53 protein-coding genes and 1 pseudogene (1 of these 54 running past the window's edge) are annotated in these 55,081 nt (G+C 62.5%); 28 read left to right on the forward strand and 26 right to left on the reverse strand.

The features are described from left to right. From C440_RS02740 to C440_RS02750, 3 genes are all read left to right on the forward strand, one after another. Nucleotides 1–1,005: the 3' portion of a 2,3-butanediol dehydrogenase gene (locus tag C440_RS02740; protein WP_008318032.1), read on the forward strand. It extends 72 nt beyond the left edge of the window; 1,005 of the gene's 1,077 nt are visible here — the last part of the coding sequence; its start codon lies beyond the left edge, outside the window; its stop codon occupies nt 1,003–1,005. A gap of 123 nt (nt 1,006–1,128) precedes the next feature. Then, nucleotides 1,129–2,394 (forward strand): ABC transporter substrate-binding protein, encoded by a 1,266-nt coding sequence (locus tag C440_RS02745; protein WP_008318033.1) that lies wholly within the window; start codon nt 1,129–1,131, stop codon nt 2,392–2,394. A 45-nt stretch (nt 2,395–2,439) separates the two neighbouring features. Then, complete coding sequence (locus C440_RS02750; protein WP_008318034.1) at nt 2,440–3,315, forward strand: amidohydrolase family protein; 876 nt, start codon at nt 2,440–2,442, stop codon at nt 3,313–3,315. A gap of 83 nt (nt 3,316–3,398) precedes the next feature. On the opposite strand, the gene C440_RS02755 is transcribed toward C440_RS02750, so the two are convergent. The 3 genes from C440_RS02755 to C440_RS02765 all read right to left on the reverse strand — a co-directional run bounded on the left by C440_RS02755 (nt 3,399) and on the right by C440_RS02765 (nt 5,999). Further along, nucleotides 3,399–4,316, reverse strand: coding sequence for an ABC transporter substrate-binding protein (locus C440_RS02755; RefSeq protein WP_008318035.1), 918 nt, complete (start codon nt 4,314–4,316; stop codon nt 3,399–3,401). 123 nt (nt 4,317–4,439) lie between these two features. Then, on the reverse strand, nt 4,440–5,204 hold the full coding sequence (locus C440_RS02760; RefSeq protein WP_008318036.1) for an enoyl-CoA hydratase/isomerase family protein: 765 nt from the start codon (nt 5,202–5,204) through the stop codon (nt 4,440–4,442). Between the two features lie 156 nt (nt 5,205–5,360). Continuing rightward, entirely contained in the window at nt 5,361–5,999 is a 639-nt protein-coding gene (locus tag C440_RS02765; protein ID WP_008318037.1) for a helix-turn-helix domain-containing protein, read from the reverse strand. Between the two features lie 90 nt (nt 6,000–6,089). Between C440_RS02765 and paaA the strand changes: the two genes are divergently transcribed. From paaA to paaE, 5 genes are read left to right on the forward strand one after another with little or no spacing between them, the layout of a single operon-like run. After that, a complete protein-coding gene (gene paaA, locus C440_RS02770) occupies nt 6,090–7,034 on the forward strand; it encodes a 1,2-phenylacetyl-CoA epoxidase subunit PaaA (RefSeq protein ID WP_008318038.1) in 945 nt (314 codons plus the stop codon). A gap of 5 nt (nt 7,035–7,039) precedes the next feature. Beyond that, nucleotides 7,040–7,360 (forward strand): 1,2-phenylacetyl-CoA epoxidase subunit PaaB, encoded by a 321-nt coding sequence (paaB, locus tag C440_RS02775; RefSeq protein WP_008318040.1) that lies wholly within the window; start codon nt 7,040–7,042, stop codon nt 7,358–7,360. Between the two features lie 2 nt (nt 7,361–7,362). After that, a complete protein-coding gene (paaC, locus tag C440_RS02780) occupies nt 7,363–8,181 on the forward strand; it encodes a 1,2-phenylacetyl-CoA epoxidase subunit PaaC (RefSeq protein ID WP_008318042.1) in 819 nt (272 codons plus the stop codon). Next, the gene (gene paaD / locus C440_RS02785; protein ID WP_193788385.1) at nt 8,174–8,617 is read left to right on the forward strand and encodes a 1,2-phenylacetyl-CoA epoxidase subunit PaaD; all 444 of its coding nucleotides are present in this window, start codon (nt 8,174–8,176) and stop codon (nt 8,615–8,617) included. Before paaC ends, paaD begins: the two co-directional genes overlap by 8 nt. Before the next feature lie 7 nt (nt 8,618–8,624). Then, a complete protein-coding gene (gene paaE / locus C440_RS17625; RefSeq protein ID WP_008318045.1) occupies nt 8,625–8,792 on the forward strand; it encodes a 1,2-phenylacetyl-CoA epoxidase subunit PaaE in 168 nt (55 codons plus the stop codon). Between the two features lie 230 nt (nt 8,793–9,022). Here paaE and C440_RS02790 read toward each other — a convergent pair whose 3' ends face one another. The 8 genes from C440_RS02790 to C440_RS02825 all read right to left on the reverse strand — a co-directional run bounded on the left by C440_RS02790 (nt 9,023) and on the right by C440_RS02825 (nt 18,326). Next, nucleotides 9,023–10,474: an aldehyde dehydrogenase family protein gene (locus tag C440_RS02790; protein ID WP_008318047.1), complete on the reverse strand. Its 1,452-nt coding sequence runs from the start codon at nt 10,472–10,474 to the stop codon at nt 9,023–9,025. 105 nt (nt 10,475–10,579) lie between these two features. Next, complete coding sequence (locus C440_RS02795) at nt 10,580–10,963, reverse strand: PaaI family thioesterase (protein ID WP_008318049.1); 384 nt, start codon at nt 10,961–10,963, stop codon at nt 10,580–10,582. Nucleotides 10,964–11,117: 154 nt separating this feature from the next. Next, the gene (gene paaK / locus C440_RS02800; RefSeq protein WP_049915197.1) at nt 11,118–12,410 is read right to left on the reverse strand and encodes a phenylacetate--CoA ligase PaaK; all 1,293 of its coding nucleotides are present in this window, start codon (nt 12,408–12,410) and stop codon (nt 11,118–11,120) included. 80 nt (nt 12,411–12,490) lie between these two features. After that, nucleotides 12,491–13,219: an ABC transporter ATP-binding protein gene (locus C440_RS02805; RefSeq protein ID WP_008318052.1), complete on the reverse strand. Its 729-nt coding sequence runs from the start codon at nt 13,217–13,219 to the stop codon at nt 12,491–12,493. Further along, entirely contained in the window at nt 13,216–13,980 is a 765-nt protein-coding gene (locus tag C440_RS02810) for an ABC transporter ATP-binding protein (RefSeq protein ID WP_008318054.1), read from the reverse strand. The genes C440_RS02805 and C440_RS02810 overlap by 4 nt, the downstream gene beginning before the upstream one ends. Next, nucleotides 13,973–15,949, reverse strand: coding sequence for an ABC transporter permease (locus tag C440_RS02815; protein ID WP_008318056.1), 1,977 nt, complete (start codon nt 15,947–15,949; stop codon nt 13,973–13,975). The genes C440_RS02810 and C440_RS02815 overlap by 8 nt, the downstream gene beginning before the upstream one ends. Nucleotide 15,950: 1 nt before the next feature. After that, nucleotides 15,951–17,135, reverse strand: a complete 1,185-nt coding sequence (locus C440_RS02820) for an ABC transporter substrate-binding protein (RefSeq protein WP_083893980.1) — start codon at nt 17,133–17,135, stop codon at nt 15,951–15,953. Nucleotides 17,136–17,321: 186 nt separating this feature from the next. Further along, a complete protein-coding gene (locus C440_RS02825; RefSeq protein ID WP_008318059.1) occupies nt 17,322–18,326 on the reverse strand; it encodes an LLM class flavin-dependent oxidoreductase in 1,005 nt (334 codons plus the stop codon). Between the two features lie 54 nt (nt 18,327–18,380). Here C440_RS02825 and C440_RS02830 point away from each other — a divergent pair, with 54 nt between their 5' ends. Further along, nucleotides 18,381–18,869, forward strand: coding sequence for a VOC family protein (locus tag C440_RS02830; RefSeq protein WP_008318060.1), 489 nt, complete (start codon nt 18,381–18,383; stop codon nt 18,867–18,869). A gap of 6 nt (nt 18,870–18,875) precedes the next feature. On the opposite strand, the gene C440_RS02835 is transcribed toward C440_RS02830, so the two are convergent. After that, entirely contained in the window at nt 18,876–19,346 is a 471-nt protein-coding gene (locus C440_RS02835) for a MaoC/PaaZ C-terminal domain-containing protein (RefSeq protein ID WP_008318062.1), read from the reverse strand. 96 nt (nt 19,347–19,442) lie between these two features. On the opposite strand from C440_RS02835, the gene paaI reads away from it, so the two are divergent. Continuing rightward, complete coding sequence (gene paaI, locus C440_RS02840; protein ID WP_008318064.1) at nt 19,443–19,850, forward strand: hydroxyphenylacetyl-CoA thioesterase PaaI; 408 nt, start codon at nt 19,443–19,445, stop codon at nt 19,848–19,850. Nucleotides 19,851–20,031: 181 nt separating this feature from the next. Here paaI and paaK (C440_RS02845) read toward each other — a convergent pair whose 3' ends face one another. Further along, on the reverse strand, nt 20,032–21,321 hold the full coding sequence (paaK, locus tag C440_RS02845) for a phenylacetate--CoA ligase PaaK (RefSeq protein ID WP_049915200.1): 1,290 nt from the start codon (nt 21,319–21,321) through the stop codon (nt 20,032–20,034). A gap of 100 nt (nt 21,322–21,421) precedes the next feature. Here paaK (C440_RS02845) and C440_RS02850 point away from each other — a divergent pair, with 100 nt between their 5' ends. Both C440_RS02850 and C440_RS02855 read left to right on the forward strand, forming a co-directional pair. After that, nucleotides 21,422–22,585: a thiolase C-terminal domain-containing protein gene (locus C440_RS02850; protein ID WP_008318067.1), complete on the forward strand. Its 1,164-nt coding sequence runs from the start codon at nt 21,422–21,424 to the stop codon at nt 22,583–22,585. Then, nucleotides 22,582–24,039, forward strand: coding sequence for a zinc ribbon domain-containing protein (locus C440_RS02855; RefSeq protein WP_008318070.1), 1,458 nt, complete (start codon nt 22,582–22,584; stop codon nt 24,037–24,039). Before C440_RS02850 ends, C440_RS02855 begins: the two co-directional genes overlap by 4 nt. Nucleotides 24,040–24,146: 107 nt before the next feature. Here the strand turns inward: C440_RS02855 and C440_RS02860 are convergent, their stop codons facing one another. Beyond that, on the reverse strand, nt 24,147–25,292 hold the full coding sequence (locus C440_RS02860; protein WP_008318071.1) for a thiolase family protein: 1,146 nt from the start codon (nt 25,290–25,292) through the stop codon (nt 24,147–24,149). An 82-nt stretch (nt 25,293–25,374) separates the two neighbouring features. Here C440_RS02860 and C440_RS02865 point away from each other — a divergent pair, with 82 nt between their 5' ends. Together C440_RS02865 and C440_RS02870 are read left to right on the forward strand one after the other, a co-directional pair. Then, nucleotides 25,375–26,259 (forward strand): 3-hydroxyacyl-CoA dehydrogenase family protein, encoded by an 885-nt coding sequence (locus C440_RS02865; RefSeq protein ID WP_049915203.1) that lies wholly within the window; start codon nt 25,375–25,377, stop codon nt 26,257–26,259. After that, nucleotides 26,256–27,068, forward strand: a complete 813-nt coding sequence (locus C440_RS02870; RefSeq protein WP_008318074.1) for an enoyl-CoA hydratase/isomerase family protein — start codon at nt 26,256–26,258, stop codon at nt 27,066–27,068. Before C440_RS02865 ends, C440_RS02870 begins: the two co-directional genes overlap by 4 nt. 663 nt (nt 27,069–27,731) lie before the next feature. On the opposite strand, the gene C440_RS02875 is transcribed toward C440_RS02870, so the two are convergent. Further along, nucleotides 27,732–28,499 carry an IclR family transcriptional regulator gene (locus tag C440_RS02875; protein ID WP_008318076.1) on the reverse strand — a complete coding sequence of 256 codons (768 nt, stop codon included), beginning with the start codon at nt 28,497–28,499 and terminating at the stop codon, nt 27,732–27,734. A gap of 164 nt (nt 28,500–28,663) precedes the next feature. Between C440_RS02875 and C440_RS02880 the strand changes: the two genes are divergently transcribed. From C440_RS02880 to C440_RS02890, 3 genes are all read left to right on the forward strand, one after another. Continuing rightward, nucleotides 28,664–28,966 (forward strand): EthD family reductase, encoded by a 303-nt coding sequence (locus C440_RS02880; RefSeq protein WP_241431982.1) that lies wholly within the window; start codon nt 28,664–28,666, stop codon nt 28,964–28,966. A 6-nt stretch (nt 28,967–28,972) separates the two neighbouring features. Next, a complete protein-coding gene (locus C440_RS02885; RefSeq protein WP_008318079.1) occupies nt 28,973–30,667 on the forward strand; it encodes a thiamine pyrophosphate-binding protein in 1,695 nt (564 codons plus the stop codon). Between the two features lie 167 nt (nt 30,668–30,834). Next, entirely contained in the window at nt 30,835–31,779 is a 945-nt protein-coding gene (locus C440_RS02890) for an NAD-dependent epimerase/dehydratase family protein (protein WP_008318082.1), read from the forward strand. A gap of 88 nt (nt 31,780–31,867) precedes the next feature. Here C440_RS02890 and C440_RS02895 read toward each other — a convergent pair whose 3' ends face one another. The 3 genes from C440_RS02895 to C440_RS02905 all read right to left on the reverse strand — a co-directional run bounded on the left by C440_RS02895 (nt 31,868) and on the right by C440_RS02905 (nt 33,558). After that, nucleotides 31,868–32,059 carry a hypothetical protein gene (locus C440_RS02895; RefSeq protein WP_008318085.1) on the reverse strand — a complete coding sequence of 64 codons (192 nt, stop codon included), beginning with the start codon at nt 32,057–32,059 and terminating at the stop codon, nt 31,868–31,870. Between the two features lie 162 nt (nt 32,060–32,221). Then, nucleotides 32,222–32,815 (reverse strand): HD domain-containing protein, encoded by a 594-nt coding sequence (locus C440_RS02900; RefSeq protein ID WP_049915206.1) that lies wholly within the window; start codon nt 32,813–32,815, stop codon nt 32,222–32,224. Further along, nucleotides 32,815–33,558, reverse strand: coding sequence for an EthD domain-containing protein (locus C440_RS02905; RefSeq protein WP_049915209.1), 744 nt, complete (start codon nt 33,556–33,558; stop codon nt 32,815–32,817). The genes C440_RS02900 and C440_RS02905 overlap by 1 nt, the downstream gene beginning before the upstream one ends. A 143-nt stretch (nt 33,559–33,701) precedes the next feature. Between C440_RS02905 and C440_RS02910 the strand changes: the two genes are divergently transcribed. From C440_RS02910 to C440_RS17630, 6 genes and pseudogenes are all read left to right on the forward strand, one after another. Continuing rightward, nucleotides 33,702–34,952 carry a M24 family metallopeptidase gene (locus C440_RS02910; protein WP_049915240.1) on the forward strand — a complete coding sequence of 417 codons (1,251 nt, stop codon included), beginning with the start codon at nt 33,702–33,704 and terminating at the stop codon, nt 34,950–34,952. 289 nt (nt 34,953–35,241) lie between these two features. Further along, nucleotides 35,242–35,463: pseudogene (locus tag C440_RS16960) on the forward strand (IS5/IS1182 family transposase); the annotation flags it as partial. A gap of 165 nt (nt 35,464–35,628) precedes the next feature. Beyond that, nucleotides 35,629–36,576, forward strand: a complete 948-nt coding sequence (locus tag C440_RS02915; RefSeq protein ID WP_008318095.1) for a DUF1028 domain-containing protein — start codon at nt 35,629–35,631, stop codon at nt 36,574–36,576. Between the two features lie 73 nt (nt 36,577–36,649). Beyond that, nucleotides 36,650–37,711 carry a hypothetical protein gene (locus C440_RS02920; protein ID WP_193788386.1) on the forward strand — a complete coding sequence of 354 codons (1,062 nt, stop codon included), beginning with the start codon at nt 36,650–36,652 and terminating at the stop codon, nt 37,709–37,711. 63 nt (nt 37,712–37,774) lie between these two features. Continuing rightward, complete coding sequence (locus C440_RS02925) at nt 37,775–39,283, forward strand: cobyric acid synthase (RefSeq protein ID WP_008318098.1); 1,509 nt, start codon at nt 37,775–37,777, stop codon at nt 39,281–39,283. 125 nt (nt 39,284–39,408) lie between these two features. Further along, nucleotides 39,409–39,552, forward strand: coding sequence for an HVO_A0556 family zinc finger protein (locus C440_RS17630; RefSeq protein ID WP_008318100.1), 144 nt, complete (start codon nt 39,409–39,411; stop codon nt 39,550–39,552). A 75-nt stretch (nt 39,553–39,627) separates the two neighbouring features. Here the strand turns inward: C440_RS17630 and C440_RS02930 are convergent, their stop codons facing one another. The 6 genes from C440_RS02930 to hutU all read right to left on the reverse strand — a co-directional run bounded on the left by C440_RS02930 (nt 39,628) and on the right by hutU (nt 48,808). Then, on the reverse strand, nt 39,628–40,860 hold the full coding sequence (locus tag C440_RS02930) for an ABC transporter substrate-binding protein (protein ID WP_008318102.1): 1,233 nt from the start codon (nt 40,858–40,860) through the stop codon (nt 39,628–39,630). A 149-nt stretch (nt 40,861–41,009) separates the two neighbouring features. Then, entirely contained in the window at nt 41,010–43,148 is a 2,139-nt protein-coding gene (locus C440_RS02935) for a PAS domain S-box protein (RefSeq protein WP_008318104.1), read from the reverse strand. Between the two features lie 175 nt (nt 43,149–43,323). Beyond that, nucleotides 43,324–44,901: a histidine ammonia-lyase gene (hutH, locus tag C440_RS02940; RefSeq protein ID WP_008318105.1), complete on the reverse strand. Its 1,578-nt coding sequence runs from the start codon at nt 44,899–44,901 to the stop codon at nt 43,324–43,326. Then, nucleotides 44,894–46,132 (reverse strand): imidazolonepropionase, encoded by a 1,239-nt coding sequence (gene hutI / locus C440_RS02945; RefSeq protein WP_008318107.1) that lies wholly within the window; start codon nt 46,130–46,132, stop codon nt 44,894–44,896. The genes hutH and hutI overlap by 8 nt, the downstream gene beginning before the upstream one ends. Further along, the gene (gene hutG / locus C440_RS02950; RefSeq protein ID WP_008318110.1) at nt 46,125–47,054 is read right to left on the reverse strand and encodes a formimidoylglutamase; all 930 of its coding nucleotides are present in this window, start codon (nt 47,052–47,054) and stop codon (nt 46,125–46,127) included. The genes hutI and hutG overlap by 8 nt, the downstream gene beginning before the upstream one ends. Then, nucleotides 47,051–48,808, reverse strand: a complete 1,758-nt coding sequence (hutU, locus tag C440_RS02955; RefSeq protein ID WP_008318112.1) for a urocanate hydratase — start codon at nt 48,806–48,808, stop codon at nt 47,051–47,053. Before hutU ends, hutG begins: the two co-directional genes overlap by 4 nt. An 84-nt stretch (nt 48,809–48,892) precedes the next feature. Here hutU and C440_RS02960 point away from each other — a divergent pair, with 84 nt between their 5' ends. Both C440_RS02960 and C440_RS02965 read left to right on the forward strand, forming a co-directional pair. After that, entirely contained in the window at nt 48,893–49,543 is a 651-nt protein-coding gene (locus C440_RS02960) for a helix-turn-helix domain-containing protein (RefSeq protein WP_008318114.1), read from the forward strand. A gap of 228 nt (nt 49,544–49,771) precedes the next feature. Further along, on the forward strand, nt 49,772–50,677 hold the full coding sequence (locus C440_RS02965; protein ID WP_008318117.1) for a glycerophosphodiester phosphodiesterase: 906 nt from the start codon (nt 49,772–49,774) through the stop codon (nt 50,675–50,677). A gap of 138 nt (nt 50,678–50,815) precedes the next feature. Here the strand turns inward: C440_RS02965 and C440_RS17635 are convergent, their stop codons facing one another. Both C440_RS17635 and C440_RS02970 read right to left on the reverse strand, forming a co-directional pair. After that, nucleotides 50,816–50,983 (reverse strand): hypothetical protein, encoded by a 168-nt coding sequence (locus C440_RS17635; RefSeq protein ID WP_008318119.1) that lies wholly within the window; start codon nt 50,981–50,983, stop codon nt 50,816–50,818. Beyond that, on the reverse strand, nt 50,983–51,168 hold the full coding sequence (locus tag C440_RS02970) for a hypothetical protein (RefSeq protein WP_008318121.1): 186 nt from the start codon (nt 51,166–51,168) through the stop codon (nt 50,983–50,985). The genes C440_RS17635 and C440_RS02970 overlap by 1 nt, the downstream gene beginning before the upstream one ends. A 533-nt stretch (nt 51,169–51,701) precedes the next feature. Here C440_RS02970 and C440_RS02975 point away from each other — a divergent pair. The 3 genes from C440_RS02975 to C440_RS02985 all read left to right on the forward strand — a co-directional run bounded on the left by C440_RS02975 (nt 51,702) and on the right by C440_RS02985 (nt 54,787). After that, complete coding sequence (locus C440_RS02975; RefSeq protein ID WP_008318123.1) at nt 51,702–52,982, forward strand: putative manganese transporter; 1,281 nt, start codon at nt 51,702–51,704, stop codon at nt 52,980–52,982. 1 nt (nt 52,983) lies between these two features. Then, the gene (locus C440_RS02980; RefSeq protein ID WP_008318124.1) at nt 52,984–53,442 is read left to right on the forward strand and encodes a universal stress protein; all 459 of its coding nucleotides are present in this window, start codon (nt 52,984–52,986) and stop codon (nt 53,440–53,442) included. 211 nt (nt 53,443–53,653) lie between these two features. Continuing rightward, nucleotides 53,654–54,787 (forward strand): MFS transporter, encoded by a 1,134-nt coding sequence (locus C440_RS02985; protein ID WP_008318125.1) that lies wholly within the window; start codon nt 53,654–53,656, stop codon nt 54,785–54,787. Nucleotides 54,788–55,081 lie beyond the last annotated feature (294 nt).

The following is a 55,081-nucleotide window of genomic DNA, read 5'->3' on the forward strand; positions in this document are numbered from 1 at the left end:
ACGGCGGTTCGTATCGAAGTCGATGCCTGCGGTATCTGCGGTTCCGACCTCCACGAGTACGCGGCCGGGCCGATTTCAGTTCCGAGCGAGACGCCGCATCCACTCTCACAAGAGACGGCACCGGTACGAATGGGCCACGAGTTCAGCGGAACGGTCACAGAAGTCGGGACGGAAGTCGTGGACCTCGAGGTCGGCGATGCGGTCGTCGTCAACCCAGTTCTCAGCTGTGGTAACTGTCGGTACTGTCGGGCAGGGGAGTATCACACCTGCGAGGCGGTCGGCTTCATCGGTCTGTCGGGCGGCGACGGTGGGTTCGCCGAATCGGTCGTCGTAGACACACAGCACGTCGTCCCGCTCGGTGACGACGTTCCAATCGAACACGGCGCGCTGGTCGAGCCGCTCAGCGTCGGACTCCACGCGGTTCGTCGGTCCGAAGTGCAAGCAGGCGATTCAGTCGCCGTTTTCGGAAGCGGTCCCATCGGGCTTGCGGTGATTCAGTGTGCCCGAGCGGCGGGTGCAGGGCGAATTTACGTTTCCGAGCCGCGGCAAGCGCGACGCGAGCGTGCAATCGCTTGCGGCGCGAACGAAGTCATCGACCCGTCGAGTACGGACGCTGTCGAATACGTCACAACACAGACCGACGGCGGTGCCGACGTAACGTTCGAAGTCGCCGGCGTCGAAGCCTCGTTCAACGCCGCGGTGCAGAGCACGAAACGGGGCGGGACCGCGACCGTCGTGAGCACCTCCGAAGCGGAGATACGGACCGACGTGAACCAACTCGTCCTCGGCGAGCGCACGGTCACCGGGTCGCTCGCGTACCTCGCCGGGCCGCGGTCAGAAGAAGAGTTCGGCCGAGTCATCGACATGCTCGCCGACGGCCGCCTCGACCCCGAACCGCTCGTCACCGACCGAATCAGTCTCGAAGCACTCGTCGAAGACGGCTTCGAACAACTGCTCGACCCCGAAAGCGAGCACGTCAAGATTCTCGTCAAGCCGAACGAGTAACTACGAAACCGCTTCCCCGTACTTTTTCTGTGAACCTACAATCGCGGATATAACACGACCGGAGATGTTTTAGTCTGGCCTAAATTTCGGAACTTCTTTAGGGTATTTAGGCTAGCCTAAAACATGGCACGTGACAGCGAGGCGGAAAGCGGTCCGACACGACGTGACTATCTGGCGTACAGCGGTGCGCTGGTGAGCAGTGGCCTGTTCGCCGGTTGCCTGAGCAATGGCGGCGCGGGCGACGCACCAACTACGACGACAGCGGCAGAGACAGCGACGGAAACGCAGACCGAAACGACGACGCAGACGACGACCGCCGAAGCGGATTCGTTCTCGGTCACGATGTCACCGGTGGGCGAAGTTTCGTTTGCGTCCGTCCCCGAAACCGCGTACGCGTACAGCCCCCACTACGCGGACATGGCTGTCGCCTTCGGGCACGGCGACGCAATCGCATCACTCGGCGCTCCCGACGGCTACGGCACAGCACTGAACTACTACTACGACGCCATCGACGGCGCGAATTTCGACATCGAGCGCGTCAAACAGGTGTGGGACGGCGGTGTGGACAAAGAACTGTTCTACGAAATCGACGCCGACGTGCACCTCCAAGACCCCTGCTGGCTGATGTCGTTCGCGGAGGGCTGGGACGCCACCGACATAAAAGAAGTTCGGGAGAACATCGGCCCGTGGGTCGGAAACCGATACAGCCGCGAGCAGGCGCAACCACCCGAGGAATGCCGCGACGGCTACCAGTTCTACACGCTCTGGGAACTCTCCGAGAAGATTGCGACGGTGTTCCAAGAACGAGCGCGGTACCGAGCACTCCACGACGAGTACGAGACGCTAACCGAGACTATCGAGAGCGACTTGCCGCCGGAAGCAGACAGGCCAACCGTCGGGCTCGTCGTCTACCGAGACGGCGCGTTCCGCCCGTACGAGATAAACAGCCCGGGGTTCGCAAAGGCACACATCCGGCCGCTCGGCGCACACGACGTCTTCGTGGACAACGACCAGACGTACGACGAAACCGCCGACGGCGAAATCGGTCACGAAGCGATGTTGGAACTCGACCCCGACGTCATCCTGCACAACTTCGGTGTCGGAGGGTTCTACGATGTCGCCACGGTCCGCGAGACGCTGGCGTCCCACCCGGTCGGCAGTGAGCTGACGGCGGTCCAAAACGACCGCGTGTACAGCTCCGGCTTGCCGTTCCAAGGGCCGCTTACGACCTTCTTCCAACTTGAGATGACCGCGAAACAGCTCTACCCCGACGCGTTCGGCGAGTGGCCCGGCGACGGAAGCGAATCATCGTATCCCGATATTCCGGCCGACGAGCAACTATTCGACCGACAGCGACTCTCCGCTATCGTCACCGGAAGCGACTCGTAAGGGTCGTCCGTTCGATTTTTATCGTCTGGCACACGTCGTACATTGATGACCGTGAGGGATTCGCTCGACGAGCCGCGCATTATCGACACGCACGCACACCAGCCGACGGCGGAGTTCCTCGAAGACGCCGGCGGCGAGATGATGAAAGACGCGGCGAACAGATTCGGCGCGGAGATGGAGACGTGGGACTACGAGGAGATGATAGAGGAGTACCACGAACACGGCATCGCCAAAGCGATTCTCCTCGGGTGGGATGCCGAGACGAACACGGGGAATCCTCCGGTTCCGAACGACTACGTCGCCGAAGTCCGCGACGAGTACCCGGATTTCTTCGTCGGATTCGGGAGCGTTGACCCGCTGAAAGACGACTGTGTCGAAGAGGCGATTCGCTGTGTCGAAGACCTCGGGCTGTCGGGGTTCAAGTTCCAACAGATCGCACAGGGTTTCGACCCGAGCGACGACGAACACACGAAACTGTTCGACACCATCGAAGACCTCGGCGTGCCAGTCGTCTTCCACGGCGGGAACTCGACGCTCGGAGCGTGCTCGCCGGGCGGCCGCGGCCTGAAAATCAAGTACGGCAACCCGATGCTCATCGACGACGTGGCGGCGGAGCATCCGAACCTCAAGATTCTCATCGCTCACCCGGCGTTCCCGTGGGAACAAGAACAACTCGCCATCTGTCAGCAGAAGGGGAACGTCTACATGGACCTCTCGGGGTGGCTTCCCAAGTACATCGACGAGCAAGTGCTCCATTACGCGAAGACGGTCCTCCAAGACAAGGTGATGTTCGGAACCGACTACCCGATGATTCGACCCGGCCGCTGGTTCGAGTCGTTCGACGACCACTTCGACGCCTCCGACGAAGTGAAACGGAAGGTTCTCTGGGAGAACGCAGAGCAGTTCCTCGGTCTCGACTGACACACTGAAGCAGACGAGATTCAGTATCGAGCGTCGAGGAGAGCAGGACCGGCTTCCACGGAAGAATACAGATTCTATCGACGTTACCGAGCGTTTAGCGGCGCTTCGACCCGCTCGAACCACTGGTCGTGCTCACCCGAACTCGAATCCGGATGGATACAGTCCGCGAAGACGGCGAGTGAATCTACGAGACGCGGTCCGGGGCGATTGACGAGCGCGTTGCCATCGACCGCGTAGACGTGCCCCGACTGAACCGCCGCGATGTCGTCCCACATCGGGTGATGAGAAAGCTCCGAAACAGCCTCCAGCGCCCGCTCAACGTCGAAGCCACACGGGGCGACGACGAGCCGTTCGGGGTCGTATTCGAGAAGCGTCTCCCAGCGAATGGGAGCGGACGCCCCCTCCGGTTGGAATGACTCGTCGCCGCCGGCGAGACGGACCATATCTCGAACCCAGTGACCGCCGCGGATGAGCGGGTCGGTCCAGTCGAGAACCGCTGTTCGGGGGCGTTCAGACCTGTCGAGACGGCCACCCCGAGAACGGATGTCGGCGACGCGGTCAGCCGCGTCAACGCGGAGAGCCTCGGCTTCCGCTCGCTTGTCTACGGCCGCGCCGACTGCGACGATGTCGTCGAGCACATCTTCGAACGAGTGCGGGTCGAGCGCGAGCACGTCGGTATCGAGCGACCGCGATTCGACGGTTTCGAACACCGCCGACGAATCGACGGCACAGATGTCACACGTCGCCTGCGTGACCACGATGTCGGGGTCGAGCGATTCGAGTTCGTCGCCGTCGAGGTCGTACACCGCCCCCTGTACGGACTGCATCTGGTCGTCGATATCGCTACTCGACTGGTCTTCGTAGTCGATATCCGTGCTCGTGAGCACCGGTCGGTCGGTGACGTGCGGCGGATAGTCGCAACTGTGGGAGATGCCGACGGGGTCAACGCCGAGCGCGGTCAGCAGTTCGGTTGCGGACGGAAGCAGTGAAACGACGCGCATACGACCGCTTCGTCTGCGAACCTCAAACGTCCGTCGGGTCGCGGTTGTGTTGAACCGTGGGTCGTTAATTCGAAGTGCCGTTGAGTCGGTGGTCGGTGGGTCAGTGGTCAGTGAATCGGTGGGTCAGTCGAAGTCGGGACGGCGATTCTCCAGGAAGGCCGAAACACCCTCGTCGTGCGCGTCGGTGTCGTAGGCGAGCGTCTGCGCCTGCGCCTCGCGTTCGAGACCGTCGCGCCACGGGCGTCCGAGGTTCGCGTGAATCGCCTCTTTTGCGAGCGCCAGTGTCTCAGTCGGGCGGGACGCAAGCGTTTCGACAGTTTCGGTGACCGTGGCATCGAGTTCGTCCGGGGCAACGACGTCGTTTACGAGGTCGAGGGTCGCGGCGCGCTCGGCGGATATGAGCGTCCCGGTAAACGCCAACTCTTTCGCCGCGCGGAGACCGACGAGTCGCGGGAGTGTCACCGTCCCACCGGCGTCGGGGACGAGACCGACGTTGACGAACGACGCGCCGAAGCGCGCACCGCGGGCCGCGTAGGCGAAGTCGCAGGCGGCGACGACCGACGTGCCAGCGCCGACGGCGTCACCGTTGACGCGAGCGACGACCGGAACAGGGGCGGTGAGAATCGCTTCGGCGACGCGCCCGAGCGTCCCACGGACGCGCTCGTACGCCTCGCGGGCGGTCTCATCGCGTTCGGCCATCGCTTGAATGTCGCCACCGGCGCTGAAGGCGTCGCCGTCGCCGGTCAAAACGACGGCGTCGAACGTCTCGGGTGTGAGGTCTTCGAGAGTCGCCGAGAGGTCACGTGCCACATCGGCGGTGAAGGCATTTTTCACGCTGGGTCGGTCGAACGTCACCGTCCTGACTCCGTCCGTGTCTTCGACTCGCATACCCTCGCTACACGGACGCGAGGTAAATAGTCTCCCGGGCGACCAGTCACTTGGGCGAACCCCGGGGGCACTATTGGACGAACACCCGGCGCTATAGACGGAGCACTCCGTGGGCACTATTGGACAGAGTACCCCGTTGAGACTATCGAGGCGCAGTCAACCGAACAGCGTCCCGAACACCGACTGTTGCGCTCGGCGGAGTCGCTCTAAGAACGCGGATTTGCTGATGCCGAGTTCGGCGGCCACGTCCTCGGCCGTGATGTTCCGCGGCAGTTCGAAATACCCTAATTCGACCGCGACGCGGAGGCTCTCTTCTTGCGCCGGTGTGAGGTCCCACGCTCTACCGACCGGTGACGTCTCATCAGACCGGAGCGGATAGACGCGCTGAAGTTGGATACCGACGGTGTGGCCCGCCTTCTCCATCACGCCGCGGAGCACATCGTATCCGACTACCGCCCCGCGCATCGTCGCGCCGCCGTCGTTGTACTTCATCGATTCGACGAGAAAGCCGACATCGACGAGTTCGTGGACGACGCAGGGATGTTTCGAGAGACAACGGTAGGTGTAGGCGTCGTTGCCGCGGGTGACGTGGAGATAGCGAATGGCGTCGGCGGCGTCGAGGGTCGCCGCTAATCGGTCGTCGGGCGACGCCGAAAAATGGAGGAGTACGTTGCCGTCGGCGCGGAGTTGCGGCGCGGTCGCATCGACCGTGACGGGAACGGTCGCGGTCGCCCGAGCGAGCGGACAGTCGTCTCCGTCGATGCGGAACTCGGCGACTAGACACTCCTCTATCATCGTCCGTTCGTACGCGACACGTGTATAAAAAGGCAGTCTATAGGCGGGCCAATTCGTAAGTGGTTATCCATGATAGTTTTACATAGACCGATGGACCTCGAAACAGTCAAAGAACGAGCCGGACCGCGGCAGTTCGCTCCGAAAGACGACATGCCGGAGAAGTACCGCAAGGCTGCGACGCGGATGATTCAGTTCCACGCGAACAGCGAAGTCATGGGCGGCTATCTCGAAAAGCCGTTCATCCGCCAAGCACCGAGTATCGACCGCAAGCTGGCGTTCTCCGCGAAGGTACAGGACGAAATCGGGCACGCGCAACTGCTCTACCGAGCGGCTGAATCGCTCGGCATCAAGACGCGCGAAGAGATGCTCGACGAACTGGCAAACGGTGAGGGGAAGTTCCTTAACTGCTTCCACTACCCGATGGAGTCGTGGCACGAAGTCCCGATGATCGCGTTCTTCGTGGACGGCGCGGCGATGCACCGGCAGGCGACACTCAAGAACACGTCGTGGACGCCGTACGCGCACGCGATGGACAAGGTGTGCTTCGAGGAGGGGTTCCACGTCAAACACGGCGAGTCCATCCTCTCCGAGCTGATGAACGGCTCGAAGGCGACCCAAGAAAAGACCCAGGAGGCCTTCGAACTGTGGTGGCCGCGCATCATCCAGTTCTTCGGCCCGACCAACGACAAGTCGGTCCACAACGACTTCGCACAGCAGGTCGGTCTGAAGACGAAATCGAACGACGAACTGCGCGACACCTTCCTCGACACCTACGTCCCCAAGGCGGAAAAGTACGGTCTCGAAATCCCCGAGTACCCGCGTATCGAATACGACGAGGCCGAAGAAACCTACCACGTCAACGAAGACGACCTCGACTGGGACGAGTTCTGGACGATCGCCAAGAACGACTCGGAAGGAAGCCACGAACAGATCGGCTCTCGCGCCCACGCCCAAGCGGCGGTCGAATGGGTCCGCGAGTCCATGGATAGCTGGGAACAGGCATCGAACACCGGAACGCCGCAGGCGGCGGACTAAGAACCATGATTTGGGAAGTATTCAGACAGGAGAAATCGGGCGGCTACCACAAACACTGTGGCAACGTCCACGCACCGGACCGCGAATTAGCACTGCAGTTCGCGGCCATTCAACACGGCCGACGGATGAAGACGCACAGCCTGTGGGTCGCACCACAGCGTGAAATCGGCGAAATCGACGCCGACGAGATGAGTTTCGGTGGGATGACCGACAAGACCTACCGCTGGGCGACCTCGTACACGGACATCGAACCCGCCGCGCCGGAAGTCGCAGAAAGCGAGGCCGAGCAGGCGGACGTCGAGCACTCGCTGGAGGCAGACAGCTAACGATGGCCGCATCACTCACTCCCGAAGACCTCGACGAGACCCAACGGGCGGCCATCGAGGAACTGCTGTTCCGCATGGCCGACGACGAGTACGTCCAAGGCGAGCGCCTCATCGAGTGGCAGATTTACGCACCGACACTCGAATCCGACCTCGCGCTGGCGAACATCGCCCAAGACGAGTTCGGCCACGCTCGTCTCTGGTACGACCTGCTCGAAGAACTCGGCCACACCGAAGCCGAACTCATCTGGGAGCGCCCAGCGGACGAGTTCAAACACACCACACTGGTCGAACTCCCGTTCGAGGAGGGCGACTGGGCAGACGTCATCGTCCGGTGCTACCTCTTCGACAGCGCCGAGCGACTGCGCTTGGAGTCCCTCGTGGACACCAGTTACGCGCCGCTCGCAGACCGCGTCGGAAAGGCGTTGAGCGAGGAGCGCTACCACCTCGAAAACGCACAGAGTTGGCTCGACAGACTCACCGACGGCGACAGCCTCGAACACGTCCAAGACGCGCTGGAACGGCTGTTCCCGCACGCGCTCTCGCTGTTCGGCGAGCCCGAGTACGAGGCCGAAATCGTCGAGAACGGCTTCCGGACGGATGCTATCGACGACCTCCGCGTGGAGTGGCTGGAGACGGTCATTCCCTACCTCGAATCGCTCGGGCTCAACGTACCCGACCCCGACGACGCGGAGCGACCGACCCCCCGTGGTCGAGACGGTACTCACACCGAACACTGGGACGAATTGGCCGCGGACTTCCGGAAGACGTACAACGAACTCGAAGCGCCCGAACCGGCACGAATCGGACGGGAGCGTGCATAACATGAGCGCCGACGACGCATCGAACGGAACGGCCTGCGGCTACACCGACTACGCCGACGGCGAGGCTCCCGAATCATTCCCGAAGACCGGCGACGGAGCCACTGGCGTCGAAGCCGACATCTGGGAGGCCCTCTACGAAATCGAGGACCCCGAGATGCCGGTGAGCATCGTTGACCTCGGCCTCATCTACGACGTGCGCGTCGTCGAACAGGAGGGCGACGACGGCGAACCGGAGACGCTCGGTATCGTCGAGATGACCCTGACGTACACCGGGTGTCCGGCCCGCGACTACATCACGAACGACGTGAAGTGTGCGATTCTCGCCTCCGGTGTCGATGACGCGGCTGTCAGGCTGAGATTCACGCCGGAATGGAACGTCAACATGGTAACCGAGGCGGGCCGCGAAGCGCTCCGCGACTTCGGACTGGGGGTGTGATGCGGTGATGCGCCGCTTCGACCCAAGTACCGATACGACCGGCGAAACGTCGGGTGCGGAGTGTCCCTACTGCGGTTCGACCGACACCGTCCGCGAGCATCCGAAAGGACCGGGACTCTGCCGCTCGATGCATTTCTGCAACGAGTGCCAAGAGCCGTTCCAGCGGTTCGAATAGCGCGACAATCGAGGTCCACGTTCGGCTCAGTCCATCGGAGCCGATTCGATTCGGTTCGACTTCTTTCGACTGTTTCCACGGTCCCACGCTCGCGGCCAGTAGTCGGCACTGCGTCGGTTCGACGTCGTAGTTGAAGGCTGAGTCGGCGTCGTCGTCGGTGCTGGTGTTGGCGTCGTCGTAGTCGAAGCCAACGTCGTGCGAGAAATCGAAACCGCGAGTCGCGTCCGCGCTCAGTGGATGTTGAGGTTGATGTTCTTCGCTTGGGTGAACTCACGGACGGCTTCTTCGCCCTGTTCGCGCCCGTGACCGCTCTGTTTCGTGCCGCCGAACGGCGTCTGTGGGAACGTCACCGGGTACTCGTTGACGCTGACCATCCCGTAGTCGAGCGCGCCCGCGACCTGGTGGGCACGAGAGAGTCCGTTCGTCCAGATGCCCGCGAGCAGTCCGTACGGCGAGTCGTTGGCGATTTCGATTGCCTCGTCTTGGTCGTCGAACTCGATGACAGAAAGCACCGGGCCGAAGATTTCCTCGCGTGCGACCGTCATGTCGTTTGTCACGTCGGTCAGAACGGTGGGTTCGACGAAGTAGCCGTCTTCTTTGTCCGCGGGGCGGCCGCCGCCGCAGGCGATAGTCGCTCCCTCGTCGGTTCCGATGGAGATGTATTCGAGGATGTCCGCCTGATGGGATTCGCTGACGACCGGTCCCATACGGCCGTCGTCGTCGATACCAGAGCCGAGGGGTGTCGATTCGGCGCGCTGGACGATTTTCTCGACGAGTTCGCCCGCGACGTCCTCGTGGACGAGCAGTCGAGACCCGGCCCAGCACATCTGTCCGGCGTTCATGAAGATGCCGTAGTGGACGCCTTTCGCGGCGGCGTCGAGGTCCGCGTCGGGGAAGACGATGTTCGGGCCTTTGCCGCCGAGTTCGAGCGTGACGCCGGTGACGTTCTGGGCCGCATCGGCCATGACTCGCTTGCCGATTTCGGTACTGCCGGTGAACGTGACGTGTTCGACGTCGGGGTGAGAGGCGACCGCCGACCCGGCACCCGACCCGGTTCCGGGAACGACGTTCACGACGCCGTCCGGAAGGCCGGCCGCTTCCGCGGCGAGACCGTAGTAGAGCGCGGAAAGCGGGGTCTGACTGGACGGTTTCAGTACCGCCGAGTTGCCGCAGGCGAGCGCGGGTGCGAGACTCCGACCCGCGAGTTGGAACGGGTAGTTCCACGGGACGATGTGTCCGGTGACGCCGAGCGGTTCGCGTGTCGTGTAGTTGACGCGCTGTCCGGGAACCGGGTTGTAATCACCCGTCACCTTGTCCGTCCAGCCGGCGTAGTACCGGAAGGTGTCGATGACCATCTGCACTTCCATGCCGGCCTCGAACGGCGTCTTGCCGTTGTCGTGGGATTCGACGAGCGTAATCTCGTCTTTCCGGTCTTCGATGGCGTCGGCCATCGCGTTGAGCAGTTGGCCGCGCTCGGAAGGGCCCATGGTTCGCCACTCACTGCCGCGGGCCGCGGCGTCCGTCGCGGCCTCGACGGCGGCGTCAACGTCCGACTCGCCAGCACAGGCGACCGTAGCGTACAGTTCCTCCGTCGCGGGGTCGTGTGTCTCGATGGTCGCGTCCGATTCTGCGTCTACCCAATCTCCGTCGATGTAGAGACTCGTCGGGCCACTGTATTCCATTACATCGTAGCGTTCCACCCGAGATTATTAATTATTGTTGGTTACTGTAGTGATGGTGATACCGCCGGATTCGGTTCGGCCGGTAGAGAGCGCGTCGTAAAGTCGTTAGCCGGTCTTGTACACGCCTCTCGCGGTTGCGATGTGACTGCCGTCGGTCGCGTACACGTCTACATCGACGGTTCCGACATCGCCACCGAGTCGGGCCACGTCGGCCTCGGCGCGCAGGTCGCCGGTCCCGGCGTTCAGGTAGTCGATTCGCATGTCGATGGTGGGGACCGGTTGGTCAACCTCGCTCACGAGCGCCGCACCGCCGATGGTGTCCGCGAGAGTGAACGTGACGCCACCGTGGGCCATCACGGTGTCCGCGTTCCACGACAGTTCTTCGCGCATCTCGATGTAGCCTTCCGCGTGTCCATCTACCGCTTCGGTGACTTCGACGCCGAGCAACCGCGCGAACGGCATGCTCTCGAAGAACTCCTCGATGTCCATAGTTGTCTATTTCAGGCGGTTGTTAAGTTCGTTTCGTCGGTCGAAGCCGAGTTCGGTGCATCCAACGGGGGTACCTGCCGAGTTCGGTGAGTCCAGCAGGGACGCGCGTTCCGAGTCCGACGAGTCTCGCTAACCGGGACCATCGCCAGCCGAATCACCGATGGTCGTAGACGCGCCGGACTTTCCCGACCGCGGTCCGTTCGATACTACCCGCGTCAACGAGGTCGATTTCGTCCGGCGTGAACCCGAGTACGTCCGAGAGCCGCTTTCGAATGCGGCGTTCGAGGTCGGCAATCGACCCGTCGAAATCCTCGACGAGTTCGACAGTCAGGTCGAGTCGGTCGAGGCTGTCGTCGCGTCGGAGGTCGATTCGGTAGTGCGGCGCGACCTCGTCGAATTCGAGGACGACCGATTCGACCTCGCTCGGGTAGAAGTTGACCCCGCGGACGATGAGCAGGTCGTCGGCGCGCCCGGTGACGCCATCCATCCGAACGCAGGTTCGGCCGCACTCGCAAGTCTCGGAGTCGAGGGTCGTGAGGTCGCCCGTCCGGTAGCGTAAAACGGGGAGTGCGTCTTTCGTTAGCGTGGTCAACACGAGTTCGCCCTCCTCGCCTTCCGCGACCGGGTCGCCCGTGTCGGGGTCGATAACCTCGGGATAGAAGTGGTCTTCCCAGATGTGCATTCCGGCCTGTTCGGAGCATTCGACGGCGACACCGGGACCGATGATTTCCGAGAGACCGTAGTTTTCGACCGCGAGCGCGTCGAATTTGGTCTCGATTTCGTTTCGCATCGGCTCGGTACACGGTTCCGCACCGTAGAGAATCACCGACAGTGGGAGGTCGGCCGGGTCGTATCCCATGTCGTCGGCGACTTCTGCGAGGTAAAGCGCGTAGGAGGGTGTGAGACAGATGGCGTCGCTTTCGAGGTCGGCGAGCATCTCGACTTGTCGTTGGGTGTTGCCGCCGCCGGTCGGGACGACCGCCATTCCCATCGCGGTCGCCCCGTCGTGGAAGCCGAGACCACCGGTGAAGAGACCGTAGCTGTACGCGTTCTGCAGTGAGTCGTCGCTCGTCAGCCCAGCACCGCGGAAGCCGCGGGCCATCACGTCGCGCCAGATTGCGAGGTCGTCGCGGGTGTAGCCGACGATTTTAGGCTTACCTGTCGTTCCCGACGATGCGTGAATCCGAACCACGTCGTCCATCTCGACCGCGAACATGCCCGTCGGGTAGTTGTCGCGGAAATCCTCTTTCGTCGTAAACGGGAGCTTCGAGAGGTCTTCGACGCTCTCGATGTCGTCCGGCGTCAACCCGTGTTCGTCGAACGTCTCGCGGTAGAAATCGACGTTCTCGTAGGCGTGTCGAACCACCCGCCGAAGCCGCCGGTTCTGCAAGCGGCGCAACTCCGGTCTCGGAAGTCGCGTCGGGTCGGCCTCGTCGCTGGAACTCATCGCCTGCATGTCGTCGGTACGTTCACAAAAGATTATTCACGACCAGGTGGTGCGACCGAAACGGGAACCGAGACCGCGGGTTAGTCGGCGACCGAGACGCCGAGGTAGCGGTCGAGGATTTCGTCGGCGGCCGCAACCTCGTCGGACGGGCCTTCGTGGACGACCTGTCCTTTGTCGAGGATGTACACGTAGTCGGCGATGTCGAGGGCGACTTGGACGTTCTGTTCGACGAGGAGAATCGTCGCGCCCTCGTCGTTCAGTTCCTCGACTTTCCGTTGAACTTGCTTGACGATAGACGGTGCGAGTCCCTCGGTCGGTTCGTCCAGCATCAACAGGTCCGGCGCGGAGACGAGCGCGCGAGCGATTGCGAGCATCTGCTGTTCGCCGCCGGAGAGGGCCGCGCCCTTGCTGTTTCGGTGCCGCGAGAGGTTCTCGAACTCGCCGACGATTGCTTCGACCGACGGCTTGGCAGTGTCTCGTCGGCCGCCGAGACGGCCGATTTCGATGTTCTCCGTGACGGTTAACCCCGGGAAGATACGCCGTTCTTCGGGAACGAGCGCGATGCCTTCGCGGGCGGTCTTCTCCGGTGAGAGCGCGGTAATGTCGGTCCCGTCGAACGTGACCGACCCGGCGGCGGGTGACACGCTCCCGAGGATGCTCCGGAGCGTCGTCGTCTTTCCGACGCCGTTGCGACCGATGAGCGTGACGACCGACCCGGCCGGAACGTCGAGGTCCACACCCTGGAGGACGCGAGTCGAACCGTAGCCCGAGACGAGCCCTCGAACCGACAGCAGTGGGTCGGCGCTCACGCCTCGACACCCCCAAAGTACGCCTCACGGACGTCCGGGTCCTCCGAGACGGCGTCCGGCGTCCCTTCGGCCAAGACCGCCCCCCTGTGGAGTACCGTAATGCGGTCCGAGACGCGCATCACGAGGTCGATGTCGTGTTCGATGAGAAGTAACGTCCGGTCCGAAAGCACCTCGTCGATGAGGTCCATCGTCGCTCGCGTCTCCTCGGCGCTCATGCCCGCGGTCGGTTCGTCGAGCAAGACCATATCCGGGTCCGTTGCGAGCACGATAGCGATTTCGAGGCGGCGTTTGTCGCCGTAGGCGAGCACGTCCGCCGGTTCGTCGCCCCGGCCCAACAACCCAGAGCGGTCGAGCACGCGGTCTGTGTGTTCGTTGACGTCGTCGAAGGAGGTGGCTCGCTGGAGGAACTCTTCGACGGGTTTGAATCCGCCCTCGCGGGCGGCCTGCGCGGCGAGTCGAACGTTCTCGCGGACCGTAAGCCCCGAAAAGACGTTCGTGATCTGGAACGAGCGACCGAGGCCGCGGCGAACGCGTTGGTGCGGCGGAAGGCCGGTTACGTCCTCACCGTTGAACGTCACCGTCCCGTGGGTCGGGCGAAGCGCGCCGGTGAGGAGATTGAACGTCGTCGTCTTCCCGGCCCCGTTGGGACCGATGAGACTCCGGAACTCGCCTTGTTCGACTTCGAGGTTCACGTCGTCAACGGCGACGAGGTTACCGAACTCCTTCGTGAGGTCTGTCGTCTGTAATATCGGGTCAGTCATGTTGTTCTACCTCCGCTTCTTTGACGCCGGTTCGGTCACGAATCACGGGACCGACCATCGGGTGTTCGGCCACCGTCTGCGGGAGCGACACGAGTCCCCGCGGGACGAAGATGACGAAGAGGACGAACAGCACGCCGATGACGAGTTGCCACTGCTCAATGTACGACGAGAGGATGTCCTCCGCGGCGACGAAGACACCCGCACCGAGCATCGGCCCGTAAAGCGTCCCCATGCCGCCGAGAACGGTCATGACGATGACCTCGCCGGAGTTTATCCAGTGGAGGAACGACGGGGCGACGTAGCCGTTGTTGGCGGCGAACAGCCCGCCCGCGAGCCCGGCGAGACCGCCGGAGACGACGAAGGCGCGGCGCTTGTAGGCCGTCACGTCGTACCCGATGAACGACGCTCGCTCCTCGCTTTCGCGGATGGACTGCAAGACGGTTCCGAAGGGAGCGCGAATGAGGCGTCGAGCCAGCAGGTACGACCCAACGACGACCGCGAGAAGGAAGTAGTACTGGACGATACCGCCGTCGAGCGTGAAGACACCGAGCGGGACCTCGAACTCCCGGGGGTCGATGCCGAGACCTGCGAGCCCGTAGAACACGTCCACGCCGAAGAGACCGTCAGACCCGCCAGTGAAGTCGAACTTGAACACGGCGTTGTAGAACAACTCCGCGAATCCGAGGGTAATCATGGCGAAAAACACCCCCGACACGCGTATCGAGAGATAGCCGACACCCCACGCGATGGCCGCACAGACCGCGACAGCGACGAGAAGTGCGACGAGCACCGACGGCGAGACGTGCATGAGCGTCAGGACCGAGGCGTACGCGCCGACGCCGTAGAACAGCGTGTGGCCGAGCGAGACGAGGCCCGCATAGCCGAGCACGAGGTCCAGACTGAGCGCGAACAGCGCCCAGATGAGGATGTCTTCGAGGAGCGTCACGGAGTAGGTGACGCCCGTCAACTCGGCGAAGAAGGGAACGACCACGAGCACGCCGACGGCGGCGTAGCCGATTTTCGCTCGCGTTTCGGACGACAACACCCCGCCGCCGGACCCGTGGAGGAGCGCGCCGTCGTGGTGTTCGCCGCCGCCGATGCTCGTTCCGAACAGCCCCGTGGGGCGGACGACGAGCACGGCAATCATGAGCAGGAAGACGATGAGACCCTCCAAAAACGGCGTGTACGTACGGGCGAACGTCTGGACGAGTCCGACGAACAGTCCGCCGACGACCGCGCCGCGGAACGACCCGAGACCGCCGAGCACGACGATGACGAACGCCGGGATGATGACGCTCGACCCCATCGTCGGGCTGACGTTCTGGTACGCACCGAGGACGATACCGGCCACGCCCGCGAGCGCCGCGCCGAACCCGAAGGTCAGCGTGTAGTAGCGGTCGATGTTGATGCCGAGATTACGGACCATCTCGCGGTCCTCCGACCCGGCGCGGATAATCATCCCGAAGCGGGTGCGGTTCAGGAGGAGCCACGTCCCGAGTGCGAGCGCCGACCCGAAGATGATGATGCCGTAGTTATACAGCGAGTAGTTGAACCCGAACAGCGCGACCGGTTGGTCGAGCACCGACGGGATGGGAAACGGCTGGGCCGACTTGCCCCACACCGACGTGATGAGGTCGTTGATGATGAGAACGAGTCCGAACGTCAAGAGGATGTGGTACAGCGGGTCGCGGCCGTACAGTCGCTTGACAGTGAGTCGTTCGATAGCCATACCGATGACGCCGACGAGCAGGGGTGCGACGACGAGGGCGACCCAGAAGCCCGCGCCGCCGAGCGGTCCGGCGATGGCGAACGCGAAGTACGCGCCGAGGGCGAACAACTCGCCGTGGGCGAAGTTGATGACGTCCATGACGCCGAAGATGATGGACAGCCCCGCCGCGAGAAGGACGTAGACCATGCCGACGACCAGCCCGTTGAGAACCTGCTCTGCGACTGCGCTGGCGACAGACATACTAGAGGGTGCAACCGAGTTCGCCGCAGTCGGGGAGCGCGTCCACGCCGTCTATCATCTCGCCGAGTTCGACGGCCGCGGGCCCGCTTCCACCCTCGGGGGCGACGAGTTCGCCCGGCCACACCGGGTTCATCGCCTGGTGGTCGCAGTCGCGGAACTGGTTCGGCCCGAGTATCGTATCCATCTCCAAGCCCGGAAGCACGTCTTTGACTTCCGCCGGGTCGGTCGAACCCGCCTCCGCGATACCGCGGGCGGTCATCCGAATCGACATGTACGCCGCCCGCGCGAAGTTGTCGGGCATCGCATCGTATTCGCTCTGATAGGCCTCGACGAACGACTGGTTGTCGCCGGTTTCGAGCGACGGCAGGTAGCGGACGCCGCCGTAGGTTCCGTAGGCCGCCTCACCGAGCGCGCCGCGGACGACCGAGAAGGTCATCGTCGGCGACATGAGATTGACGTTTTCTTTGAGGCCCTGACTGGCCGCCTGCTTGACGAAGTTGATGAGGTCGCCGCCGGTCATGCCGAGGACGGCGACGTCGGCGTCGGAGTTGGAGATTTGACTAACGTAGGAGTTGTAGTTGGTCGAGCCGAGTTGTGACCGACTGCGACCGACGACTTCGATGTCGTGGCCGTCCCGCATACGCGTTTCGACGCGTTCCATCACCGATTCGCCGTAAGCGTAGTCGGCGATGTGGAACCAGACGTTCGTGCCGAGGTTCTCGGCGGTGTAGTCGGAGACGGCTTCGGCCATCTGCGCGGTGTTCGTCTCCGCTCGGAAGACCCACTCGTTACAGTTCGACCCGGTGATTGGAACCGCCGCTCCGCCGGGATTGTACAACACTTCTTCCTCCGCGGCGAACTCGTTGAGCGCGAGCGCGACGCTGGACGAAATCGCACCCATGAGATACGACGCGCCGTCCTGTTCGACGACCGACTGCGCCCGTCGACGACCGGTCGATGGGTCGGCTTCGGTGTCCTCGTAGACCCCCGTGATTTCCACGTCGATGTCGTCGTTCTCGTTGACGTGGCGGATAGCAAGTTCGGCTCCGTTTCGCTGTCCGACCGCGAGGCCACCATAGGGACCAGTCATCGGACTTATGACCCCGTACGTGATGGCGTTTGTCCCGCCCCCGCCAGCGTCTCCGAGACAGCCTGCGACGCCGGTCAGTCCGGTCATGCCAGCCAGCCCCGCCGCTTGTACGAACCGCCGTCGTGACGGACGTGGCTCACCGCCACCAATGGATGAGTTATCGTCTCTCATGGTTTGTATGTTCACATGTAACATGAAAACTATCACGTTTAAAGGTTTGCGTTAAGTGAGAGACACGAATCGCGCGACAGTCAGCCGAAAACCCGAAAAGAGACGAAGAGGTCAGGCGACGCGCGGAGCGACCTCTTCGCCGAGTCGCTGGATACACTCCACCATCCGGTCGGTGCCGATGCCGGGGTGGTACGTGCGGAAGATGAAGTGAATGTCGTCGCCGAGCGCGTCGCGGTAGCGGTCAAGTTCCGCCACGACGTCGTCCGGGGTGCCGAATATCGCCTGTTCTTTCAGTTCGTCTCGCCGCTCTGCGGAGAGTTCGGATACCTTCTCGCCGGAGAAGATTTCGGCATATCGACGCTGGAGGTAGAGATAACCGTCTTTCATCGCGTCCCACGCCGCCGCTTTAGAGTCGCCGACGAACCCGTGTTGGAGCACGTAGATGGTGAAATCCCCGTCAAGGCCCTCCTCTTCACGGACGTTTCTGATGTCCTCGACTCGTTTTTTCAGGCCGCCGAGAGAGAGCGACGACGGCGCACACCACGCGTCGGCCGTTCGTGCCGCCCGACGAACCGCAGGTTTCGCCGACCCGCCGAGCATAATCGGGACGTCGTGGGCCGGTTTCGGCGTCACGTCGGCACCGTTTGCGCCCTCGTGAAACCGCGATTTGTGTTCGATTGGCCCATCAGACCACGCGTCGCGGACGAGCGAGACAGTATCGGCAAGTCTGTCAACCCGCTCGTCCCGCGGGACGTCGAAGGCGTCGAACTCGCGGGGGTTCGACCCGATTGAGAGGCCGAGTGTCGTTCGCCCGCCCGAAAGGAGGTCAACCGTCGCGGTGTCCTCGGCGAGTCGAATCGGGTCGTAAAGCGGCGCGAGCGCGATACACGTCCCGAGTTCGATATTCTCGGTCGTCGCGGCGAGCGCTCCAAGCGCAGGCATCGTTCCCGAGAGGTAGCCGTCCTCCATGAAGTGGTGTTCCGAGACCCACGCGCTTTCGAGGCCGGAGTCGTCGATTGCGCGCCCGAGCGTGAGCATCTCGTCGTACAACTCCGCCATCGGTCGGTCGTCGTCTGGCCGTCGCTGACAGGTGAACAGGCCGGTCCCGAGCTTCATGCTCGTGAGTCTCTACCTCGGCTATTAATAGTTAGGAACGACGAAGGTGTACCGATGGCCGAAGCGAACGACCCGGCGCGGATACCGCCCGCGCGAGTAGACCACGTAGGAATCGCAGTCGAAGACGTGGACGACGCAGAGCGGACGTTACTCGCGCTCGGGTGCGAACGCGTTCACCGCGAGACGGTTCCAGACGACTCGTTCGAGTGGGCCACGTACGTCCTCGGCGACGCGTCGCGCCTCGAACTCATCGCGCCAGTCGAAGGCGAGTCGTTTCTCACCGCGTTTCTCGACGACCACGGTCCCGGTCTCCACCACGTCACGTTGGAGGTGGTCGATATCGACGCCGCGGTTACGGCGCTGGAGTCAGCCGGTGAGCGCGTCGTCGGCTACGCGGTCGAAGACGGCTGGACCGAGGCGTTCGTCTCGCCGCAGAATCCGACCGGGGCGCTCTTTCAGCTGATGGAGTACCACGACGACTACGGCGACCGCGGGCCGGACGACGCCCTGTACGTCCGCGGAAACCGGTTGGACTCGCAGTGACGGTCGCTATTCCGCGCCCGCCTTCGTCTTGATGAGGAACTTCATATCGCCTTCGAGGACGACGGTTCCGTCCTGTTTCGTCATGGTCACGTCGAGAACGACGAGTCCGGCGTCGTCCCGACTTCCGAGGTCCTTTCGCTCGGAGACGGTCATCGTCTGTGAGAGCGTGTCGCCGATGAAGACGGGGTTCGGCAGGTCCATGTAGTTCATGCCGAGGAACGCGATGGCCGTCCGCTCGACGATGCCCGACCGGTAGACGAATCCGGTGGACTGAACGAACGTCATCGGACCGTGGGCGATGCGCTGACCGAACTGAGTGTCCTCGGCGTACTCACTGTTCGTGTGGAGTTCCGTCCAGTCGCCCGAGAGCGCCGAGTGCATCATGAAGTCCGCTTCGGTGACGGTCCGACCGACGCTTTCGAACTCTTTGCCTTCCTCGAAGTCCTCGAAGTAATGCGGTTCGTAGCTGTATGCCATACCGTCACCGTCACCCCCATCGGATAAAGAATTTTACATACCTATCATTCCTGACAGTCGATGCCTACTTGGCGACCTACGATGATGTGTGTTCACATGCCAGACGCAGACGAGCACGCAGAGATACGCGACCGCGCGTCGAACGACCCGTTCTGCGGTCGCGTGGGTATCGAACTCGCGGCCATCGGCGAGGGCCACGCGGAGACGACACTGACCGTAGACGAGGACCACCTGAACTTCCACGGAACGCCCCACGGCGGCGTCGTCTACACGCTCGCCGACGCCGCGTTCGCCGCCGCGTCCAACAGCCATGGCGACGCGGCGTACGCACTGGAGACGAACATTTCGTATCTCGCGGCCGCCGACGTCGGCGATACGCTCCGCGCCGTCGCGGAAGAGACGCACCTCGGCGGGCGAACCGCGGCGTACGAAGTCGTCGTCTCCGACGATTCGGGTGACAGAATAGCGACGTTCCGCGGCCGCGTCTACAAGCCCGGTCGCTAACCTGCCGCAGTCGCCTTTAGGGAGAAGGTGACGTGCCGCGGTCCCGCCACGGTCACGAGAGCGACACCGACACGTGAACGGGCCAAGGCGGTGGAACAAACTGGTGAGAGAGCAGACCGCACGACAGTACGAACCGGTGTGATAGAACAGACCGATACAGTAGCGCGATAGCGGAGTCCGTCTACTGACCGCGGTGGTCGTAGACGCGTTGTACTTTGCCGACCTCGGTGCGTGCGATGTCGCCGTACTCGACGAGGTTCAATTCGTCGGGCGTGAACGACAACACGTTCGAGAGTCGCTTGCCGATTCGCGTTTCGAGGTCGGTACTCGACCCGTCGAAATCCTCGACGAGTTCGACCGTAATCTCCAGTTGGTCGAGGTTGCCCTCCCGCCGGAGGTCGATGCGGTAGTGCGGCGCGACCTCGTCGAATTCGAGGACGACCGATTCGACCTCGCTCGGGTAGAAGTTGACCCCGCGGACGATGATAAGGTCGTCAGAGCGACCGGTGATGTTGTCCATGCGGACGCAGGTTCGGCCGCACTCGCAGGTGTCGTAGTTCAGTGTCGTCAGGTCACCGGTCCGGTACCGAAGAACCGGAAGCGCGTCCTTTGCGAGCGTCGTCAACACGAGTTCACCCTCCTCGCCTTCCGCGACCGGGTCGCCCGTGTTGGGGTCGATAACCTCGGGATAGAAGTAATCCTCCCAGATGTGGAGACCATCTTGTTCCTCGCACTCGATAGAGACGCCGGGACCGACGATTTCGGAGAGACCGTAGATGTCGATGCCGGTCACACCAAGTCGCTCTTCGATTTCGTTTCGCATCGGCTCCGTACACGGTTCCGCGCCGAAGATGACGGTTCGAAGCGGCAGGTCGCGCACGTCGATACCCATGTCGTCTGCGACCTCTGCGAGGTAGAGCGCGTACGAAGGCGTACAGGAGATGACGTCACTGCCGAGGTCGTCGAGCATCTCGACTTGTCGTTGGGTGTTGCCCCCACCGATAGGGATGACCGTCGCGCCGAGTTCTTCGACGCCTTGGTGCAGTCCGAGACCTCCCGTAAAGAGTCCGTAGCCGTAGGCGTTTTGAACGACATCGTCGGCACCGATACCGGCCGCGACGAGACAGCGAGCGACCGCCTTACTCCACACGTCGAGGTCGTCGCGGGTGTAGCCGACGATTTTGGGCTTACCTGTCGTTCCCGACGATGCGTGAATCCGAACCACGTCGTCCATCTCGACCGCGAACATGCCCGTCGGGTAGTTGTCGCGGAAATTCTCTTTCGTCGTAAACGGGAGCTTCGAGAGGTCTTCGACGCTCTCGATGTCGTCCGGCGTCAACCCGTGTTCGTCGAACGTCTCGCGGTAGAAATCGACGTTCTCGTATGCGTTCTGCACCGCCGCCCGCAGGCGACTATTCTGGACTTCACGAAGCTCGTCTCGTGAAGCGGACTCCATGCTATCGAATACCATGTACAGTGAATCCGATGATAGAATATGATAAAAATGATGCGGTCACGACGCCGCCCTCGCGGGGCGAACCTATTTCGCAGATCGAACATAATCGACTATCATGCGAGATGCGTACATCGTCGGAGCGGGCCAATCGAGCTACGGCGCGTTTCCGGACGAGAGCTATCGGTCGCTCTTTGCGACAGCATACGAGGAAGCGCTCGGCAGTGCTGGCGGTGTCGAACCGGCCGACATCGACGAGGCGGTCGTCGGGTCGCTCGGCGTCGGCGGCCGGCAACTTGGTCTGTCTGGACCAGCCGTGACGGAACACATCGGACTCCACGGCATCCCCTGTTCTCGAATCGAAAACGCCTGTGCCGCGAGCGGCTACGCCGTCAGGCAGGCAGTACAAGCAGTCAAAAGTGGGATGGCCGACGTCGCACTCGCGGGCGGCTACGAAGTCATGACCGATATGAGCGGCGACGTGGCCAAATACTGGCTCGGCGTCAGCGGCGAGACCGAGTGGGAACGACTCACCGGAACGACCTTTTCCGGCGTCTACGCGCAGATGGCCTCCGCCTACATCGACGCCTACGACGCCTCGCCGGACCACTTCTCGAAGGTCGCCGTCAAGAACCACGCGAACGGCGCGAAGAATCCGAACGCGCATCTCGGTTTCGAGTGTTCGCTCGACGACGCCCGAGACGCGCCCATCGTCGCAGACCCGCTGAATCTCTATCACTGCTGTCCGACCTCTGACGGCGCGGCCGCCGTCATCGTCGCAAGCGAGGACGTCGCCAGCGCGTGCGAGGAGGCAGTTCGCGTCGCCGGCGTCGGTGCCGCCTCAGAGCGCGTCGGTCTCTTCCAGCGCGACAGTTACACGTCGATTGCGTCGTCCGCACAAGCCGCCGAAACGGCCTACGAGATGGCCGGACTCGGCCCGGACGACGTCGATTTCGCCGAAGTACACGACTGTTTCGCCATCGCCGAACTCCTCGCGTACGAGGACCTCGGCTTTTGCGAACGCGGCGGCGCGCCCGAACTCATCGACGCGGGCGCGACGGAACTCGATGGCGACCGCCCGGTCAACCCCTCCGGCGGCCTGAAGTCGAAGGGTCACCCAATCGGTGCGACGGGTGCGGGACAGGTCGTCGAAGCGTTCAAGCAACTCACGGGCCACGCCGACGAGCGACAGGTTTCGGGCGCGCAGGTCGGTCTCACGCACAACGTGGGCGGGTCGGGCGGCGCGGCGGTCGTTCACGTCCTCGAAGGAGGGGTGCTATGAGCCGTCTCGGAATCGCCGGTATCGGCGCGTACGTACCACGTCTCTACGTTCCCGCGTCCGCCTACCGCGACGCATGGGGCACCGGCGGTGCCGCGGGTGTCGAGCGCGTCGCCGTCGCGGACGCCGACGAAGACGTGCTCACGATGGCGACCGAAGCGAGCCAGCGCGCACTCGACGCCGCCGACGGAGACGCGAGCGATGTCGAACACCTCGCGTTGGCGACCACCACGCCCCCCACCGACGAGGAAGAACACACCGTCCGCCTCGCCTCGCTACTCGGCATCGACCCCGCAGTTCCGACCCGCCAGTTCGGCGGCGGAACCCGCGCCGGAGCAGTCGCGCTCGCGGCGACGCTCGATGCGACTGGACCCGCTCTCGTGGCCGTCGCCGACAGCCCACAGGGAACACCCGAAAGCGACGAATCCGCCGGTGCCGGAGCGGGTGCCGCCGCGCTCGTGCTCACCGAAGACGGGGTGGTATCCGTCGAGGGCGTCGGCGAATACGGCGAACCGTTCCCCGGAACGCGCTTCCGCCGCCGCGGGAGCGCCGACACGGAATCTATCGGTATCACACAGTACGAACGCGACGCCTACACCAGCGCGGTCGGCGGGGCGGTCGAAGCCCTCGAAGACGACGTATCGGCCACTAGCACCGCCGGGGCGGCCAAACGTGCCGATGCCGTCGCGCTCACAGCACCAGACGGGGCGCTCCCGTATCGTGCGGCGAGAACCCTCGGCGTCACGACGGAGAAAATCGCGGCGGGAACCGTCGTCTCACAGACCGGCGATACGGGTTCGGCAGGGCCGTTCCTCGGACTCGCGTCCGCGCTGGAATCCGGTGTATCGTCGGTTCTGCTCGTCGGCTACGGCGGCGGCGCGGGTGCGACAGCGGCGTTCCTGTCCGCCGAAAGCGACGTCCCGGTCGATGCAGTCCTCGACGGGGACACGGCACTGTCCTACGCCGAGGCGCTTCGGCGCCGTGGCACCATAACCGGCGAGGAGCCGGAGGGCGGCGGCGCGTACGTGAGCGTGCCGACGTGGCGGCAGACGATTCCACAGCGCCACCGACTCGTCGCCGGGCGCTGTGTCGAGTGTGGCGCGCTCTCGTTCCCGCCGGAAGGCGCGTGTTTCGACTGCGGGTCGCTCGATGGATACGAAAACGCGGTGCTTCCCGGGTCGGGGACCGTCGAGGCCGCGACGGCCATCGGACAGGGTGGCGCACCGCCCGAGTTCGTCGAACAACAGCAACGCTCCGGGTCGTTCCCGGTCGCCGTCGTCGCCTTCGACGGCCCGGGCGACGACGAGTCTGTCAGTGCGCCCGCACAGGTCGTTCACTCGCCAGCTGGAACGCCCGTCATCGGCGACCGCGTCGAAGCGGTCCCGCGCCGGATTTACGAACAGGAGGGCGTCGTTCGGTACGGTTTCAAAGTCGTGCCAACCGAGGCGCGACGATAGCCAAACGAGCTGGACGCGGTGATAGGTAGGGAGACGGAAACGGCGATGTCGAAGCGGCGGAGACGACGATAGTCAGAAACGACGTTCGAAACTGGTCGAAAGACGATTTACGGTCGCTCGAACACCGTCGCAACGCCCTGTCCGAAGCCGACACACATCGTAGCGAGTCCGTACTGGCCGTCGCGGCGGTCGAGTTCGTGCAAGAGCGTGGTTGCGATACGCGCGCCCGAGCATCCGAGGGGGTGGCCGAGAGCGATTGCGCCGCCGTTGACGTTCACTATCTCGTCGTCGAGACCGAGTTCGCGCTTGCAGTGAAGACTCTGGGAGGCGAACGCCTCGTTGAGTTCCACGAGGTCGAGGTCGGAGACAGACAGTCCCGCCTCGTCGAGCGCCGCGCGGGTCGCCGGAATCGGTCCGACGCCCATCTCTTCGGGGTCTACGCCAACGACGGCGCGAGAGACGACGCGCCCGAGCACCGGCAGGTCGTTGGCTTCGGCGTAGCTCTCGGCGGTGACGAGCGCGCCCGCCGCACCGTCGGTCAGGGGCGAGGCGTTTCCGGGCGTGACCGATGCCGCCTCGTCGTCGGCGAAGACGGTCGGAAGCGATTCGAGCACGTCCATCGACGTCTCTTCTCGCGGGCCTTCGTCGCGTGCGACGAACCCGTCCGGGGTCTCGACGGGGACGATTTCAGCATCGAACCGACCTGACGAACGGGCGTCGAGTGCGCGCTCGTGAGACCGGAGCGCGAACGCGTCTTGGTCTTCGCGGGAGATACCGTACCGTCGTGCGACCGTCTCGGCGGTCTTGCCCATCGAAAGCGAGTCGCCGCCGTCGTAGCGCGCTTCGAGGTCCGGGTGAAGCCACGCTGAGAACGGAATCCGAGACATGTGTTCGACACCCGCGATAGGATACACCACGCCGTCGCCGGACTCGACCACGCGGGCGGCGTCGTTCAGCGCCGTCAGCGACGACCCGCACAACCGAGAGAGGGTTGCGCCCGGAATCGACTCGGGAAATCCACCGGCTAGAAGTGACTGTCGCGCGAGGTTCCGCCCCTGTTCGTTTTCTTGGTTCGCACACCCGAGACGGAAATCGTCCCATTCGTCGGGTGAAACGCCGGTTCTGTCGGCGAGTGCGTCGAGCACCGCGACGACCAAATCTTCGGGGTAGACGTCCGCGAATCCCCCGTCTTTCTTCGCCTGCGGCGTCCGAACTGCATCGACGATTACCGCTCGCTCGTCGGAATGGCTCATACCGAGTATGCGAAGGCATCCGACTTGAACCTTCGTCGAACGAGGGCAAACGATTATGATGGTTCCCGAACCCCTTCCGGTGATGCAAGTGAGTGTACTCGGTGCCGGCACCATGGGACACGGAATCGCACAGGTGTCCGCGATGGCCGGCCACGAGGTGACGATGCGCGATATCGAGATGGAGTACGTCCGAAACGGGATGGACGCAATCGAGGAGAACCTCCAAGGCGGCGTCGAACGCGACAAAGTGACACAAGCCGAGTTGTCCGCCACGCTCGACCGGATTTCCGGAACGACCTCGCTCGAAGAGGCCGTCGCCGACGCCGACCTCGTCGTCGAGGCGGTCCCGGAAGACATGGAGTTAAAGCGCGAGACCGTCAGCGACGTAGAGACGCTCGTCGGCGAGGAGACGATTATCGCGTCGAACACGTCGTCGCTATCCGTGACGGAGATTATGAGCGCCCTCGATAGCCCGGAACGGGGTATCGGACTCCACTTTTTCAACCCGGTTCACATCATGGGTCTCGTGGAGGTTGTCGTCGCCGAGCAGACCGACGAGTCGACGCTGGCGTTCGCCAGCGAGTTCGTCGAAGGACTCGACAAGACGGCCGTCGAAGTCGGTGACTCACCGGGGTTTGCGTCGTCACGGCTCGGCGTCGCACTCGGGGTCGAAGCCATGCGCATGGTCCAAGAGGGCGTCGCCTCGCCACACGACATCGACGACGCGATGGAACTCGGCTACAACCACCCGGTGGGACCTATCGAACTCGGCGACGTGGTTGGTCTCGACGTTCGCCTCGGCATTCTCGAATACCTGCGCGAGGAACTGGGAGAGCGGTTCCGTCCGCCGCAGATTCTCAAGCGAAAGGTCCGCGCCGGGAAGTTAGGCAAAAAGACCGGCGAAGGGTTCTACGTCTGGGAAGACGGTGAAATCGTCGGCGTCAGCGAGGACGTGATGGGCCGATGAAAGACGTGGAAACGGTGGCCGCCGAGTGCGACGCCGTCGATGTCGCGGTCAACGAGCGAATCGAGGGCGTCGTCACGGTGACGATGAATCGCCCCGACGCCCGAAACGCGCTGAATGCGACGCTCCGGGCTGAACTCAAGCGCGTCCTCGACGCCATCGAGGAGAGTCGCACCCGCGTCGTCGTCCTTACGGGTGCGGACGAGGCGAAAGCGTTCGTCGCCGGCGCGGACGTGAAGGAACTCCGCGAGCGCGACATGCTCGAACAGCGCGAGGCGAGCAAGCGACCGCGAGTATACGAGTACGTAGACGACCTTCGACAGCCGGTTATCGCTCGCATCAACGGGCACGCGCTCGGCGGGGGCTGTGAACTCATCCAAGCCTGCGACGTTCGCATCGCACACGAGCGGGCGAAAATCGGCCAGCCAGAGATCAACCTCGGCATCATGCCCGGCGGTGGCGGCACACAGCGTCTCGCCCGTCTCGTCGGCGAAGGCCACGCGATGCGACTCATCCTGACGGGTGAACTCATCTCGGCCGCGGAGGCGGCCGATATCGGACTCGTCGAGGAAGTCCACGACGACGAGACGTTCGACGACCGAGTGTACGAACTCGCCGGGATGATGGCCTCGAAGAGTCCCGTCGCCCTGGAGTTCGCCAAGAAAGCAGTCAAAGCCGCCTCGCGGACGGACCTCGAACAGGGAATCGAGTACGAAGCAGAGTTGTTCGCGCAACTGTTCGGCTCACCCGACAAAGACGAGGGCATCGACGCGTTCTTCGAGGACCGAGAACCCGAGTGGCACGAGCGGTAGCGTTCGAATAGTTCGAACAGTACCGCCAACGGTTCTAGTGCCGCAAGCAGTTGAATTCTCCGCCGACGTATCGAAGCAATAGCCACCGAAAGGAAAACGAGAGAATACGCGCTCCGTCAGTTGATTTCGAAGTCGTACGAGACGACTGGACGAGAACATGTGTTCCGCATATTCGAACACATGTACGCGAACGCGGAACGAACATCCGAACAGGACGAACGCTCGTTCGAAGAGCAGAAACGAGGCCGCCGCAGAACGAAGGGAGAAACGGGGTGCTCACAGGAGAGTTGACTCGACTACCGAAACACTCGAATACAGAATAGAGAGCCGTCGAGAACTGGACATCTCTGTTCTCGTAGAAGCGCCGAAGAACGGCCCGAGTCCGAAGAGATACTCAGCACCGAGTTTCATTACAACCATACCAGTGTAATTGTCTTCGAAAATACCCATATAGATGCCAAAAACATAACGAATGATTACCAATATTTGTTCGAACTATTCGAACAAATAGAGATAGCGCTACAGCACCGGGTCCAATGCAGTAGGTGCTACAATTCAGGCGTCTCGAGGCTGTTTGTTCGCCTAATAGAGTCTCAAATACGTTCGAGTTACGCGAACACTCGTTCTATTCGCTCGAAATTGTCGGCGAGTCGAAACCGGCGTTCAAGAGAAGTTGAGGTTGATTTCGACTTCGTTCGCGGCACCGAGGAGAAGGTCGGCGAGGTCGTCAGTCAGGCGGTCTCCTTTGAGTCGGTTCGACGGGCCGGAGATGCTAATCGCACCGACGGGGTAGCCCGTTTGGTCGGTGACGACGACGCCGACTGCGTGGAGTTTCGGGACGATTTCCTCGCGGTTGACCGCGAATCCGCGCTCTCGAATCGTCGCCAACTCCTCGAAGAGTTCGTCCGGGTCGGTTATCGTGTGCGGCGTCTTCGCGGGGAGACCGTGCTGGTCGATTATCTCGTGGACTCGCTCGTCGGGGAACGCAGAGAGAATCGCCTTTCCGGCGGCGAGTTGGTGCAGATACGACCGCGTTCCCTCGCGGGCGGGCGTCCGAACCGAGTGTTTCCCCGCCGCACCGTAGAGGTGGAAGCCGCGACCCTGTTCTTCCGTGACGCACCAGACTTTCTCACCGGTCTGCTCGGCGAGTTCCTCGAGTTTCGGCTTCGCAACCTCATAGAGTTGGTGTTGGTTTCGTGCGTGAATACCGAAATCGAGGAGTCGAAGCCCGACCCGATAGCCGTCGTCGTCCAGCACGACGAACCCCTCGCGTTCTAACGTCTTCAGATGTCGATGAACCGTACTTTTCGCAAGCCCGAGGTCCGACGCGAGCGCGGTCGGTCCGAGCGGCCCGCCCGTCTTGAGTCGTTCGAGGATACCGAGCGACGTCGCCGCCGTCTTCACCGGGCGACTCTGTTCGTTGTCTGTCATCGTGTAACATCTATATTCGTTCGTTATAAATTTTGTTCGAAATGCTCGAACGTCAATTCAAACATTTCGAACGAAACGGAGGCAAAGCCGCGAGTCTACAGTGCGGCGATAGAGCAAAGTAGTCGCCGGTGGGATACGAGACGTGCATGATTAAATTGGTGAATATGGTCGTCCGAGCGGACGGATACACACACGAAGAGTTCGTCGAGCGCTGGATGGGACCTCACGCCGACATCGCAAAGGAACTTCCTGGTCTCCAGAAGTACTCGACGAGTCTCCCGACAGACCCCGAGCGCTCCGAGTACGACGGCATCGTCGAACTCTACTTCGAGGATATGGGCGCGCTGAAGGCGGCGTTCGACTCGGAGACCGGCGAACGCGTGAACGCCGATGCCGCCGAGTTCATCGACATGGAACAGGGACCGACGCTCTACGTCGAAGAGACGGTCCAACTCGACAGGTCGTGAGTGTCCATGGACACCAGTGAACGACTCGTTGAAAGCCTCGAACGACTCGGCGTCGAACGGGTCTTCGGCTACCCCGGCGGACGGGTCATCGAACTGTTCGACGACATTCCGGAGTCGAGTATCGAACTTGTTCGCCCGCGAGACGAGCGTGAGGCGAGCGTCATGGCCGAGATGCACGGCCGTCTGACTGGCCAGCCGGGCGTCCTCGCCGGACAGGGACCGTGGGTCGGAAGCCTCGGTCTCATCGGACAGATGGAGGCCCGACTCGCGTCGTCACCGATGGTCGCTATCACGGAGGCCTCGGAGCGGGGTAACTACTCCACGATTGCGCCGTATCAGCAGTCTCGCGGCGACTACGGGGGTCTCGAACTCCCGAAGATTCTCGACGCCGTGACGAAGGAACACTGGTTCCCGCGAACGCCGACGGAGACGGTTCGAAGCCTCCAACTTGCGTTCAAACACGCCGTGGCCGGACGACCCGGTCCGACGGCGATTATCCTCGACGGCGACGCCGTGACCGACGACTACCCGGACGAATCCATTCCGCCCGTCTGGGACGACGAGAGACAGACGCGAACGTGGACGGCCGCGCCGACTGCGCGCGACGTCGCGGCCGCCGCCGAAGCCCTCGAAGCGGCTGAGAGACCGGTCATCATCTCGGGCAACGGCGTCCACGCGTCCGGTGCGTACGACGAAGTAGCGGAGACGGCAGAAGCCTACGAGGCCGCCGTCGTCACCTCCTATCTCGGAAAATCGACGTTCCCCGAGACGCATCGCCTCGCCGGCGGCGTCATCGGCTCGTTCGGCCACGAAGGTGCGAACCAACTCGTGAGCGAGGCGGATGCGCTCCTCGTCGTCGGCTGTCGGATGAATCCGATGGACACCAACTGGCAGGCTCCCGAGTTCATCCGCCCCGACGAACAGACGATTATCCACGCCGACATCGACCCGCGAAACGCGGGGTGGGTCTACCCGGCAGACGTCGGTCTCATCGGCGATGCGGCCGAATCGCTCCGCGAACTCGTCGCCGCGGGCGACGCCGACAACGACTGGGCTGAAACGAGAGCACGCGAGGCCCGCGAGTCGTTCCACGCGCCCGAATGTGAATCCGACGCCGTACCCATACTTCCCCAACGGGCGGTCAAAGAAATCGAGCGCGTCGTGGACGAAAATACCATCGTCACCGCCGATTCGGGGAACAATCGATTTTGGCTTCTCAACTACCTCCAGACGCCGGCCGTCCGGACCTACTTCGGCTCCGGCGGCGTCGGCGGGATGGGGTGGGCGACGCCCGCCGCGGTGTCCGCCGCGCTGGCGACCGACAAGCACGTCATCGGCGTCGCAGGCGACGGCGGCTTCACGATGACCATGACGAGCGTCGAAACCGCCGTCGAACACGGCGTCGCACCGACGTTCGTCGTCCTCAACGACACCAGCCTCGGGATGGTGAGACAGATGCAACGCGGTCCCGGCGACATCGCGGGCGTCGAGTTCCACGACACCGATTTCGTCCGGGTTGCCGAGGCGTTCGGCGCGACCGGCGTCCGCGTCGAAACGCCCGGCGAACTCGGCGACGCACTCTCCGACGCGAAGACCAACGCGTTGCCGACGGTCATCGACGCCCGCATCGACCGCGAGCAGGACATGGTCGAAACGCTCCAGTCGTCCTTTTACGCGTCGGTCGGCGGGCTACACGAGTAGACGACAGCGCGCCGAAAAGCAAGGGGCGTCGTGCGGACGGACTCCCGTTCGGTCCCTTGCCGGACGACGTGCCGTCGAATCTGGCGACCGAGGGGGAGACAGTATTTGCGGGAAACACTTTTCTTGCGCGCTGTTGGACGTACGATAGCATGTCATCATCGACCGTGATGGTCACCGGTGGAACCGGCTTCATCGGTTCGTACGTCGCACAGGACCTCTTAGATGTGGGCCACGACGTCGTCGCCTACGACCTCTCGACCGACCCTCGAATCCTCGAAAAGCTCGATATCGCCGACGACGTGACGATACGCCGTGGCGACGTGACCGACCCGACGGACGTGATTCGCGCGGTCCGCGAGACGGGGACGACACACGTCATTCACCTCGCCGCGCTTCTGACGACGACCGCGCGCGAGAACCCGCGAGCCGCCCTCGACGTGAACGTACGGGGGACGAACAACATCTTCGAGGCCGCCCGCGCGCTCCCCGACCAAGTCGAGCGCGTCGCGTGGGCGTCGTCCGCGGCGGTCTACGCGCCGCCCGCGAACTACGGCGACGACTTCGTGACCGAATCCGACCTCGTCTATCCCGATACGCTCTACGGCGCGTCGAAGGAGTACAACGAACACCAAGCGCGGGTCTACTACGAGGATTTCGACGTGTCGCACGTCGCGCTCCGGCCGACCGTCGCCTACGGCCCGTACCGCGAAACCGGTGGCTCTGCGTTCCTCGCAAACATCGTCGAAAAGCCCGCACTCGGCGAATCGTTCAGCGTCGAGTACGGCGACCAAGTCATCGACTGGCAACACGTCCGCGACATTGCACAGGCGTTCCGGAAGGCGGCGTTCACGCCCGACGAAGCCCTCACACAGCGCGTCTACAACGTCCGCGGGGAGCTTGCGACGATTCGAGAGGCCGCAGAAACCGTCGAGCGAATCATCCCCGATGCCGACCTCACCGTCTCCGACGAGGGCGAACTGCCGTGGACCCAACGGCTGGACATGACGAAAGCACAGGCCGACCTCGGGTACGACCCCGAGTACGACCTCGAAACTGGATTCCGCGACTACATCAACGTCTTGCGGGACGAACACGGGTTGGACCCGCTGTAGGTTCCATCCGCCGAATCGACTGCCGAGCGCGCACCCGAGCATCAGAGCACCCGACCGCCGGACGCGCGCCGAAGGTGATGCCCGCCAGTCAGTCACCGTCTGCCTGCTCTTTGGCGAGGAGGTCGCGGATGTCGTCGGTCGAAAGCAGGTCAACTAGGCTTGCGCCCGAGTCGTACTCCGCCTGTTCTTCGGCGGTGAGATACGCGTTTCTGTCGCGCTCGGACAGTAGTTCTTCGAGTCGGTCTTCGAGGTCTTCGGGGTCGTAGCCGGGAATTACCATACCAGAAGTACGCCCCGTGGTAACTTATTTCATGCTGAGTGGAGAACACGCTGGGACGCTTTGCCACGAGTGGCCACGATGACTAAACGGCCGAGAACGACTGCACGACGAAGACAAACAGCATAGTATCGGCCGCTCGAACTAAAAACCCGAGAGCCGCCGTTACTGAGTTTGTGAGTACGTTTCGACCCACTCTTGCAGGCTGATACCCATCGCGGCCTGCGTGATGGCGTTCGAGGACGCGGCGTTCGCGCTCTTGACGAGTTCGGCTTCGAGCGTCCGAGTCGGAATTTCGCCGATGAAGTGCGGAATGGCGCGCTGGACCGCGAGCGGGCAACCGACTTCGTGGGCGAGCGCGTAGCCCGAAAGTGAGTGTGGAATCTCTTCTGTGGCGTACTCCGGGTCGGGGTCGTCGAGTTTGTCGTCATCGACGAAATCGACGTACTCGTAGCACTTGCCGACGTCGTGGAGCAGGCAGGCCGCGTGGGTGACGTCGAAGTCGGGGTCCGCGCCGTGGAAGTCGCGTTGCTCCTCGGCGGTCCGAGCGGCGATGCGCGTCACGCCGCGGACGTGTTCGACGTTCGTCACCTCGTGGATGTTCCACGCGTAAGGGATGTCCTCGATGTCGTACCACCCCCCACGGGTGAGGCCGAGACACCACGCCTCGATGACCTGCTCGCGGAGCGCGTCGTCTTCGATGGCGTCGAGTTCCGGGAAGGCGGCTTCGACCTGTTCGCGGTAGTCTGCGGCGGGCATCACTCGGTCACGTTCCCATCCCGTTTCGTCGTCGCGTCTTTCTGTACCGTCTCCTGTCCGACGAACCGCGGGCGGTCGCCGATAGAGAGGAAGTTATCTACATCCTCCCGTGGCGCTTTGGCTTTCGGGTCGTCGGGGTCGTAGTCACGGGACGACTCGTGTCCGAGACCGGCACGAAGCGCGTCGAGACTCTCGAAGTAGAGTTCCGCGATGCCGTCGAACTCGGCGTTTTCGGGGTCCGTGGGAACGACGCGAGCGTAGCGGACGACGCCGGGAATCTCGCGGGCTAGCGGGACGTGCGTGTTCGCCCAGTGGTCGAGGAACTCGTCGTGGCTCATGCCGTCTTTGCGGACGAGGAACGCGGAGTGTTTGTACAGACCCGTCGTGTCGCCGCCGGTCTCGTCTTTTTCGACGGTTTCCTCGCCAATAATGCGAGGACGGCGGTCGATGTCGAGGAAGTTGTCCACGTCTTCGCGCGCTTGTTTCGCTTTCCCCTTCGCCGGGTCGTAGTCGCGGGAGCCTTCGCTTCCGAGCGCGGCGTACAGGTCGTCGAGGTCGTCGAAGTACAACTCCGCGAGACCGTCGAACTCGGCGGCTTCCGGGTCGGCCGGAAGAACCGTCTGATAGCGTACGACACCCTCGATTTCGCGGGCGATAGGTGTGTGGTTCTGTTGCCAATACTCGACGAACTCATCGTGACTCATCCCGTCTTGGCGGACAAGCAAGGCTACGTGCTTGTACATGCGTACATCTCTTCGGTCCACGTATAGTGCAATAAATCATGAGGTATGAGTAAATTACAACAACCCAACATTTCTTCCGTCTACAACAAATTAATATGATGTTCGTGAGAGGTAGGCGTATGCCACTCCACAACCGGGAGTTCATGAGTGGAACTCGCGGCACGATGGCCGTTGACTGGGAGCAACGAATCGACGTCAAACGCATGCGCGAGGAGCGAAAAGAGCGCGCGTTAGAGCGGATGCGCGACGCCGGACTCGGGAGTATGCTCCTCATCAACGACCCAAACATCCGGTACGTGACGGGTCTGGCGATGACCGGTGGGTCGGGCGCAGATCACTACTCACTTCTCATGGAAGACGGCAACGTCGTCCACTGGGACACCGCGGACCACGCGAGCAATCAGCGATACAACTGCCCGTGGCTGAACGACATCCGCTATGCCTGTCCCGGTCTCGGAAACGTTCCGCGGGCATCCGGCCGCGACTCGGCGCGGTCGTTCCTCCTCGACAAGATGGCCGGGACCGTCGTCGATGCGCTCGAAGAGTACGGCCTGACGAGCGAACCGATGGGTATCGACACCGGCCACGACGGTCTCCTCGACGCGTTCGAATCGCAGGGTGTGGACGTCCGGCCCGGCGAGTGCGTGTCGGTGATGGAGGACGCGCGGAAAAACAAAACCGAAGACGAAATCGAGTGTCTCCGGCAGGTCGCCGCCATCTGCGAGGCGGGCTTTCAGGCTATCGCCGAGAACGCGAAGCCGGGCGCGCGAGAATCCGAAGTCTGGGGCGACGCAGTCCGCGAAATATGGCGACACGGCGCGATGGCACAAGGCGGCTACATCACCTCCGGACCGAATACGTGGCCGAAACATCAGGCGAACACCACAGACCGGATGATTCGACCCGGTGACCTCGTCTACGCCGACTTCTACAACATCGGCTATCTCGGCTATCGGTCGTGTTACTACCGGACGTTCTCGATGGGCGAACCAACCCGAGAGCAAAAAGACGCCTACGAGACGGCCCGCGACAACCTCTACGACGTTCTCGAAGCGATCGAACCGGGGAAGACCACGGACGAGATTGCGATGGCCTTCCCGGATATGGAAGGCGAACACGCCGATTGGTACGGGGCCGACGAACACTGGCAGATGACGACGAACCACTGGGCGCACGGACTCGGTCTGCAACTGTACGAAGTCCCACTCATCTGGCGCGGACTCTCGCCCGACCACCCCATCGAAATCGAGGAGGGAATGACGATGGCCGTCGAAACCCAAGAACCGGCCGGAAGACAGGGCGTCCGCGTCGAAGAGATGGTCGTCGTCCGCGACGACGGTGTCGAAGTCCTCAGTCAGTGGCCGGTCGAAGAGATCACTACTATCGACTACTGACCCACGCCGACAAGGACTCCCACGAAGTCGTCGAAACAGTGCCGATACGCCAGCCACGATTTGGCGGGGGCTGATTCGACTTCGTACCGTCAGACACAAAAAGACAGAATAGACATATGAATTTTCACAAATTTTATAATTTTTAGAAATTGTAAAATTCGCTCCTTGCAGTGCTATAGGTTCTTTTTATCTGCAATTGACTCGCCAAGGAACCACACTGGGCCGGTGAAGACTGTACGTTATATCAAAATATTTTCTCACGGGCAAGCGGTCACGTTGGCTAAAAAGCGTGAGACCGCCGATTAAACATCGCATCTTCCGGCCCATTAACCACGCTCATAACGCGCGGGTCGATGGTCACGATACCGCCAAATGTCGATGTGTGAGACCCTCTTCTCGTCGGTCAAGTGCTCGAACAGCGAACCCCTGCGTGCGCGAACGTGGTACACGAGAATTTCGTGAACTCGTCGTGAAATGTGTCGTTCATAACATCAAGCGTGCCGCAACATAGCCAAATCAACCGCAGTATGGTGATTTACCAGAGCCGGGGAATTCGAACCACGTCTCGGCACGCCTGAATCGCTCGGGGGGAGACACGACCGTCGCGCCCGCCGAGTCGAAGCAGATACCTTCGGGGGGTCAATTCTTATTCGGCGCGCGTGTGTCGGTAGCGGCGATGAAACCGCGTCCATCCACGTTCTCTATCGTTGCACGCGACCCCGAGCAAAACGCCGTCGGCGTCGCCGTCCAGTCGAAATTCGTCAGCGTCGGGTCGGTCGTTCCGTTCGTGAGCGCCGATACGGGGGCGATTGCGACACAGAGCTTTGCGAACGTCGCGTACGGTCCCGATGGGTTGGACCTCCTTCGAGCGGGGCACACCGCCGCGGAAGTCGTCGAACTGCTGACCGAAGACGACGAGGACGCGCCGAGCAGACAGGTCGGTGTCGTCGAACGAGACGGAAGCGGCGGGGAAGACACCGTCGCCGCGTTCACCGGCAAGGACTGTTTCGACGTGGCAGGCGACATTCAGGGCGACCACTACACTGTACAGGGGAATATCCTCGAAAACGAGGCGACGCTGGAGTCGATGGCCGAAGCGTTCGAGACAGCCGACGGTGGTCTCCCGGAGCGCCTGATCGCCGCGCTCCACGCCGGCAACGACGCCGGCGGCGACAAACGAGGTGAACAGTCCGCGGCGATGTACATCGCCAAACCCGACGGCGGCTACGACGGCGGCAACGACCGCTGGGTCGATGTCCGCGTAGACGACCATGAACACCCGATAGACGAACTCGAACGGGTCTTCAAGCATTACGACATCACGCTTCTCGAACGCGAAGCGCCCGACGAGACGGTGTCGCTTTCGGGAGAGACCGCCGAGTCGGTGCTGGAAACGCTCGCCGAACTCGGATTGTACGACGGAACGCCGTCCAGCGAGTTTGGTGACGAAGCGGTCGATGCACTCGAATCGTTCCGTGGCATGAACAACTTCGAGAACCACTCGCTCGTCGTCCTCGAAGACGCCATCGCCCGCGGCTGGGACGACGTTGCCGATGTGACCGACGGCGAGGAACGATTGGTCGAGGCAATCTGGCAGGGCCTGACACGACTCGACCGGAAATAAGGCGAAAGCCGGGACTCAAACGGGTCTTTAACTCTGGCGTAGGGCAATACACCCCCCACTAGTAGAGTGATGTATGCAACGAAGACAACTGCTAGCGGCGGTCGGCATCGGTCTCACGACTGCCGTTGCAGGCTGTACCTCGCAAGCGAGCACGGGCGAAGGCGAAGACGCCGAACTCGACACGACGACCGCCACTGGAACGGAAACGGAGACGGAAACCGCGCCCGAACCGACGGCTGTCGCGGCCGGTGAGACGACGACTCGAACTATCGGAACCGGCTCGCTCGACGACAGTGGGATGCGGAAGTCCCACAACGTCGTGCTCACGAACCAGACCGAAACGTCGGAGAGCGCGTCGCTCACCATCACGCAGGCGGGCAAGACCGTACTCGACGAGCGGTTCGAACTCGCATCGAAGGCGGCCGTCGCCGTGCCGATAACTGACCTCGGTTCCTACGAGGTGCGGGCGACGCTGACAGCGACAGACGCGACAGAGACGGTGACAATCTCGCTCGAGCAGTTCACCTGTAACGTGACGCGGACGACGATTGGCGTCACCGCCGACAGAGCGCTCACGTCGGGAAGTGTTTCGACGCTGATGGCCTGTCCCGGCGTCGTCACGGAGCGAGTTCCCGCCGACGGTTCGACCTCGAAGACGCTCGGAGACGAGCCGGTACTCGCGGATACGGGGAAGGGGACACACACCGTGTTGCTCCGGAACCCGACCGACGAGACGTGGACGGCGCGAATCCAAATCAGAACGGTGTCCGCACCACAATTCGACGGCCTGTACACGGTCGAATCGAACGGGACGGTCCTGCTCACGCTCAGCGAAGACGGAAACTACGCGCTCGACATCGGCGTCATCGAAACTGGGGCCACCGCAACCGAAGAAGTCGGTCCCAAGAACTTCGAGTGTAATCGGTCGTCTACCCGCGGCGAAATCACCACCGACGGCGGTCTCGACGTAGCGACGAGTGCGACGCTGATGGCGTGCGAAACGGACGTTGACAACGGGACGACGACCGCGAACGACACGACTGCAAACGGAACAGCTGTGAACGACACGACTGCAAACGGAACAGCTGTGAACGACACGACCACGGACAACACGACCACGGACGAAAATTCCTAACGCCCTCGCGGTACGGCCGCCGAAACAAATCTCTTTGACCCGCGCACTCTTGTGTCGCGGTAGATGACGACGCCGACGCTCCTCGTCGCCGGAACTGCGAGCCACGTTGGGAAAAGCACCGTCGCGGCCGGGGTCTGTCGCCTGCTCGCAACTCGCGGGTTCGACGTCGCGCCCTTCAAGGCCCAGAACATGAGCAACAACGCCCGTGCGGTCGCGGCCGCCGACGGCCACGGATTCGGCGAAATCGGCGTCTCCCAGTACGTCCAAGCCCGCGCGGCCGGCGTCGTACCGACCACCGACCACAATCCAGTCCTCCTCAAACCGCACGGCGACGGCACTTCCCAGCTCGTTGTCCACGGCCGCGCAATCGGATTGAATACGGCGAGCGACTACTACGCGACCCACTGGCAAGACGCGCGGGAGGCGGCGGTCGAGTCCCACGCTCGACTGGCCGCGTCGGCCGACGTGGTCGTCGCCGAGGGCGCAGGCTCGATTGCCGAGATAAATCTCCACGACCGCGACTTGGCCAACGTCGAAACCGCGCGGTTCGCCGACGCACACATCCTCCTCGTCGCCGATATCGAACGCGGCGGGGTCTTCGCCAGCCTCGTCGGCACGCTCAAACTCATGCCCGACGACCTGCGTGAGCGCGTCGTCGGCGCGGTCATCACCAAGTTCCGCGGCGACCCGAGCATCCTCGACTCGGGCTTCGAGGAGTTCGAATCGATGACCGGCGTCCCCGTTCTCGGCGTCCTCCCGTACGACGACCCCGGTCTCCCCGAAGAAGACAGCCTCGCACTCCCGGCGGCGGGCGAACGCGCTCTCGTCGGCGACGACGACGGCGTCTCGGCCGCAGAAACCGTCACTGTCGGCGTCCCGCGACTGCCGCACATCTCGAACGCGACCGATTTCGGGCCGCTCGCCGAGACGCCCGGCGTGCGAGTCGCGTACCTCCCGCTCCATTCGACGCTCGACGGTATCGACGGCGTCGTCCTACCTGGAAGCAAGAACACCGTTGACGACCTGTTTGCGCTCCGAGACGCCGGATTCGACGACGAACTCGCCGCGTTCACGGGACCAATCGTCGGTATCTGTGGCGGCTACCAACTCCTCGGTGAGCGAATCGAGAACGCCGACGTCGAAAGCACCGACGGCGTCGAGACCGCCGACGGGTTGGGGCACCTGCCGATAGTCACGCGATTTTCCCACGACAAACGCGTCGAGCCGGTTCGAATCGACTTCGAGGGCGCAGGGCCGCTGTCGGGGGCAAACGGAGACGTCGAGGGGTACGAGATACATATGGGCGACAGCCGAATCGTCGGCGACGCGGTCCCCGTTTCGGGCGACGGTGCGGCCGTCGGGCGAGTCGCCGGCACCTACATACACGACTTGTTTGCGAACGGATCGCCGCGGAGCGCATTCCTCGACGCGGTGTACGACTCCGCCGGCCGCCAGCGCCCGCAAACGACACAAACAGAGACCGAAACCGATACCGACCCGTACGAGCGGGCCGCGGCGCTCGTCGGTGACAATCTCGACGTGGTGGCGCTCCTCGATGCGCTCGACCGGTAGTGACAGAATAGTTTCGATAGTCGGTAGTCGGAGAACTCGGAGACAGCGCGAAAGTTATCGCGGAGGCGGGAGATAATATATTCATCCGGAGAAATATTCTTACCCGTGGAGCAGAGTCGTCAACCATGTCCCAATCGACGCGCCTACTCGATTCGTTCGACACCGACGATTGCACGTACTGCGACGGTGACCTGGTCGTCGAAGACTACAAAAACAACGACGCTATCGTCTGCGACGACTGCGGAACGCCAGCAGTACAACTCTGGTAAGGAAGAATCCCGGTAGCGGGACCGACTGCCTGCGCGTACGGGAGGCGAGAAAACGCCCGCCGCTCGATTTCGGGTTTAGAAGTCTCCGTTGATGATGTCGGCGACGCGCTGACGGTCGAAGAGTTGTTCCTCGACGGGAATCTCCGGGTACGGTCCTTCTTCGTACGTCGGCCACGCGCCGAACTGGTCGGGATAGAGCTGTTTTGCGGTCATCTCAATTTGGAACAGGTTGAGAATCGGTCCCTGATACCGAGCGCCCTGAGCGTGGATACGACCGTTTTTCACCGCGGAAATCTTGCTTCCGACCGGGTCGTCGTTGAACGCCTTGCGAGTCGCAACCATATCCGTCGTTGGGTGCATCCCACCGAGCGAGAGAATCACGTCCGGGTCGGCTTCGAGGAGCGTTTCGAAATCGACGGTCGAACCCGATTCGAAGTCGTCGCCGAATGCGGTTTGGACACCGAGCGGGCGCGTGTGGGCCGTCAGATATCCGGGGTGGTTCGCGTCGTAGGCGTAGATTGTCTCGAAGTCGCTGGTGCCGAGCATCACGGCAGTCGGTCGCTCGTCTTTCGGTGGCAGGTTCGACGAAATCGTCTGTACTAGGTCGTCGTGGACCGTTGCGAGCGCGTCGTAGCGCGCTTCGGCCTGAAAGACCTGTGCGACCTTCTCGAAGATTTGCCAGAGCGTGTAATACTCGTAGTCGTCTGCCCACTCCTCCGGCGGCGACTGGTGTCGGTCGCTGAAGGTGTTGCCGAACCACGGAGCCACGTTTTGCTCGATTTCTTCGAGGTCTTCTTCTCCCCAACTGCCAAGTGCGGCGACGCTCGCTGGGTCCGCGAGGTGCACGTCACTGTCGAGTTCGTACAGCTTCTCCTTGGTCGGTTCCCACGACGAATACAGGCCGCTCCAGTCGAGCGAGACGCCGTCGAGTCGCGCGACGAACTGGTTCCACAGCGCGTCGTAGTAGTCGGGCGCATGCATCGCGTTGACGGCGTCGCCGTGGCCGAGCGCGAACGCCATCCCCGCGTGGTGAGTCAGACGGGTGAAGATAGTCTCCGGCACGCCGTCGAACTCTACGTTGCCCATTGGAGCCATCGAGACGGTGTACGAGTCGCCGTCGTCGGCTGATTCGGTTGTCTGTTCCGTCGTGGGTTCTGAGGTCGAGGTTGCGGTCGCGGTCGACTCCGAGTCCGTCGTCGTCTCCTCGCCCGAAGTGCCCGTACAGCCCGCAAGCAGGCCGCCAGCGGCGACCGCGAGTCCAGATTTAAGATACGTCCGACGAGTCGCCGACTGCTCCTTCTTTGCCATAATGTTTTTAGGTCTGCCTAAAATACAAAGACCCATCGATTTTAAGCTGGCCGGATAATCGGGGAAGTCGGCCGGTTCGTCGTCGAGAGTCCGGTGGAACAGACGCGGTCGGGACTCACCCCGGAGGACCAGTGATGGATACAGAGGTGTTAACTGGGCTCGCCTTCTGGTAGGCGCGGGATACGAACCTCGACGACCGTCCCCCGTGGGTCGTTCTCTCGAACGTCGATGGTCCCGCCGCTGTTGTCGATTGTCCACCGAACGAGCCAGAGTCCGAGTCCGAGACCGTGTTCGAGCGGGCTCTCTTCGCCTTGCAGGATGATGTCTCGTTCCATCTCGGAGAGTCCCGGGCCGTCGTCTTCGACGAGCACTGAGACCGTCGATTCGTGTTGCTCGACGGTGATTTTGACGGTGGGCTCGGCGTGGTCTGCGTGCTGGACCGCGTTTTGAACGAGTTCGTTTATCGCCAGTTCGAACGATTCGTGAACTACACCCCACGCTGGTCCGTCTTGGGTCACCTCGAACGTCGCGTTCGGGAACTGGAGTCTCGCCTCGTCGACGACCCGAGCGACACGGTCAGTGACGTTACTGGAGGTCGCGTGTGCATTGTCGGGATGAATCGAGGATTTAAATCGGCGAGCGCTCTCACTGAGGTCAGCGAGAGATTCGGCTGCCGAACGTATTCCGCGTGCGTGCGTCTGGACCTCTTCGTCCGGTTGCTCCTCGAGAGAGCTGCTGTGAGCCAAGACGAGATTGAGCTTGTTCCGAATGTTGTGCCGAAGCACGCGGTCCATCACCGACAGCCGGCGTTGATGTTCTCTGAGGTTGGTCACGTCGCGAGCGACACCGACCGTACTGAAGGTTCCCCCCTCCGCCCCATCACTGTTCAGGGTGATGTTTACTTCGTACTCCCTGGTGCCTTCGGGAGTCGAGAGGGTCAGACCGAGTGGTGGCGGGTCGGGACCGTCGCTGACGAGTTGCATGATGTGTTCCAGACTCGCTTCAACCTCGGATGGCTCCAGTAAGTCGGCGATATTGCTCCCGACGAGTTCCGCTTTCGACCGTCCCGTCGCCTCCGCGAGCGCCTCGTTTACCAGCGTGAACTCCCCCATCCCGTCTAAGACGTATATCGGGTCGGTCGCCGTCTCAACGATTCGCTTGTACTGTTCGAGTTCCTGCTCGCGTTCCTTCTGCTCGGTGATATCGACACCAACACCGATGAGGCGAGTGGGGTTCCCGTCTGCGTCGGTGAGGACCTTTCCACGGGTGGTAATCCAGCGCTCGACGCCGTCGTCCCGAACGATTCGATAGTCGAGGTTAAACGGCTCGTCTTCTTCGATTGTACGGCCGATAGCCGCTTCGAGGGCTGGTAAATCGTCGTCGTGGACGCGCCGAGCGAACGCTTCGTACGTTCCTTCGAATGACCCTTCCGGAATCCCGAAGAGCTGTTCGGCGGACGAGTGCCAGTTGAGCTGGTCCGTCTCTATCTCCCACTCCCAGATTCCCGCCTGGGATGCTTTGAGCGCGAGCGACCGGCTTTCGTCGGTTCGTTCCAGCGCGTGCTCCGCTTCGACTCGTCCCGTCACGTCGTGGGTGTTGATGACGACAGCACGGTCCGGCCCGTCTTCCATCGGAGTCACACGCGACTCGACCCATCGAACCGCTCCATCACCGTGTCGGAGTCGGTAGACGACTCGCTCCGGCGAACCATCGCTCGTCGATCCGCTATCGAGAAGCACAGAAACAGCATCTTCACGGTCCAGTGGGTGAATATAGTCCGAAAGGGGTGTGCCGACGACTTCGTCTGCTTCGTAGCCGAAGACGCGCCGAACCGCAGGGCTGACGTACTCGACGATGCCCTCGCTGTCGACGACGGTGATGACGTCCGATGAGTGCTCGACAATCGTTTGGAACTCTCTCTGCCGGCGTTTCTGTTCGGTGACGTCCCTCGACGTGCCAATGAGTCGCGTCTCACCAGTGTCTGGGTCCGAATACGCACTGCCGCGCGTCGATATCACTCGAACGGAACCGTTTCGGAGGATACGAAAATCCAAATCGAACGACGACTCAGCCTCCAAAATCGATTCGACCGATTCGACGACCGATTCGCGGTCCTCGGGATGAATACACGCCAAGAAATCGGTAAACGAGGAGATATCTCGACCGAGGAGATTCATCGACGACGGGATGACAGTCGTCGTATTCGACGCTGGGTCCCACTCCCAGAGTATCGCCCTAGACTTCTCTAAGGCGAGTTCCAATCGAACGTCGTCGATTGTCTGGTTCATAATTGTTCTCTAGCACTCGAACCGTATTAGAACCCTGACAATTATTAATTCGAGAAACTGTTCTGGACGGTACCGAGTATCCGTCGGAGACAATAAAGGAACTCTCACCTGTGGAAACCAGATTGAAACAAAAAAGAGAGAAGCCGTGCCAGTGGGGTGCCTCTGAGTGCCCGGATTAGTCCAGTGCTTCGTTCACAGCCGCGCGAATCGCGCCGAATCGCACGAGGTCGCCCGCGGTCTCTAACTCGTCGTCGAGTTGTCTGTCTTCTTCCAGTGGTGGGACGACAGACCGAACCGAGTCGCGGACGGACGCGGTGCCGGTGCCGAGTTCGAGGCCGTCGTCGAGGAACTCCGCGGCCTGCGAGGCACAGAGGAGTTCGACACCGACGATAGTCGAGACGTTCTCGATGACCGTCTGCGCGTGGAGCGCGCTCTGGCCGCTCATGCTCACGTGGTCTTCCTGTCCGCCGCTGACCGGTGTCGAGTCGATGGACGGTCGTCCGAGCGACCGACACTCGTTGAGGAGCGCGGCGGCAGTGTACTGCGCAATCATGTACCCAGAGCGGAGTCCACTGCGTTCCGTCAAGAAAGCAGGGAGGTAAGACTCCTGTACCTCGGGGTTGAGCATGCGGTCGGTCCGGCGCTCGGAGATGGCGGCGAGTTCGGTCAGCGCGCCCGCGGCGTAGTCAAGGCGAAGCGCCAGCGGTTCGCCGTGGAAGTTACCCGCCGAGACGACGGCGGCAACGTCGGTTCCGGGGGCGCGTTCGTCGACATCGCCCGCCGGGAAGACGAGCGGGTTGTCCGTCACGCTGTTGAGTTCGACTTCGACTGCCTCCCGAAGGTGGGACACGGCGTCTCGGACCGCGCCGTGGACCTGCGGAAGACACCGAATCGAGTAGGCGTCCTGTACGCGCTCGCAGTCCTTGTGGGATTCGAGAACCGTCGAGCCGGCGGTCAGGTGACGAATCGTTTCAGCGCTCTGTTTTTGCCCGGGATGGGGGCGAATCTCGTGGATCGCCGGGTCGCAGTTCGCCGTCGTACCCATCGTAACCTCGGTCGTGAGCGCGCCCGCGGCGTCCGCCGCCTCGATAGTGCGCTCGGCATCGACGACGAACAGCGACGCGAGACCGACGGTGAGTTGCGTCCCGTTGATGAGCGCGAGACCTTCCTTCGAAGCGAGCGTGACTGGGTTCAGCCCGGCGGCGTCCAGCGCGTCGGCACCGTCGAGTCGGTCGCCATCGACGTGGGCTTCGCCCTCGCCGATGAGGACGAGCGCCATGTGCGCGAGAGGGGCAAGGTCGCCGCTCGCACCGAGGCTTCCGCGAGACCGAACGACGGGGTGGACGCCCTCGTTGAGCATCGAGACGAGCAGTTCGACCACAGACGGGCGAATTCCAGAAAAGCCTTTTGCGAGCGTGTTCGCGCGGGTGACCATCATCGCACGGACTTCGGACCGAGAGAGTTCCCGGCCCGCGCCGGCGGCGTGGCTCCGGACGAGGTTCGTCTGGAGGCGTTCGATATCCTCGCGGTCAATGTGCGTCTCGACGAGGTGGCCGAATCCGGTGTTGACGCCGTAAACCGGGTCGCCGGATTCGAGGACGGATTCGACTCGTTCACGTGAGTCTTGCATCTTCTCCCACGCCTCGTCGGGGAGTTCGACGGGTGCGTCGTGTCGGGCGACCGCGACGACGTCTTCGGGCGTCAGCGACTCGCCGTCGACGACGACAGTTTCGGGGAGGGCGGCCTCACTCATGGACGACCACCCCCGATTTCAGCACGGTCGAGACGGGGTTCGTGTCGAACCGATACGAGAGGTGTCTCGCAGACGGGATGTCGAGGACGACGGCGTCGGCCCGGCTTCCGGACCGAAGCGTGCCCGTGCCGTCGTCTCTGTCGAGCGCGTTGGCGGCGGCGCTCGTGATGCCGCGGATAGCCTCTTGCGGCGTCATTCGCATGCCGACACTGCCGAGTGTCGCAACGAATCCCATGCTCCGAGCGAAGCAGTTCGGATTGAAGTCGGTAGCGAGTGCGACTTCGTGGCCCGCGTCGAGGAAGGAGCGCGCGTCGGCGTATTCGGCTCCGAGACCGAACGCGGTGCCGGGGAGAACGACCGGCGTCACGTCGGCACCGACCAACGTCTCGCGGCCGTCGTCGTCTGTTTGCAGGAGGTGGTCCGCGCTCGCCGCGCCGACGTCGGCGGCGACATCGGTCCCACCGATTGCGGCGAACTCGTCGGCGTGAATCTTCGGCGTGAGACCGTATTCGCGGCCTGCTTCGAGGATACGGCGCGACTGTTCGGCGGTGAAGACCCCGCGTTCGCAGAACACGTCGCAGAACTCGGCGATGCCCTGCTCGGCGACTGCCGGCAGTTGCTCGGAAACGACCGCCTCCGTGTACTCCTCGGTATCCATCCCACGCGGAACGGCGTGCGCACCCATGAAAGTCGGAATCACGTCTACCGGGTGGCCGTCGCCGGCAGTTTCGATGGCGTCGAGCATGCGGAGTTCGGTCTCCGTGTCGAGTCCGTAGCCGGTCTTCACCTCGACCGTCGTCGTTCCGTGTTCGAGCATCACGTCGAGGTGCGCGGCGAGATTGGCCGCCAGTTCCTCGGTGGACGCCTCGCGGACCGCGTCGACGGTGCGGAGGATGCCGCCGCCGTCGGCGAGGATTTCCTCGTAGGTCGTCCCGCGGAGTTTCGCCACGAACTCGTCGGAGCGGTCGCCGGCGAAGACCGCGTGCGTGTGCGGGTCAACGAAGCCGGGAAGAACTGTCTTCCCGGTCGCGTCGATAGCTGTCGCCGCGTCTTCGACCGGGTAGTCGGAGAGCACTTCGTCGGCCGGGCCGACAGCGACGACTTCGCCGTCGAGTGCGGCGAACGCGGCATCCTCACGGATTACGACACCGGTCTCGTCGTCGGGACCGACGACCAGTTCTTCGGCTCCGTAGACGACAGTCAGGTCAGAATCTGTGGTTGGCTCAGTCATGAGACATCACCCCGGACAGGAAGTGGGCGACCGCGCGCGCGGCGGCGCGAGCGGTCTGGTCGCCGTCGTCGAGCGGGGGTGCACACTCGACGACTTCGAAGCCGACGACGCGCGAATCGGACGCGACGCGGCGAAGCATCGAAAATAGTTCGCGGGTGGTGACTCCACCGGGCGTCGGTGCGCTCACGCCCGGCGCGGCCGTTGCGTCCAGTACGTCTACGTCGAGACTGACGAAGACGTGGTCGCACGACGAAAGCGCGTCGAGCGCGAAATCGGCCGTTTCAGTCGCGCCGCGGCCGACCTCGTCCGCAGTCAGGATGGTTCCGCCCGACTCGTGTAGGAAGTCGGCGTAGGTCGTCGAGGTCTCGAAGTGTCGCGCGCCGACGACGGCGAGCGTGTCGAGTCCAGCGTCGAACAGTTGGCGGTACGGCGTCCCGCTGGATGGGCCGCCCTGCGGTTCGCGGCAGTCGAGGTGGGCGTCGAAGCTGATGACACCGATGGACGCGTCGCGGTCGAGAAGCGGGCTGACGTTAGCGACGGTCAACGAGTTGTCGCCGCCGAGAAAGACGGGGAGCGCCCCGCGCTCGTAGACGTGTGCGGTCTCGTCGGCGACGGCGGACTGAACCGCCGCCACGCCGCCTTTGAGTTCGTCTATCGGGAGGTCGCCGAGGTCGCCGACACCTGAGACGGGACCATCGTCGAAGTGGTTCGATTTCGAGGCGGCAAGTTCGCGGCGAATCGCGGCGGGACCGTCGCGGGCACCGCGACGGCCGATGACGGCACCGTCGTACGGTTCACCGACGAGGACGGCGTCGAAATCGCTCGCGTTCTCGATGGTCGTCTCGCTGACGATGTGGCCGAACTGCTCGTCGTTCGGGTCGGAAGAGGTTCCGTCCCAGTGTGGCGGGTCGCGGAATTTCATTCGTCGCCTCGTTCCGCGCGGTGGTGTTGCATCGGGATATGGACGTTGGACTGTTCCGCCTCGTCGAGTGCGTCCTCGTACCCGGCGTCGGCGTGCCGGATAACGCCCATTCCGGGGTCGGTGGTGAACACTGCGCGGGCCTTCTTGGCCGCGAGGTCGGAGCCGTCGAGGACGACGTGGTTGTTGGTGTGCAGGGAGTTGCCGATACCGACGCCGCCGCCGTCGTGGACGCTCACGATGTCCGCGCCCGACGCGGTGTTGAGAAGCGCGTTCAGAATCGGCCAGTCGGCGACGGCGTCGGTGCCGTCACGCATGGCCTCGGTTTCGCGGTTCGGGCTTGCGACGGACCCGGCGTCGAGGTGGTCGCGCGTGACGACGACCGGAGCCGACACCTCGCCGGACGCGACGAGTTCGTTAATCTTCAGCGCGAAGCGGGCGCGCTCGGTGATACCCTCGTCGTCGGTCTCGTAGCCGAGCCAGCAGACGCGGGAGGGAAGCCCCTGGAAGGACACCTGCTCTTGTGCGAGGTCGATCCAGCGCATGAGCGACTCGTTTTCCGGGAAGAGGTCGCGGATGGCTTCGTCGGTGCGGTAGATGTCCTCGGGGTCGCCCGAAAGAGCGGCCCAGCGGAAGGGACCACGCCCGCGGCAGAACATCGGCCGGATGTAGGCCGGAACGAACCCGGGGAAGTCGAAGGCGTTCTCCATGCCGCGGTGGTTCTTCACCTGCCCGCGGATGTTGTTGCCGTACTCGAAGGCGATTGCGCCCTCGTCTTGCAGGTCGAGGATGGCCTGCACGTGGCGCTCCATCGTGTCGAGGCTCTCTTCGACGTATTTCTCGGGGTCGTCCTCGCGGAGTTCGTCTGCCTCGGCGGCGGTGTAACCGCTCGGGTAGTAACCTTCGAGTTCGTCGTGGGCGCTCGTCTGGTCGGTGACGATGTCCGGAATCTCGTCGCGTTCGAGGAGTGCTTCGAGCATGTCGGCGACGTTCATCTCGACGCCGACGCTGTAGGGTTCTCCCGCTTCGAGGGCTTCTTTCGCGTTCGCCAGCGCCTCGTCCAGCGAGTCGGCGTAGTCCATCAGGTAGTCGGTCTCGACGCGGCGCTCGATGCGGTCGGGTTGGACTTCGGCCGCGATACAGACGCCGTGGTTCATCGTGACCGCGAGGGGTTGCGCGCCGCTCATACCGCCGAGACCGCCAGTGACGACGAGTTTGCCGGCCAAGTCGCTGTCGTAGTGTTGGCGGGCGAGTTCAGCGAGAGTCTCGTAAGTCCCCTGAATGATGCCCTGCGTGCCGATGTAGGCCCACGACCCGGCGGTCATCTGGCCGTACATAATCTTGCCCTCGGCTTCCAGTTCGTGGAAGTGTTCCCAATCGTCCCAGTGGCCGACGAGGTTCGAGTTGGCGATGAGGACGCGCGGGGCGCGCTCGTGGGTGGTGAACTTCCCGACGGGCTTGCCCGACTGGACGAGAAGCGTCTCGTCGTCGTCGAGATTCCGCAGTTCGTCGAGGATGGCGTCGTAGGCGTCCCACGACCGGGCCGCACGACCGGTCCCGCCGTAGACGACGAGGTCTTCGGGACGCTCTGCGACCTCGGGGTCGAGGTTGTTGTTGAGCATCCGGAAAGCGGCCTCCTGTCGCCACGACTGACACTCCGTCAGGTCGGTTCCCGTAGGCGCGCCCTGATACTCCTGCCACTGTTCGCTCGGTTTCCCGAACCGGTCTTCTTTCGACCGCGGTTGTTGCTCGTGCATACCACAGTCTTGGTTCGCAAAGCCGGTAGCAATATAACCACCATACGGAGATTGGTTTATATACTGCGTCGATAACCAACTACCATGTACGAAGCGAGCCTTCGCATCCGGGACGATAGTCCGTACGCGGCGGCCACGGCGGGCAACGCCGCGAGTATCGAGTTGTGGTGTAACGAGCACTGCGACATGCTTCACGTGAGTCACGAGGTCGGTGCCGACGTGCTGGCACGGGTCCGCGATACCGTCGGCGTCGAGACGTCGGTCGAGCGCGACGACGAACTCGTCGTCGTCACCGCCGACTGCCTCCGACACCACGAGATAGACGACATCGAAGGCTACCTACAGAAACACGGGCTACTGCTCTTGCCGCCGCTTCGATACCGGGACGGCGCGAAGGTGTGTCGCCTGCTCGCGGTCTCCGCGGATGCGCTGACGGCGTGTTTCCGCGACCTCATCGACAGTGGGTTCGACGTGAGCGTCGAGTCCAAACGAGAGACGTCGTTCGCCAGCGGGGACGGCCCGCTTTTGGCTCCGGTCGATGCGATGCCGGCGCTCACCGGTCGCCAGCGCGAGGCGCTTCGACTGGCGTACGAACACGGCTACTACGAACTGCCCCGCGAGACGGGAACCGAAGCGATTGCGACACAGATGGGCATCTCGCGGCGAACGGCGGAAGAACACCTCCGACGGGCGGAGCGGAAAGTGATGAAGTCGGTTATTCGGTACGTGCTGTGAGGAGGTTCTCGGAGGTGGCTTCCTCAGCTCGCACTGAACATTGCGACGATGTGGTTCGTCACCAACATCGACCCACAGTTGCCATCACCGTCACTGAGAATATGGAATGACAGGAAGACGTGAGAGCATAAGTTAGTCTATATTATCACATATATCATATTATATCCAAGTAGCCAGCAAGAAATGACATATAAAACACAATGAGGGCGGGGGTCCCGGGTGTACGTAATGTCCGAAAAGAGTTCCAAGATTGTCGAGAGCGTCTCGCGGCGAAGCGCAGTCAAATCGATTGGTTCGACTCTCGGAGTCTCGGTCGTAAGTGGGCCTGCCGTCGCACGAGATGGCCGGCGAGAAGACGAGGAAGGTGAAGAGAAAAAAGAGGACGAAGAAAGGGGACGCGGCAAAGTGGCAAGTCCCTACATCACGGCACACCGCGGGTTCAGGGACGTCTTCCCGCAGAACACCGTCGCCGCCGTTGAGGGGGCATCGCGCCTCGGTGCGGACCGAATCGAAATCGACGTCGTAGCCACGAGCGACGGAGAAATCGTCGTCTTCCACGACGCGATGCTCGACGACCTCACGGACGAATCGGGGTTCGTCAGTCGGACACCCGCCGAAACGGTACGACAGGCCGAAGTCCTCGACTCCGGGGAAACCATTCCGACGCTCGCCGAAGTCCTCGATGCGACCCGTCCGAGCGTCACGGTGAATATCGAATTCAAGGAGTCCGGACCGCTTTCGTGGACGGAGTTCGCAGAGCGAGCACTCCGAACCGCGTCGCAGTATCCGGGAGAGTACTACGTCTCTTCGTTCGACCACGACGCCATCCGTGCGGCCCGGGCGGTGGATTCGAACGTCGGTGTCGCGCCGATTTTCGGCCGGGACACAGAGGAGAACCTGGAGGTGGCCCGTGAACTCGACGCGACGGCCGTCAACCCGTCTCTCGACGTGCTCGACCGCGACCTCGTCGAGACGGCGCACGCGGAAGGGCGCGAGGTAAACGTCTGGACAATCGACAGTTGGAGAGAGGCGAAAAAGCCACTCGAACTCGGCGTAGACGGACTCATCGCTGATTATCCAAATATGGAGACCTTCGGAACCAAGACACAGAATCGTCACCGGTCCGGTGAGTGATTTGAGGAGACGGAGAACGACAGCCAGCCGGAAGGCTCTGCAAACAAAGCGATGAAACCCGCCTCTGTGTTCACCGACTCACTCACCGCCTTCCTCTGATTTACCCACCGACGTGCGCGTGTTGCCCGCCGACGTGCGTTACATCGCACCTGCGACGCCGCTCCCGATTGCGGCCCCGCAGTTTCCGCACGCGACGAGGTAGAACCGCTTTGCGGCCGTGAAAAAGCCGCTCGTCGAATCCATATCGAGGAACTCGACGTCCGACGCGTCTTCGAACGTTTTCTCGCACTCGGGGCAGTGAACCATTAGACGGCACCTCCGTTAGGCTTCGCACCGGCGACACCGCTTCCGATTGTCGAACCACATTCGGCACAGGTGGTCGTGTAGAAGCGTTTCGACGCTCTGATGAAACCGGTTTTTGCATCCATTTCGACGAACTCGATGTCGTCTATCGTTTCGAGGGCCGTCTTGCAATCAGGGCAGTGGACCATTCAAGCGATGAATTTCAATGAGCCGACAAATAGTTTTGGGCTGGAAGTGGGTCGGACAGCACCCGAGTGGCAGACGATGATAGACCCGGTTGGGTGGAGAAACGACGACAGCCAGATAGTATCTGACAGACAGGTGAATCGGTTATTTAGGCGCTGTAATTGAAGTTTTTATCGCCTAGTCACCCACTATTTTTTAGTATTCTAACATACAGTTCCAGACCCAGAAGTATTTGACGTATCTAATCTAGACATTAGGTAGTAAGTACTTTATGATTTGAAGGATGATTTGAACTTGTTTACAATCGTATGATGGTAGCACATCCATTCCCTTACCAACAAAGAAAGGGAAGCAAACCACAATTCAAAGCGGTCCGGGTGGATCGGACCGCCAACGAAACCCGCTCCAGGGGTAGCCATCGGTTCGCATTCGCTACCGCTGGACGTGTGTCTGCAACCGGGGCAGTTCACCGTACGTCGCCCCGTCTGCAACGTGAGACAGATACTGTCAAAGGCGCCACGGAGGCGAAATAGCGATGGCACCACTGCAAGCGCTCAGCGGGCTTCCAGAGACGCTCAACCTCACGCTCCAAGAAGCGCTCGACATTCTGATCTTCTCGGTTCGAGACGGCTTCGTTCAGGTGAGCGCGTTCGTCGCAATCACCGTCCTAGTATTCAGCTACATCCAATATCGGACGGGCGGACGCATCGTCACCTACCTCGAAAACAACGAACAGATGCAACCGCTCGCCGGGGCGCTTCTCGGCTTGACGCCGGGTTGCGGCGGCGCGATTATCGCCATGCCGCTCTACATCCGCGGGACAGTTAGTTTCGGGACGGTCGTCGCCGCTCTCGCCGCGACGGCGGGCGACTCCGCGTTCGTTATCCTCGCACTCGCTCCCGAAGCGGCGCTGTACGCCTACTCGATGGCCTTTATCTCCGCCATCCTGTTCGGCTACGCAATCGACATGTGGGGTCTCGGCGTCGGGCGCGTTGACAAGGCGGTAAACAAACTCAGCCGTCCGATGACCGACGGCGGTTTCACCACGACGAACGTCGCAGACGGTGGTCCGAGTATCCCCGATTACCAGCACGACGCTCACGACCACACTCGCGGTAACGACAACACGGACGGTCGCTTCGATGCGCTCACACCGGTGATGAGCCGATTCAGTCATCTCGTCCACGTTCTCTGGTGGGCCGTTGCGATTCTGGGGCTCGTCGCGGGCGTCATGTATCTCGCACGCGGCGCGCCAGAAGTACCGCTCGAATTCCGTCCGACGTTCTTCGGTCTCTTCACCGTCACGGGACTGGTCGGAACGACCGCGTCCTTTTATCTCCACTTCGTCGGTCGGCGCTTTATCGGCGAAGGCGAGGCCGGACGGATTCGAGACGACTTCGCCAGCGCGTACGAGACGTTCCAGCACGCGGCGATGGAGACGAGTATGGTTACCGTCTGGGTCATCGGTGCCTACCTCATCTACGAGTACGGCATCGTGATTCTCAACGTCGAAATCGCCGCGGTCGCGGCGGCCGCAGGCGTGTTCGCACCCGTCGGTGGCGCGTTACTCGGCTTGATTCCGGGCTGTGCACCGCAGATTGTCTTCGCCGGAATCTACGCCGAAGGCGGCATCCCGTTTTCGGCACTGACGGCGAACGCTATCAGTCAGGACGGCGACGCGCTGTTCCCGCTGATGGCAATCGACATGAAAGCGGCTATCGTCGCCACCATCTACACGACGATTCCCGCGCTCATCGTCGGGGTGCTCCTGTTTTACCTCTGGCCGTACGCAAGCTTCGGATTCGGGGTGCTCTGAGTTGTACGAAAACATCCTCGTTCCGACGGACGAAAGCGACCACGCGCTCGCGGCCGCCGAACACGCCTGCGAACTCGCGTCGGCCCACGGCGCGACGGTCCACGTCGTCTATGTCGTCGATACCCAGACGAACTGGCTGACCATCTCGAAAAACGAAGTTCGAGAGACGGCCCGCGAGATAGGAGAAGAGATGGGAACGCGAGCGCTGACGGACATCGAGCGTCTCGGTCAGGAATACGACGTACCCCTCGTTACGGAACTCCGTGAAGGAACGCCGGAAGAAGAGATACTCGAATACGTCGCCGACAACGACATCGACCTCGTCGTGATGGGTACCCACGGCCGACAGGGCATCAAGCGCCGCCTCGTCGGCAGCGTCACTGAACACGTCGTAGGCGAGTCACCCGTACCGGTACTGACCACCAGCACAACCGCGACACAGGATGCTAGCGACGCCTGAATAGACGCAGACGAAACGCAGTAGCTAAACGGACCTGCGGCTTCTTCGGTGCGACTTACTCGGTTAGCGGCGCTCCTATCAGTTATTCATCGTGTAGAGTCCGCGGTCGGCGCTCCCCAACCGTAATCCATTGGTACCCGGTCGGCATACGCTCGGTGTGAACCGACGCCAAGCATCCGGTGAGAGTTTACTGACGGGCTATCCCGGACGGATGCTACTTACCGTCTCGCTCGCGTGGGCGGTGCTCCAGACGGGGCGGTTCCTGCTGTCGCCGCTCCTCCCGACGATTATCGCCGACCTTCAGATAACCGAGGCAACCGCCGGCATCGCGTTGGCGCTCTTTCAGGGCGTCTACGCCGTCACGCAGTATCCAAGCGGAGAGTACTCCGACCGCTGGACGCGCGGGACGCTTATCGTCCCCGGACTCGCCATTCTCGTCCTCGGGTTCGCCACGTTCGGCATCGAAGGCGGTCTCGTCGGATTTGCCCTCGCCGCGGGCATCACCGGATTCGGGAAAGGGCTGTTTTCTATTCCCTCTCGTGCGCTCGTTTCGGACCTCTTCGTCGCCCGACGCGGCCGTGCGCTCGGACTCTACGCCGCCGGAACCGACCTCGGCGGCCTCCTCGCGTCGGGGCTCGCCATTCTCGCGCTCACCTACGCGACGTGGCGGACGCCGTTTCTCCCCGTTGCCGTCGTCCTCGGACTGCTCACCCTCGTGTTTGCCTACTGGTCGAACGACGGCTACGACGTTGGCTCACCGGAACTCGACGCGAGCGGAACGCTCCGACGACTCTTCGCCAGTCCAGAACAACGCCGAACACTCCTCGCGTTCGGCCTGTTTTACTTCATGGTCGGCGGGTTCATCAACTTCCTGCCGACGTATCTCATCCAAGCCAAGGCGTTCTCAGAGCAACTCGCAAGCGCCGCGTTCGCTATCGTGTTCGTCGTCGGCATCGGTATCAAGCCCATCGCCGGCGGGCTGAGCGACCGATTCCGGCGCGAGTCGATTGCGGTCGTCGGACTGCTCATCGCCGCGGCGTCACTCGCCGTCCTGTCGGCCGTCGCTGTCCGGCCGGTCATCTACATCGCTATCGTCGTTCTCGCCGTCGGCTACAAGATGGAGTTCCCACTCGCCGATGCGATTATCGTCGATAACGCCCCCGATGCCGACCGCGGGGCCGACCTCGGGGCCGCACGGGCGTTGTTCCTCGGTGCGAACGCGGTCGGTCCCGCCTACGTCGGCATCGTAGCGACCTATCTGAACTACGGCGTCGCGTTCGCTGGGCTGGCGGTGTGTTTGGTCGTCGCCGCGGGGTTATTGTACTGGGATGCGAGGAGTGAGTGATTATTTGATTTGCGGGTTGTTGAGATTTTTGCGAACGAATATGCGCAGAGCATTGGCGGTTAGCGTACCAATTTGGCGTGTTCAAGTAAGCCGTCCGTGACTCTAAGCCAACTAGAGTTCGTCTGTAACTCGTTTTTGTATAAACCTCCGTCAACACCAGAGTGCTTCAACCTAACTAGGGTTCGTCTGTAACAATCCCGAACAGAGTTGTCTGCGTCCGGGGTGAGGCTTCAACCCAACTAGGGTTCGTCTGTAACAAATCGCGCATCATCACAGGCTCCTAGAGTTAGACGA

The organism is Haloferax mucosum ATCC BAA-1512 (assembly GCF_000337815.1).
Classification (GTDB): Archaea; Halobacteriota; Halobacteria; order Halobacteriales; family Haloferacaceae; genus Haloferax; species Haloferax mucosum.

Excerpts from the sequence above, each read along its gene's own strand:
- C440_RS02795 (WP_008318049.1), bottom strand. The coding sequence starts at position 10,963 with ATGGACATCGAGGAGTTCTTCGAGAGCATGCCGTTCGCGCGGTTGCTC.
- C440_RS02885 (WP_008318079.1), top strand. The coding sequence starts at position 28,973 with ATGGACACCAGTGAACGACTCGTTGAAAGCCTCGAACGACTCGGCGTC.
- C440_RS02755 (WP_008318035.1), bottom strand. The coding sequence starts at position 4,316 with ATGCGCGTCGTTTCACTGCTTCCGTCCGCAACCGAACTGCTGACCGCG.
- C440_RS17635 (WP_008318119.1), bottom strand. The coding sequence starts at position 50,983 with ATGGTTCACTGCCCCGAGTGCGAGAAAACGTTCGAAGACGCGTCGGAC.
- C440_RS02765 (WP_008318037.1), bottom strand. The coding sequence starts at position 5,999 with ATGATAGAGGAGTGTCTAGTCGCCGAGTTCCGCATCGACGGAGACGAC.
- C440_RS02895 (WP_008318085.1), bottom strand. The coding sequence starts at position 32,059 with ATGGTAATTCCCGGCTACGACCCCGAAGACCTCGAAGACCGACTCGAA.
- C440_RS02825 (WP_008318059.1), bottom strand. The coding sequence starts at position 18,326 with ATGAAGCTCGGGACCGGCCTGTTCACCTGTCAGCGACGGCCAGACGAC.
- C440_RS02935 (WP_008318104.1), bottom strand. The coding sequence starts at position 43,148 with ATGAACCAGACAATCGACGACGTTCGATTGGAACTCGCCTTAGAGAAG.
- C440_RS02855 (WP_008318070.1), top strand. The coding sequence starts at position 22,582 with ATGAGCCGTCTCGGAATCGCCGGTATCGGCGCGTACGTACCACGTCTC.
- paaK (WP_049915197.1), bottom strand. The coding sequence starts at position 12,410 with ATGAGTTCCAGCGACGAGGCCGACCCGACGCGACTTCCGAGACCGGAG.
- hutU (WP_008318112.1), bottom strand. The coding sequence starts at position 48,808 with ATGCACGAGCAACAACCGCGGTCGAAAGAAGACCGGTTCGGGAAACCG.
- paaK (WP_049915200.1), bottom strand. The coding sequence starts at position 21,321 with ATGGTATTCGATAGCATGGAGTCCGCTTCACGAGACGAGCTTCGTGAA.
- C440_RS02850 (WP_008318067.1), top strand. The coding sequence starts at position 21,422 with ATGCGAGATGCGTACATCGTCGGAGCGGGCCAATCGAGCTACGGCGCG.
- hutI (WP_008318107.1), bottom strand. The coding sequence starts at position 46,132 with ATGACTGAGCCAACCACAGATTCTGACCTGACTGTCGTCTACGGAGCC.
- C440_RS02960 (WP_008318114.1), top strand. The coding sequence starts at position 48,893 with ATGTACGAAGCGAGCCTTCGCATCCGGGACGATAGTCCGTACGCGGCG.
- paaA (WP_008318038.1), top strand. The coding sequence starts at position 6,090 with ATGGACCTCGAAACAGTCAAAGAACGAGCCGGACCGCGGCAGTTCGCT.
- paaB (WP_008318040.1), top strand. The coding sequence starts at position 7,040 with ATGATTTGGGAAGTATTCAGACAGGAGAAATCGGGCGGCTACCACAAA.
- C440_RS02965 (WP_008318117.1), top strand. The coding sequence starts at position 49,772 with ATGTCCGAAAAGAGTTCCAAGATTGTCGAGAGCGTCTCGCGGCGAAGC.
- C440_RS02910 (WP_049915240.1), top strand. The coding sequence starts at position 33,702 with ATGAGTGGAACTCGCGGCACGATGGCCGTTGACTGGGAGCAACGAATC.
- C440_RS02860 (WP_008318071.1), bottom strand. The coding sequence starts at position 25,292 with ATGAGCCATTCCGACGAGCGAGCGGTAATCGTCGATGCAGTTCGGACG.
- C440_RS02985 (WP_008318125.1), top strand. The coding sequence starts at position 53,654 with ATGCTACTTACCGTCTCGCTCGCGTGGGCGGTGCTCCAGACGGGGCGG.
- C440_RS02870 (WP_008318074.1), top strand. The coding sequence starts at position 26,256 with ATGAAAGACGTGGAAACGGTGGCCGCCGAGTGCGACGCCGTCGATGTC.
- paaI (WP_008318064.1), top strand. The coding sequence starts at position 19,443 with ATGCCAGACGCAGACGAGCACGCAGAGATACGCGACCGCGCGTCGAAC.
- C440_RS02810 (WP_008318054.1), bottom strand. The coding sequence starts at position 13,980 with ATGACTGACCCGATATTACAGACGACAGACCTCACGAAGGAGTTCGGT.
- C440_RS02880 (WP_241431982.1), top strand. The coding sequence starts at position 28,664 with ATGGTCGTCCGAGCGGACGGATACACACACGAAGAGTTCGTCGAGCGC.
- hutH (WP_008318105.1), bottom strand. The coding sequence starts at position 44,901 with ATGAGTGAGGCCGCCCTCCCCGAAACTGTCGTCGTCGACGGCGAGTCG.
- C440_RS02905 (WP_049915209.1), bottom strand. The coding sequence starts at position 33,558 with ATGTACAAGCACGTAGCCTTGCTTGTCCGCCAAGACGGGATGAGTCAC.
- C440_RS02830 (WP_008318060.1), top strand. The coding sequence starts at position 18,381 with ATGGCCGAAGCGAACGACCCGGCGCGGATACCGCCCGCGCGAGTAGAC.
- C440_RS02915 (WP_008318095.1), top strand. The coding sequence starts at position 35,629 with ATGAAACCGCGTCCATCCACGTTCTCTATCGTTGCACGCGACCCCGAG.
- paaC (WP_008318042.1), top strand. The coding sequence starts at position 7,363 with ATGGCCGCATCACTCACTCCCGAAGACCTCGACGAGACCCAACGGGCG.
- C440_RS02875 (WP_008318076.1), bottom strand. The coding sequence starts at position 28,499 with ATGACAGACAACGAACAGAGTCGCCCGGTGAAGACGGCGGCGACGTCG.
- C440_RS02750 (WP_008318034.1), top strand. The coding sequence starts at position 2,440 with ATGACCGTGAGGGATTCGCTCGACGAGCCGCGCATTATCGACACGCAC.
- C440_RS02790 (WP_008318047.1), bottom strand. The coding sequence starts at position 10,474 with ATGGAATACAGTGGCCCGACGAGTCTCTACATCGACGGAGATTGGGTA.
- C440_RS02835 (WP_008318062.1), bottom strand. The coding sequence starts at position 19,346 with ATGGCATACAGCTACGAACCGCATTACTTCGAGGACTTCGAGGAAGGC.
- C440_RS02890 (WP_008318082.1), top strand. The coding sequence starts at position 30,835 with ATGGTCACCGGTGGAACCGGCTTCATCGGTTCGTACGTCGCACAGGAC.
- paaE (WP_008318045.1), top strand. The coding sequence starts at position 8,625 with ATGCGCCGCTTCGACCCAAGTACCGATACGACCGGCGAAACGTCGGGT.
- C440_RS02900 (WP_049915206.1), bottom strand. The coding sequence starts at position 32,815 with ATGCCCGCCGCAGACTACCGCGAACAGGTCGAAGCCGCCTTCCCGGAA.
- C440_RS02745 (WP_008318033.1), top strand. The coding sequence starts at position 1,129 with ATGGCACGTGACAGCGAGGCGGAAAGCGGTCCGACACGACGTGACTAT.
- hutG (WP_008318110.1), bottom strand. The coding sequence starts at position 47,054 with ATGAAATTCCGCGACCCGCCACACTGGGACGGAACCTCTTCCGACCCG.
- C440_RS02760 (WP_008318036.1), bottom strand. The coding sequence starts at position 5,204 with ATGCGAGTCGAAGACACGGACGGAGTCAGGACGGTGACGTTCGACCGA.
- C440_RS02930 (WP_008318102.1), bottom strand. The coding sequence starts at position 40,860 with ATGGCAAAGAAGGAGCAGTCGGCGACTCGTCGGACGTATCTTAAATCT.
- C440_RS02920 (WP_193788386.1), top strand. The coding sequence starts at position 36,650 with ATGCAACGAAGACAACTGCTAGCGGCGGTCGGCATCGGTCTCACGACT.
- C440_RS17630 (WP_008318100.1), top strand. The coding sequence starts at position 39,409 with ATGTCCCAATCGACGCGCCTACTCGATTCGTTCGACACCGACGATTGC.
- C440_RS02865 (WP_049915203.1), top strand. The coding sequence starts at position 25,375 with ATGCAAGTGAGTGTACTCGGTGCCGGCACCATGGGACACGGAATCGCA.
- C440_RS02925 (WP_008318098.1), top strand. The coding sequence starts at position 37,775 with ATGACGACGCCGACGCTCCTCGTCGCCGGAACTGCGAGCCACGTTGGG.
- C440_RS02815 (WP_008318056.1), bottom strand. The coding sequence starts at position 15,949 with ATGTCTGTCGCCAGCGCAGTCGCAGAGCAGGTTCTCAACGGGCTGGTC.
- C440_RS02975 (WP_008318123.1), top strand. The coding sequence starts at position 51,702 with ATGGCACCACTGCAAGCGCTCAGCGGGCTTCCAGAGACGCTCAACCTC.
- C440_RS02970 (WP_008318121.1), bottom strand. The coding sequence starts at position 51,168 with ATGGTCCACTGCCCTGATTGCAAGACGGCCCTCGAAACGATAGACGAC.